The 57,671-nt window shown below is 41.0% G+C and carries 56 protein-coding genes, 4 tRNA genes and 1 riboswitch (2 of these 61 running past the window's edge); of the genes, 39 read left to right on the forward strand and 21 right to left on the reverse strand.

Annotated elements, in window-relative coordinates:
• Nucleotides 1-1,000: the 5' portion of a glutamyl-tRNA reductase gene (gene hemA, locus E0H87_RS07870; protein ID WP_131323084.1), read on the reverse strand. The gene continues 284 nt to the left of window position 1, outside the view; only the first 1,000 of its 1,284 coding nucleotides appear in the window; it begins with the start codon at nt 998-1,000; its stop codon lies beyond the left edge, outside the window.
• A 79-nt stretch (nt 1,001-1,079) separates the two neighbouring features.
• On the opposite strand from hemA, the gene E0H87_RS07875 reads away from it, so the two are divergent.
• From E0H87_RS07875 to ribB, 12 genes are all read left to right on the forward strand, one after another.
• A complete protein-coding gene (locus E0H87_RS07875; protein WP_205677744.1) occupies nt 1,080-2,792 on the forward strand; it encodes a tetratricopeptide repeat protein in 1,713 nt (570 codons plus the stop codon).
• Between the two features lie 9 nt (nt 2,793-2,801).
• Nucleotides 2,802-3,383, forward strand: a complete 582-nt coding sequence (gene lolB, locus E0H87_RS07880) for a lipoprotein insertase outer membrane protein LolB (protein WP_131323086.1) — start codon at nt 2,802-2,804, stop codon at nt 3,381-3,383.
• Nucleotides 3,384-3,395: 12 nt separating this feature from the next.
• Nucleotides 3,396-4,226 (forward strand): 4-(cytidine 5'-diphospho)-2-C-methyl-D-erythritol kinase, encoded by an 831-nt coding sequence (gene ispE, locus E0H87_RS07885; RefSeq protein WP_131323087.1) that lies wholly within the window; start codon nt 3,396-3,398, stop codon nt 4,224-4,226.
• Nucleotides 4,225-4,299, forward strand: a tRNA-Gln gene (locus E0H87_RS07890). The genes ispE and E0H87_RS07890 overlap by 2 nt, the downstream gene beginning before the upstream one ends.
• Nucleotides 4,300-4,323: 24 nt before the next feature.
• Nucleotides 4,324-4,398, forward strand: a tRNA-Gln gene (locus E0H87_RS07895).
• A gap of 18 nt (nt 4,399-4,416) precedes the next feature.
• Nucleotides 4,417-4,491: transfer RNA gene (locus tag E0H87_RS07900), tRNA-Gln, on the forward strand.
• A gap of 92 nt (nt 4,492-4,583) precedes the next feature.
• Nucleotides 4,584-4,658, forward strand: a tRNA-Gln gene (locus tag E0H87_RS07905).
• A gap of 36 nt (nt 4,659-4,694) precedes the next feature.
• Complete coding sequence (locus tag E0H87_RS07910) at nt 4,695-5,648, forward strand: ribose-phosphate pyrophosphokinase (RefSeq protein ID WP_116759853.1); 954 nt, start codon at nt 4,695-4,697, stop codon at nt 5,646-5,648.
• Between the two features lie 103 nt (nt 5,649-5,751).
• Nucleotides 5,752-6,048, forward strand: a complete 297-nt coding sequence (gene rplY, locus E0H87_RS07915; RefSeq protein ID WP_116759855.1) for a 50S ribosomal protein L25 — start codon at nt 5,752-5,754, stop codon at nt 6,046-6,048.
• A 19-nt stretch (nt 6,049-6,067) separates the two neighbouring features.
• On the forward strand, nt 6,068-6,649 hold the full coding sequence (pth, locus tag E0H87_RS07920; RefSeq protein ID WP_131323088.1) for an aminoacyl-tRNA hydrolase: 582 nt from the start codon (nt 6,068-6,070) through the stop codon (nt 6,647-6,649).
• A gap of 144 nt (nt 6,650-6,793) precedes the next feature.
• Entirely contained in the window at nt 6,794-7,174 is a 381-nt protein-coding gene (panD, locus tag E0H87_RS07925) for an aspartate 1-decarboxylase (protein WP_016165796.1), read from the forward strand.
• Between the two features lie 199 nt (nt 7,175-7,373).
• A riboswitch (FMN riboswitch) is annotated at nt 7,374-7,531 on the forward strand.
• 104 nt (nt 7,532-7,635) lie between these two features.
• Complete coding sequence (gene ribB, locus E0H87_RS07930; protein ID WP_131323319.1) at nt 7,636-8,295, forward strand: 3,4-dihydroxy-2-butanone-4-phosphate synthase; 660 nt, start codon at nt 7,636-7,638, stop codon at nt 8,293-8,295.
• A gap of 56 nt (nt 8,296-8,351) precedes the next feature.
• Here the strand turns inward: ribB and E0H87_RS07935 are convergent, their stop codons facing one another.
• Together E0H87_RS07935 and E0H87_RS07940 are read right to left on the reverse strand one after the other, a co-directional pair.
• A complete protein-coding gene (locus E0H87_RS07935; RefSeq protein ID WP_131323089.1) occupies nt 8,352-8,963 on the reverse strand; it encodes a LysE family translocator in 612 nt (203 codons plus the stop codon).
• A gap of 44 nt (nt 8,964-9,007) precedes the next feature.
• Nucleotides 9,008-9,493, reverse strand: coding sequence for a DUF1289 domain-containing protein (locus E0H87_RS07940; protein WP_131323090.1), 486 nt, complete (start codon nt 9,491-9,493; stop codon nt 9,008-9,010).
• 204 nt (nt 9,494-9,697) lie between these two features.
• Here E0H87_RS07940 and E0H87_RS07945 point away from each other — a divergent pair, with 204 nt between their 5' ends.
• The 3 genes from E0H87_RS07945 to E0H87_RS07955 all read left to right on the forward strand — a co-directional run bounded on the left by E0H87_RS07945 (nt 9,698) and on the right by E0H87_RS07955 (nt 11,834).
• The gene (locus E0H87_RS07945) at nt 9,698-10,630 is read left to right on the forward strand and encodes a rhodanese-related sulfurtransferase (protein WP_131323091.1); all 933 of its coding nucleotides are present in this window, start codon (nt 9,698-9,700) and stop codon (nt 10,628-10,630) included.
• A gap of 137 nt (nt 10,631-10,767) precedes the next feature.
• Nucleotides 10,768-11,391 carry a DedA family protein gene (locus E0H87_RS07950; protein ID WP_131323092.1) on the forward strand — a complete coding sequence of 208 codons (624 nt, stop codon included), beginning with the start codon at nt 10,768-10,770 and terminating at the stop codon, nt 11,389-11,391.
• Between the two features lie 23 nt (nt 11,392-11,414).
• Nucleotides 11,415-11,834, forward strand: coding sequence for an ABZJ_00895 family protein (locus tag E0H87_RS07955; RefSeq protein WP_131323093.1), 420 nt, complete (start codon nt 11,415-11,417; stop codon nt 11,832-11,834).
• Between the two features lie 156 nt (nt 11,835-11,990).
• Here the strand turns inward: E0H87_RS07955 and E0H87_RS07960 are convergent, their stop codons facing one another.
• Nucleotides 11,991-12,515 (reverse strand): YecA family protein, encoded by a 525-nt coding sequence (locus tag E0H87_RS07960; protein ID WP_116759871.1) that lies wholly within the window; start codon nt 12,513-12,515, stop codon nt 11,991-11,993.
• 68 nt (nt 12,516-12,583) lie between these two features.
• Nucleotides 12,584-12,793: a PA3496 family putative envelope integrity protein gene (locus E0H87_RS07965; RefSeq protein ID WP_116759873.1), complete on the reverse strand. Its 210-nt coding sequence runs from the start codon at nt 12,791-12,793 to the stop codon at nt 12,584-12,586.
• Between the two features lie 427 nt (nt 12,794-13,220).
• On the opposite strand from E0H87_RS07965, the gene rpoD reads away from it, so the two are divergent.
• The 6 genes from rpoD to E0H87_RS07995 all read left to right on the forward strand — a co-directional run bounded on the left by rpoD (nt 13,221) and on the right by E0H87_RS07995 (nt 19,759).
• The gene (rpoD, locus tag E0H87_RS07970; protein WP_131262515.1) at nt 13,221-15,110 is read left to right on the forward strand and encodes an RNA polymerase sigma factor RpoD; all 1,890 of its coding nucleotides are present in this window, start codon (nt 13,221-13,223) and stop codon (nt 15,108-15,110) included.
• A gap of 122 nt (nt 15,111-15,232) precedes the next feature.
• Entirely contained in the window at nt 15,233-15,520 is a 288-nt protein-coding gene (locus E0H87_RS07975) for a YbeD family protein (protein ID WP_131323320.1), read from the forward strand.
• A gap of 133 nt (nt 15,521-15,653) precedes the next feature.
• The gene (lipB, locus tag E0H87_RS07980) at nt 15,654-16,316 is read left to right on the forward strand and encodes a lipoyl(octanoyl) transferase LipB (RefSeq protein WP_131323094.1); all 663 of its coding nucleotides are present in this window, start codon (nt 15,654-15,656) and stop codon (nt 16,314-16,316) included.
• 81 nt (nt 16,317-16,397) lie between these two features.
• On the forward strand, nt 16,398-16,931 hold the full coding sequence (locus E0H87_RS07985) for a hypothetical protein (protein ID WP_131323095.1): 534 nt from the start codon (nt 16,398-16,400) through the stop codon (nt 16,929-16,931).
• 1 nt (nt 16,932) lies between these two features.
• Complete coding sequence (locus E0H87_RS07990; protein WP_131323096.1) at nt 16,933-18,117, forward strand: iron-containing alcohol dehydrogenase; 1,185 nt, start codon at nt 16,933-16,935, stop codon at nt 18,115-18,117.
• 244 nt (nt 18,118-18,361) lie between these two features.
• A complete protein-coding gene (locus tag E0H87_RS07995) occupies nt 18,362-19,759 on the forward strand; it encodes an APC family permease (RefSeq protein ID WP_131323097.1) in 1,398 nt (465 codons plus the stop codon).
• Nucleotides 19,760-19,804: 45 nt separating this feature from the next.
• On the opposite strand, the gene E0H87_RS08000 is transcribed toward E0H87_RS07995, so the two are convergent.
• Both E0H87_RS08000 and E0H87_RS08005 read right to left on the reverse strand, forming a co-directional pair.
• On the reverse strand, nt 19,805-20,359 hold the full coding sequence (locus tag E0H87_RS08000) for a flavodoxin family protein (protein WP_131323098.1): 555 nt from the start codon (nt 20,357-20,359) through the stop codon (nt 19,805-19,807).
• 103 nt (nt 20,360-20,462) lie between these two features.
• Nucleotides 20,463-21,179, reverse strand: a complete 717-nt coding sequence (locus E0H87_RS08005) for an SDR family NAD(P)-dependent oxidoreductase (protein ID WP_131323099.1) — start codon at nt 21,177-21,179, stop codon at nt 20,463-20,465.
• A gap of 181 nt (nt 21,180-21,360) precedes the next feature.
• On the opposite strand from E0H87_RS08005, the gene E0H87_RS08010 reads away from it, so the two are divergent.
• Nucleotides 21,361-21,747: a winged helix-turn-helix transcriptional regulator gene (locus E0H87_RS08010; protein WP_131323100.1), complete on the forward strand. Its 387-nt coding sequence runs from the start codon at nt 21,361-21,363 to the stop codon at nt 21,745-21,747.
• Nucleotides 21,748-21,771: 24 nt separating this feature from the next.
• Here E0H87_RS08010 and E0H87_RS08015 read toward each other — a convergent pair whose 3' ends face one another.
• The 8 genes from E0H87_RS08015 to rplU all read right to left on the reverse strand — a co-directional run bounded on the left by E0H87_RS08015 (nt 21,772) and on the right by rplU (nt 29,749).
• Nucleotides 21,772-22,257 (reverse strand): tRNA (cytidine(34)-2'-O)-methyltransferase, encoded by a 486-nt coding sequence (locus tag E0H87_RS08015; protein ID WP_131323101.1) that lies wholly within the window; start codon nt 22,255-22,257, stop codon nt 21,772-21,774.
• Nucleotides 22,258-22,362: 105 nt separating this feature from the next.
• A complete protein-coding gene (gene cysG, locus E0H87_RS08020) occupies nt 22,363-23,736 on the reverse strand; it encodes a siroheme synthase CysG (RefSeq protein ID WP_131323102.1) in 1,374 nt (457 codons plus the stop codon).
• Nucleotides 23,737-23,812: 76 nt separating this feature from the next.
• Entirely contained in the window at nt 23,813-25,084 is a 1,272-nt protein-coding gene (gene serS / locus E0H87_RS08025) for a serine--tRNA ligase (protein ID WP_131323103.1), read from the reverse strand.
• 129 nt (nt 25,085-25,213) lie between these two features.
• Nucleotides 25,214-26,011, reverse strand: a complete 798-nt coding sequence (locus E0H87_RS08030) for an RsiV family protein (RefSeq protein WP_131323104.1) — start codon at nt 26,009-26,011, stop codon at nt 25,214-25,216.
• A 212-nt stretch (nt 26,012-26,223) separates the two neighbouring features.
• Nucleotides 26,224-26,922 (reverse strand): outer membrane lipoprotein chaperone LolA, encoded by a 699-nt coding sequence (gene lolA / locus E0H87_RS08035; protein WP_131323105.1) that lies wholly within the window; start codon nt 26,920-26,922, stop codon nt 26,224-26,226.
• A gap of 221 nt (nt 26,923-27,143) precedes the next feature.
• Nucleotides 27,144-28,919 (reverse strand): exosporium protein, encoded by a 1,776-nt coding sequence (locus E0H87_RS16285; protein ID WP_131323106.1) that lies wholly within the window; start codon nt 28,917-28,919, stop codon nt 27,144-27,146.
• Between the two features lie 241 nt (nt 28,920-29,160).
• A complete protein-coding gene (gene rpmA / locus E0H87_RS08045) occupies nt 29,161-29,418 on the reverse strand; it encodes a 50S ribosomal protein L27 (RefSeq protein WP_016165771.1) in 258 nt (85 codons plus the stop codon).
• 19 nt (nt 29,419-29,437) lie between these two features.
• Nucleotides 29,438-29,749, reverse strand: coding sequence for a 50S ribosomal protein L21 (gene rplU, locus E0H87_RS08050; protein ID WP_010113102.1), 312 nt, complete (start codon nt 29,747-29,749; stop codon nt 29,438-29,440).
• Between the two features lie 438 nt (nt 29,750-30,187).
• Between rplU and sdsA the strand changes: the two genes are divergently transcribed.
• The 9 genes from sdsA (at nt 30,188) to E0H87_RS08095 (ending at nt 42,027) form a co-directional block, all read left to right on the forward strand.
• Complete coding sequence (gene sdsA / locus E0H87_RS08055) at nt 30,188-31,165, forward strand: All-trans-nonaprenyl-diphosphate synthase (protein ID WP_131323107.1); 978 nt, start codon at nt 30,188-30,190, stop codon at nt 31,163-31,165.
• 21 nt (nt 31,166-31,186) lie between these two features.
• The gene (locus E0H87_RS08060; RefSeq protein ID WP_131323108.1) at nt 31,187-33,238 is read left to right on the forward strand and encodes a site-specific recombinase; all 2,052 of its coding nucleotides are present in this window, start codon (nt 31,187-31,189) and stop codon (nt 33,236-33,238) included.
• 136 nt (nt 33,239-33,374) lie between these two features.
• On the forward strand, nt 33,375-33,980 hold the full coding sequence (locus tag E0H87_RS08065) for a phosphatase PAP2 family protein (protein ID WP_131323109.1): 606 nt from the start codon (nt 33,375-33,377) through the stop codon (nt 33,978-33,980).
• Between the two features lie 32 nt (nt 33,981-34,012).
• A complete protein-coding gene (locus E0H87_RS08070; protein ID WP_131323110.1) occupies nt 34,013-35,269 on the forward strand; it encodes an efflux RND transporter periplasmic adaptor subunit in 1,257 nt (418 codons plus the stop codon).
• A 12-nt stretch (nt 35,270-35,281) separates the two neighbouring features.
• On the forward strand, nt 35,282-38,458 hold the full coding sequence (gene adeJ / locus E0H87_RS08075) for a multidrug efflux RND transporter permease subunit AdeJ (RefSeq protein ID WP_131323111.1): 3,177 nt from the start codon (nt 35,282-35,284) through the stop codon (nt 38,456-38,458).
• A complete protein-coding gene (adeK, locus tag E0H87_RS08080; RefSeq protein ID WP_131323321.1) occupies nt 38,458-39,915 on the forward strand; it encodes a multidrug efflux RND transporter AdeIJK outer membrane channel subunit AdeK in 1,458 nt (485 codons plus the stop codon). Before adeJ ends, adeK begins: the two co-directional genes overlap by 1 nt.
• Before the next feature lie 111 nt (nt 39,916-40,026).
• Nucleotides 40,027-40,374 (forward strand): YbjQ family protein, encoded by a 348-nt coding sequence (locus tag E0H87_RS08085; protein ID WP_131323112.1) that lies wholly within the window; start codon nt 40,027-40,029, stop codon nt 40,372-40,374.
• 9 nt (nt 40,375-40,383) lie between these two features.
• Entirely contained in the window at nt 40,384-40,821 is a 438-nt protein-coding gene (locus E0H87_RS08090) for a YbjQ family protein (RefSeq protein ID WP_131323113.1), read from the forward strand.
• A 171-nt stretch (nt 40,822-40,992) separates the two neighbouring features.
• Nucleotides 40,993-42,027, forward strand: coding sequence for an agmatine deiminase family protein (locus E0H87_RS08095; protein ID WP_131323114.1), 1,035 nt, complete (start codon nt 40,993-40,995; stop codon nt 42,025-42,027).
• A gap of 69 nt (nt 42,028-42,096) precedes the next feature.
• Here E0H87_RS08095 and E0H87_RS08100 read toward each other — a convergent pair whose 3' ends face one another.
• Together E0H87_RS08100 and E0H87_RS08105 are read right to left on the reverse strand one after the other, a co-directional pair.
• Nucleotides 42,097-42,903: an SDR family NAD(P)-dependent oxidoreductase gene (locus tag E0H87_RS08100; protein ID WP_131323115.1), complete on the reverse strand. Its 807-nt coding sequence runs from the start codon at nt 42,901-42,903 to the stop codon at nt 42,097-42,099.
• A gap of 33 nt (nt 42,904-42,936) precedes the next feature.
• Nucleotides 42,937-43,599 (reverse strand): hypothetical protein, encoded by a 663-nt coding sequence (locus tag E0H87_RS08105; RefSeq protein WP_131323116.1) that lies wholly within the window; start codon nt 43,597-43,599, stop codon nt 42,937-42,939.
• Nucleotides 43,600-43,780: 181 nt separating this feature from the next.
• Between E0H87_RS08105 and E0H87_RS08110 the strand changes: the two genes are divergently transcribed.
• Both E0H87_RS08110 and E0H87_RS08115 read left to right on the forward strand, forming a co-directional pair.
• On the forward strand, nt 43,781-46,675 hold the full coding sequence (locus tag E0H87_RS08110; protein WP_131323117.1) for a valine--tRNA ligase: 2,895 nt from the start codon (nt 43,781-43,783) through the stop codon (nt 46,673-46,675).
• A gap of 59 nt (nt 46,676-46,734) precedes the next feature.
• A complete protein-coding gene (locus tag E0H87_RS08115) occupies nt 46,735-47,847 on the forward strand; it encodes a hypothetical protein (RefSeq protein WP_131323118.1) in 1,113 nt (370 codons plus the stop codon).
• Nucleotides 47,848-47,949: 102 nt separating this feature from the next.
• Here the strand turns inward: E0H87_RS08115 and E0H87_RS08120 are convergent, their stop codons facing one another.
• Together E0H87_RS08120 and E0H87_RS08125 are read right to left on the reverse strand one after the other, a co-directional pair.
• Complete coding sequence (locus tag E0H87_RS08120) at nt 47,950-48,318, reverse strand: endonuclease domain-containing protein (RefSeq protein ID WP_131323119.1); 369 nt, start codon at nt 48,316-48,318, stop codon at nt 47,950-47,952.
• Between the two features lie 145 nt (nt 48,319-48,463).
• Nucleotides 48,464-49,486 carry a molecular chaperone DnaJ gene (locus tag E0H87_RS08125; RefSeq protein ID WP_131323322.1) on the reverse strand — a complete coding sequence of 341 codons (1,023 nt, stop codon included), beginning with the start codon at nt 49,484-49,486 and terminating at the stop codon, nt 48,464-48,466.
• Nucleotides 49,487-50,127: 641 nt separating this feature from the next.
• Between E0H87_RS08125 and E0H87_RS08130 the strand changes: the two genes are divergently transcribed.
• The 5 genes from E0H87_RS08130 to E0H87_RS08150 all read left to right on the forward strand — a co-directional run bounded on the left by E0H87_RS08130 (nt 50,128) and on the right by E0H87_RS08150 (nt 54,906).
• Nucleotides 50,128-51,069 carry a transporter substrate-binding domain-containing protein gene (locus E0H87_RS08130; protein ID WP_131323120.1) on the forward strand — a complete coding sequence of 314 codons (942 nt, stop codon included), beginning with the start codon at nt 50,128-50,130 and terminating at the stop codon, nt 51,067-51,069.
• A 72-nt stretch (nt 51,070-51,141) separates the two neighbouring features.
• Nucleotides 51,142-51,885, forward strand: a complete 744-nt coding sequence (locus E0H87_RS08135) for an amino acid ABC transporter permease (protein WP_131323121.1) — start codon at nt 51,142-51,144, stop codon at nt 51,883-51,885.
• Nucleotides 51,885-52,568, forward strand: coding sequence for an ABC transporter permease subunit (locus tag E0H87_RS08140; protein ID WP_131323122.1), 684 nt, complete (start codon nt 51,885-51,887; stop codon nt 52,566-52,568). The genes E0H87_RS08135 and E0H87_RS08140 overlap by 1 nt, the downstream gene beginning before the upstream one ends.
• 14 nt (nt 52,569-52,582) lie before the next feature.
• Nucleotides 52,583-53,308, forward strand: coding sequence for an amino acid ABC transporter ATP-binding protein (locus E0H87_RS08145; RefSeq protein ID WP_171458361.1), 726 nt, complete (start codon nt 52,583-52,585; stop codon nt 53,306-53,308).
• 410 nt (nt 53,309-53,718) lie between these two features.
• On the forward strand, nt 53,719-54,906 hold the full coding sequence (locus E0H87_RS08150) for an ammonium transporter (RefSeq protein WP_131323124.1): 1,188 nt from the start codon (nt 53,719-53,721) through the stop codon (nt 54,904-54,906).
• 65 nt (nt 54,907-54,971) lie between these two features.
• Here the strand turns inward: E0H87_RS08150 and E0H87_RS08155 are convergent, their stop codons facing one another.
• Complete coding sequence (locus tag E0H87_RS08155; protein ID WP_131323125.1) at nt 54,972-55,667, reverse strand: HAD family hydrolase; 696 nt, start codon at nt 55,665-55,667, stop codon at nt 54,972-54,974.
• A gap of 188 nt (nt 55,668-55,855) precedes the next feature.
• On the opposite strand from E0H87_RS08155, the gene E0H87_RS08160 reads away from it, so the two are divergent.
• Nucleotides 55,856-56,599, forward strand: a complete 744-nt coding sequence (locus E0H87_RS08160) for a phosphatase PAP2 family protein (RefSeq protein ID WP_131323126.1) — start codon at nt 55,856-55,858, stop codon at nt 56,597-56,599.
• A gap of 236 nt (nt 56,600-56,835) precedes the next feature.
• On the opposite strand, the gene E0H87_RS08165 is transcribed toward E0H87_RS08160, so the two are convergent.
• Nucleotides 56,836-57,671: the 3' portion of a sensor histidine kinase gene (locus E0H87_RS08165; RefSeq protein WP_131323323.1), read on the reverse strand. Its footprint extends 496 nt past the window's final position; the window shows 836 of its 1,332 coding nt (coding positions 497-1,332); the start codon falls outside the window, past its right edge; the stop codon is at nt 56,836-56,838.

Here is a 57,671-nt window from a genome sequence, read left to right on the forward strand (position 1 = left end):
TAATCAGCTCAATGGCTAATTGATTCACCATTACTTCCGCTTCAACTGCCGCCTGACGACGCTGTGCAAGATTTTCATCAATAACCGACTGTAAATCATCCACACCGTAGAGATAGACACCATCTAAAGATTCAACTTTTGGCTCTATATCCCGCGGTACAGCAAGATCAACCAAGAGCATTTGCTGATAACGGCGTTTCTTTAAGGCTCGTTTCACATCTTGATAGGAAATAACCTGATGCAAACTTCCTGTACAACTTGAAATCACATCTGCGCGATGCAAATTCTCAGCTAAATCGGCAAACTCAATAATTTCGACTTCAACCTGATGGGCAATTTCTTGAGCTAATAATTCGGCACGTTCACGGGTTCGGTTACAAATCAGCACCTTACCCACACCCATTTCCGCCAAATGCTTTGCAACGAGGCTATTCATTTCACCTGCCGCAACCACCAGAATGGTCAATTTTTCAGGCTGACTAAAAACTTGTAAGGCTAGCTGCGCAACGGCATAACCCATTGAAACGGCATGGCTACCCACCGCAGTTTCTGAACGAACACGCTTGGCCGCATAAAAGGCATATTCAAAAATTCGGTTTAAATTACCTGAAACCGTGTGCGCATCTTTGGCTAAAGACAGGGCAGATTTGACCTGTCCTAAAATTTGCGGTTCACCGAGCATTAAGGAGTCTAGCCCGCTAGCCACGCGCATTAAATGCGTCACCGCTTGCGCATCCTCATAGCGGTAAACATGATTGACCAGTTGCTTTACATCTAGATCATTTGCTTGGGCGAGCCAACTGAGTACCATATCCGCATTTTCAGATATGGCATAAACCTCTGTGCGGTTGCATGTAGACACCACCACCAAATCATTTAATTCAGTGTTGTGACTTTGCTGGGCAAGCAATACACTAAGCTTTTCAGCATTAAATGCAATTTGCTCACGCAACGCTACAGACGCGGTTTGATGGTTGACCCCCAATGCAAAGAAAGACATATCAAATCATCAATTCACTAAATTTATGCTATTGTGCAACATCGGTGTCATAAAAAGCATTACTTGGATCAAGAAAAAATTGCGTCAAACAAACAGCCGTATAAACGGCACGACGATAAAACAGTATTCTACCACATTCTTACTGGTTGGTAGCATGGCTTCTGGTACTCATGCAAGAGCATCAGAGGCAGTTTATCATGCAAATTCAAACAATAATGCCATAAAACAAAGCATGATTGCGGAATTTGCTTTGGCATATCATGATATCCCAACCGCTTTGCACAACTACACTGTTCTGGCTATTCGGAGTAATTCCACGCTTGTGAAACAACGTGCACTCAATATTGCGCTAGAACAAGATGATTTAAAAGCAGCACTCGATATTGCAACACATTGGGTGGTACAAGAACCTGAAGATGTGCCCGCACTATTTTATTTATCGCATATCGCCTTAAAAGCACATGAATACGAGCTGGCAGCAGAAACACTCGATAAAATATTAATGATTGATCCCAATGCGGATTTAGAGCAAATTTTGGCGGGTATTTCACCTGAATCACAAACAGACCGTGAAGTTCTGCTCAAAACCTTATCTGCCAGTAAAGAAAAAGACAATCCATCCATTTTGGTGCTAATCGCTGGCTTAGACGCACAAAATGGTCAATTCGATCAAGCACTAATTACCATTAACCGTGCTTTGCGCAAGCGCCCAAAAGTCACCGGCTTTATTCTCATGAAAGCCAATTTGCTCAATGCCTTGGGTGACCAACAAGAAACTTTGAAATGGTATGATAAATCTAGTCGTAAACATCGTGACAATTTAGAAGTTCGACTCGCAGAAGCCAAATACTTAATTAAATTAAATCAATCTGATACTGCGCTTAAAAAGCTCGAAAGCATCTTAAAAAAGTGGCCTAAACAAGAAGAGGCCCTCTTTTTAGCAGGTCTGACCAGTATTGACTTAAAACAATATGAAGATGCGGAAAAATTTTTGGTCGAACTGAGATATTCAGCTCAATATCAAAATGATGCCTACTACTATTTGGCCGTCAATGCTGAACGCAAGCAGCACTTTGAAACAGCCAAAGCCTACTACCGCTTGGTCGATGGTAGCCTCTACCCTGTCTCTAGACGCAGCATGATTAATATTTTTGCACAGCAAAATAAGCTACAAGATGCCTTGCGCTTTTTAACTCAAGAACGGGTCAACTACCCACAACACGCCAGTTTCCTCTATCAAGCGCAAGCAGATATTTTAAAGCGAATGAACAACACCAAAGCGGCACGCCGTTTATTGGATGAAGCCATAAAAAATCTGCCGGACGATCCTGACTTAATCTATGCCGAAGTCTTATTACTTGATCCATTTCAAGATCGTGCCAAATTAGAGCAACTCCTCAATCGCTTATTGGAAATCGAACCCAATAGCCCCACTTATTTAAATGCCTACGCCTATACGCTCGCCTTACAAAATCGACGTTTAGATGATGCACGGCATTATGTTGAACTCGCATTAGAATATACGCCTGATCAAGCATCCATTTTGGATACGCTCGGTTATATCACCTATTTACAGAATGACTTTGAGACTTCTGCGCAAGTACTTGGCAAGGCATATACCTTAAGCAATAGTGTTTCAATAGGCGTTCGATACGCTAAAGCATTATATATGCAAGGAAAAATTACTGAATTCAGTACTGTGTTACAACAATTAAAACAAAAACACCCAAATGATCCTCAATTGGAACAACTGAATTCGTTACTGTTACCTCAACAAATGAAAAAGAGCTAATTGATTTTGATGCGTGTATTTTCAAAAGTCGGTCTAACCGTATTCACCAGTAGTGTTTTATTCCTAACAGGCTGTCAACAATTTACTAAACCACAAATTCCTGCTGAAGGCCCAAATGCTGCTGAACAGAATCATTTCAATTTACAAGGTAAAATTGGTGTTCGCACCCCACAACAATCGGGTAGTGCTTTTTTTACTTGGCAGCAACAACAGCAAGAATTTGATATCGAACTTAGTGGCATTCTTGGGGTCGGTAAAACTCAAATTACAGGAAGACCAGGCGCTGTGAGCCTCAATAGTGCTAAAACAGGTTTAATCCAAGCCGCTACACCAGAAGAACTCCTAGAGCAAGCAACGGGTTGGCAAGCGCCGATTACTCATATAATTGATTGGGTACAGGCTCGACCAGCAACACTGCAAGCACAAATCAACAAAGATGCAGCGAATCGTCCGCAACGAATTATTGAAGATGGCTGGCAAGTCGATCTCAGTTATAACGACACGGCACAACTACCCAATAAATTAGTTCTGAAACAAGAACTTGAATCTGGTAAAGAAAATCGTATTACAATGCTTATTCAAAACCGTTAATTCTGGCTGGCTATGATTCGTGTACCTTCTCCTGCAAAACTCAATCTGTTTTTACACATCACAGGACGTCGTGAAAATGGATATCACGAGCTACAAAGTATTTTTCAACTGATCGACTTATGCGATTGGTTGGAATTTGAACCTACACAGCAAAAGGACATTCAGATCGAAGGCTTAAATGCCGTCGATTTGGAACAGAATTTAATTTACAAAGCCACACAGATGTTAAAACCACTAGCAAAACATCTCACTGGCTTAAAAATCAACATTGAAAAAAATATTCCAATGGGTGCTGGACTCGGCGGTGGTTCATCCAATGCGGCTACCACCCTGATTGTGGTGAACCAACTCTGGCAATGCGGTTTAACAATTGAACAATTGGCTGAGTTAGGAGTGAAACTTGGTGCGGATGTTCCTATTTTTGTACATGGGAAAAATGCATGGGCAGAAGGCATAGGTGAACACTTAACATTCATCAACTTAGATCAAAAACAGTACATAGTGCTAAAACCTGATTGTTTTATCAGCACTCAACTGCTTTTTTCACAAAAGACGTTGACAAGAAACTCAAAGCCATCTAAATTTTGCGCCTATCAGATAAAGCCATCTGACTTTGGAAATAACTTTGAACCTTTGGTAAGAAGTCTATATCCTGAAGTCAATGAAGCGATGCAATATTTAGATCAGTTCGGTGTTGCAAAACTTACAGGTACAGGTGCTTGTGTTTTTACTGAAGTAACTGCTGAAATGCACGTCAATGAAATTCTTAAACATTCGCCTTGTAAAGCTTACTTGGTCAATAGTTTAAATGAATCTCCATTACGTCATTTTAAAGTTCAATAGGGGCGTCGCCAAGTGGTAAGGCAGCGGGTTTTGATCTCGCCATCCGTTGGTTCGAATCCAGCCGCCCCTGCCAATTTCACCTGTAGATGTATGTATTAGGGGCGTCGCCAAGTGGTAAGGCAGCGGGTTTTGATCTCGCCATCCGTTGGTTCGAATCCAGCCGCCCCTGCCATATACACACATCAAATTTAGGGGCGTCGCCAAGTGGTAAGGCAGCGGGTTTTGATCTCGCCATCCGTTGGTTCGAATCCAGCCGCCCCTGCCAATTTCAAGTTTAAAAGACAGAACAACACTTTGCATCTTCTTGTTAATTTACCTTGACATGAACGCGCAAAAATATTAAAGTTCTGCCGCATTAGGGGCGTCGCCAAGTGGTAAGGCAGCGGGTTTTGATCTCGCCATCCGTTGGTTCGAATCCAGCCGCCCCTGCCATCTAATTTCAAACACACCAACCGCCAAGGGTGCTTCATGCCCAATCTTGTCGTTTTTAGTGGAACTGCTCATCCACAATTCGCTCAAAAAGTCGTAAGCCATTTGCACATTCCTTTAGGTGCTGCTTCAGTTTCAACCTTCTCTGATGGTGAGATTGCTGTAGAAATCACTGAAAATGTTCGTGGTAAAGACGTATTTGTCGTACAACCTACTTGTGCGCCTACTAATGATAACCTTATGGAAATCTTAGTGATGGCAGACGCCTTACGTCGTGCAAGTGCTGGTCGTATAACTGCTGTCATTCCTTACTTCGGTTATGCACGTCAAGACCGTCGTCCTCGTTCATCACGTGTTCCAATCACTGCAAAAGTTGTCGCAGACATGCTGACCACTGTAGGTATTGACCGTGTTGTAATGATCGACCTACATGCAGACCAAATCCAAGGTTTCTTCGATATCCCAGTAGACAACATTTACGGCACTCCAGCATTACTTGCTGACTTACGCCAACAGTCTCATGACAACCTCATGGTTGTTTCTCCAGACGTTGGTGGTGTAGTTCGTGCTCGTGCTGTTGCTAAACAAATGGGTGATATTGACCTTGCGATTATCGATAAACGTCGTCAAAAAGCGAATGAATCACAAGTGATGCATTTGATTGGTGATGTGAAAGGTCGTGATTGTGTCATTGTTGATGACATGGTAGATACAGCAGGTACTTTATGTAAAGCTGCTGATGCACTAAAAACTTTTGGTGCTCGCCGTGTTGTTGCCTATGCAACTCACCCTGTACTTTCAGGCAAAGCAATTGAGAATTTGAAAAACTCTGTCATCGACGAACTCGTAGTGACAGATACAATTCCGCTTTCTGAAGAAGCACAACAGCTTGGTAAGATTCGCCAAGTTTCGGTTGCCAGTATGGTTGCTGAAACAATTCGTCGTATTAACAACGAAGAATCTATTAGCGCAATGTTCGATAGTTATCTATAATATAACGCTAAAATTCCAAAGCCCTGCCCAGTGCAGGGCTTTGTCTCACTAGGTCGGTCGCAGATCTAGTTTATTTAATAAACTTAAATTAAGGATGTCTATCATGGCAAACTTCGTATTAAACGCACAAGCACGTGAAGCAGCTAACCAAGGGAAAGGTGCGAGCCGCCGCCTTCGTCACGCTGCACAAGTTCCAGCAATCATCTACGGTGGTAACGCTGAACCTGTAGCTGTTACTTTAGAACTTCGTGAGCTTGTTAAAGCTTTAGAAAACAACGCTTTCTTCGAAGAAGTTGTTGAAATCAAAGTTGGCGACAAAGTTGAAAACGTTAAAATCCAAGCGTTACAACGTCACCCAGCTAAAAACACACCTATGCACGCTGACTTCAAACGCGCATAAGTGTTAAATGGTGTAATTAGTGGCTAATTTATCGCTAATTGTTGGTTTGGGTAATCCTGGAAAGGAATATGCCCAAACCCGCCATAATGCAGGCTTCTGGTTTGTAGAACGCATTGCAGAAAAATATGGCATTACATTAAAAGCCGATCCAAAATTCCATGGAATAAGTGGTCGTGGTAATATCGAAGGTCAAGACGTTCGTCTGCTTTTACCAACAACCTTTATGAACCTTTCAGGCAAAAGTGTTGTTCCCTTCTGCAAATTTTATCAAGTTGCACCTGAAGCAATGTTAATTGCCCATGATGAACTTGATATGAACCCTGGTGTCATTCGCCTCAAAACTGGCGGTGGTCATGGTGGTCATAATGGACTACGTGACATTGTTCCACACCTCGGTCCAAATTTTCATCGTCTACGTATTGGTATTGGTCATCCTGGTTCTAAAGAACGCGTCTCTGGACATGTGCTTAGCAAAGCGCCAAGCAGTGAACAAAGTTTAATGGATGATGCAATCGATCATGCACTATCACGACTCAAGTTACTCGTGAATGGTGATATTCAGCAAGCAATGAATCAAATCAATGCTTATAAACCCAACTGAATTTATTTGAATTGTTAAACAATCTTTCTTGCCATGTTGTTTATTTCAGAGCAAAATGCGTTTTTTGCTGATTACTGATGTTGTAAGAAGCGATTGATTCAAACAAAAGATAACGGTCTTAGGTCCACTCAGGAGACGCTCGCCATGCTATCTCGTTTACTAAAATGCAAAATTCACCGCGCTGTAGTTACCCATGCTGAACTTCATTATGAAGGTTCATGTGCAATTGATGGTGTGTTAATGGATTTAGCTGGTATTCGTGAATACGAAGAAATCCATGTTTGGAACGTGACGAACGGTAAACGTTTCGCGACTTATGCGATTCGCGGTGAAGACAATTCTGGAATTATTTCAGTAAATGGTGGTGCTGCTCACCAAGCAGATGTGGGTGATCTTGTGATCATTGCGACTTTTGGTGCATTTACCGAAGCAGAAGCCAATGCACATAAACCTCGTTTGGTTTACGCTAACCCAGACAATACAGTCAATCACACTGCAAACTGTATTCCAGTCCAAGTGGCATAAAATAAATAAGAAGCTCGCAAATTGCGGGCTTTTTTATTTCTCACCTATAAAAATCTACGTACAATTCGCGTTCTTTCTATACGCCACTACTCTTCTCAATTGGCTTAGCGAATTTCTTGCAATCATTGTCAGAAATAATGATGATGCTAAAGTTAGATGAAATATCACATTTTCTGTAAAAAAGTTTATACTGGCAGCACATCGCTTCAGGGCGGGGTGTAATTCCCCACCGGTGGTAATTTCAGCTGAATATTTTACAACTGCTGACTCAGCCCACGAGCGTGTAGCCTTAAAGCTACATGCAGATTTGGTTCAAAGCCAAAGCCGACGGTATAGTCCGGATGAAAGAAGACGACGTGACCAATAAAGTCTCAGGCCAAACCTGTGATTATTTATTGCTACGCCAATTTTTCAAAGTCCTGAAATGTTCAACCGTATCTTCAACTTACGCGAGCGTTTCAATGTCTAGTTTAATCCAACCAGAACTCTTTTTTTCAGCACTTCCCCCAGCAGAACAGCGTATTCAACAAGCATTAGCCGATATCCGCCAAGGTAAACCTGTCTTGGTCATGGATGATTTTGATCGTGAAAATGAAGCGGATTTAATCATTGCCGCGGAAACATTAACGATCGAGACCATGGCGCGTATGATTCGTGATGGTTCTGGTATTGTTTGCCTTTGCATCACTAACGAACTTGCAGATCATTTAGAACTACCACCGATGGTCAGTGATAACTCAAGCCAATTTAAAACTGCATTTACGGTCACGATTGAAGCCTCTCAAGGGGTAACAACTGGGGTTTCAGCACAAGACCGTGTAACCACCATTCAAGCAGCAACACGTACTGGCGCAGTAGCCAGTGACTTGAACCGTCCGGGTCATGTATTCCCATTACGTGCGCGTGATGGTGGGGTCTTGAGTCGTCGTGGACATACTGAAGGTACAATTGACCTTGCTCGCTTAGCTGGGCTTAAACCCGCTGGTGTTTTATGCGAGTTAACCAATCCCGATGGCAGCATGGCTTCGGGGATACAAGTTTTGGCTTATGCTCAAACTCATCAGCTTACAGTCATTACCATTGAAGAACTGGTGCAATATCGCTTAACTCATTACGTATAAATGACACAGTCCCAGTCTTCATGCTGGGACTTTTTTAATCTGATCAAGGATCACATTTAAAATAATGTGGCATAAATACCATAAAGTGCGACAACAATTAAAATCATACCGCAACAAGCCAACAGATGTTGATACATCTTCGAGCGTGAAAAACGATTAAACATCAAATAAACAAAGGATAACGTCGCAAAATCGAGCGCAATCCAGCTCAGCGTTAGAATGCTTAAACTCAAATTTAAATTTGGCGTAATCTGTACAAACTGCGGAAAAAATGAAGCAAAGAAAATAATATCTTTGGGATTAGAAATAGCGACTAGAAAACCTTGCTTAAATCCACCATTTGCAACTGTACCCGAGGTACTCTCAGCCCCAACATCTCCCTGCCAAACTTCTCTTAAAATTTGTAGACCAAGATAAACAATATATAGACAGCCTAAAATTTTAACCACATTAAACCATTGCTCACTAATGGTTAAAAAGCCTTTAAGAATTGCAATAGACGCGGCAATTAAAACTAAAGAAGCCAGATTCGTACCAAAAATGGTTTGTAATGCACGACGATAGCCCCCTTTCAAACCCGCACTTGCCACCAATAGCATGACAGGTCCAGGTGTAGCGATCATAATCACAACGGCAAAACAATATAAAAAGTATTCAATATAATTCACAAGTCATTACTTTCTTTTATACAAATTAAAATAAAGTGCGTGTTTTAATCTTCTTCATCATCACGTAATAAGCTATGACTAATTCCATCAGCACGTAAAAATGCCAAATCATAACTTGCAGTCGCCAATGCCAATACACGACGCTCAAACTCTTGCCACAAAGCTTTCACTTGCTGCTCAGCAATACCCAAGCCACTTTCTTGAGTAAAATTTTTGTTCTTTTCACAAATTTTAAGTGCATGATATAACTTACGCCCTTTAGAAGCTTCTGGCCGCAAACGCACGCGCTTCGACAAGACAAAACCTTCAACATGTCTTAAATCTGCAAAGGGTAGCATTGGCACTAGAATCTGATCTAGCTGAGCATCTAAGCGAACCCAAACAGCATTTTGCTGCGTTGCTGAATAAGTATTCCACTGAATGACTTCATGATTAAAACGACGACACCCCCGACAAACTGCATCACCAAAGACCGTAGAACAACGCCCTGCACATGGCGTAAGTGAAGCGATTCGACGATCATTACTCAAAATAAACTCCTAAAATCATATAGATAAACACTATAAAACAAAATTTAATTCCATTAATTTTCAATTAAGATTGCTTAAGCATCATACCGTTTATCGCCTAATTTAAAAACCATAATTCTTGACGGGTTTTCTCGCTTATTACTGTAATTCGCGCTAAAATATGCGCCTTAAATTTTGTCCTATCGTTTATATTTGGAGTACTCCATGAACGCTACTGTAGAACAGCTTGCACCTGTAGAACAGCAAGCGACCGCTGATTGGGTTGTTGCCGCACTTTATCAATTCAAAGAAGTTCAAGATTCTGCTGATTTACAACAGCGTCTTTTAAACTTGGTAAACACTATCAATCTATGTGGTACTCTAATTGTTGCAGATGAAGGAATTAACGGTACCGTTGCGGGTGACCGTGCAGCAATTGATGCTGTACACCAATTTCTTTTAAACGAAGGCTTTAACGCCATGGAATATAAAGAGTCAACCAGCTCTGAAAAACCATTTCGTAAAATGAAAATTAAACTAAAAAAAGAAATTGTCACGCTGGGCGTAGAAGTTAAACCACGTGATTTAGTTGGTCACTACCTAGACCCTAAAGAATGGAACGATCTGATTGCACGTGATGACGTGATTCTGATTGATACTCGCAATGATTACGAATATAAAGCCGGTACTTTTAAAGGCGCAATCGACCCACAAACTGAGACTTTCCGTGAATTTCCAGATTATGTAAAACAAAATCTTGCTCAACATAAAGACAAGAAAATTGCGATGTTCTGTACTGGTGGTATTCGTTGTGAAAAATCGACTTCTTTGCTTTTACAAGAAGGCTTTGACGAGGTGTATCACCTGAAAGGTGGTATCCTAAAGTATTTAGAAGAAACCCCTGCCGAAGAAAGCATGTGGGAAGGTGAATGTTTCGTATTTGACGGTCGTACAGCGGTGACTCACGGTGTAGAAGAAGGTCAAAACATTAAATGTCACGCATGTGGTTGGCCATTAATTCCAGCCGAAGTGGAAGAGCCAAGTTATGAACATGGTGTATCTTGTAAGTATTGTGTAGACAAAACCACGGACAAACAAAAAGATGGCTTCCGTATGCGTCAATCTCAAATTGCTGCGGCAAAACGCAAACGTCTTTAATTTTTTGCAATCTTCCCCAAAGCCTCCTCTTTCGGAGGCTTTTTTGTACTTAGCCCAAAGTAAACAAATACAAAACAGAGCTTTACCACTGTTTCAAATCCAATTAGGATAAATTGTCTTCACTTTCATAAACGTATATGAACCTGACAGAATGGATTATCTTCATTATGGAGAAACTGGGCTATCTCGGTATAGCCCTATTGATGTTTTTAGATAACGTCTTCCCTCCTGTACCTTCCGAAATTATCATGCCTTCCGCAGGTTATTCCGCCTCGCGTGGCGAGCTACTGCTCATCGGTGTGATTATTGCGGGTTGTATCGGCTCTTTAGTTGCCGCGGCAGTTCTATATTGGATTGGTTATAAATTTAATCATGAAACCATCTTTCGTTTCGTTGACCGATATGGCAAATATTTCTTTATTCAATCAACCGATGTCAAAACTGCCTTAGACTGGTTCGAACATTACGGACACCGTATCGTCTTTTTTGGTCGTATGGTCCCTGCTGTCCGTTCTCTAATCAGTATTCCTGCAGGCATGAGTCGTATGCCATTTTGGAAATTCATGTTCTACAGCAGCTTAGGTACCATTATTTGGACCAGTTTCTTAGCCTGCGTAGGCTTCTATTTCGGTGAAAATCAAGCACTCATGCATCAAATTTTTAGCCAAGTGGGCTATGTGATGCTTGGTATTGCCCTGCTCATTATGGTATGGATTTTCTATCGACGACATCAGCAAAAAAGAAGAAATTTCAAAGACTAAGCACATTTAACTTAAGGATTTACATGAAGCATTATTTAAAACATTTTACTGCAATTTACAGTATCGCTTTAGTGATCCTCGTAACTATTCTCATTTTTGGTTTACATTTAGGCGGAATCACCTTAATTCCAGCCTTAATCGCTTCAGCTTTGCTAAATGCCAACCATTTTGTCAAAAAAGAACAACGTTTACCTAGCAGTGATGAAAAAATTCAATTGGTTTGGGGTTGTAGCGCTATTGCCATTGTTATTGAGAGTTTCTTCGTGTTCTTCTTGGTATTGATAAACCCAAATGCAGAACAAATTTTAAAAGCTGCCGATGAAGCTGGTCTCGGTCTTTCAGCACTCATCATGTTGTGCTTAATCGCAGTGCATGGTGTCATTTTTCATTTTGCCTATGGCTGGTATGCAAGTTTTATCGCAATAAAACAGCATCGGATTTAACGCTCCATTCACATTAAACTCAACATCAATAAGATGGCTTTTAGCTTATCATTAACATAAAAAAAGCACCTGACGGTGCTTTTCTTTTAATGCTATAAGATTAATTTGGTGTGTGGTGATACATGAGCCGCGATTGTAGCGGCGCAAGATGTCACATCACGCTGGCGTGTGGTACATTAAATAAATTTCATTTAAATTGTCTGGAATTTCTTCCGCCAATTCATCCATTAATTGACCATTGCGACGGAAAGATTCCATTTGTGGATCTTCGTCATCAATGCCACTGAACACCATGATTGGTAAAGTTAAATCAACCAATTGTTCTTCGTATTCTGGTGCAAACCATGCTTCTTCATTTAAGAACATCGCATCGACAAAGCCAACACTCCAGTCACCTAAACTTGATTCCACATCAGCTTCTTCAATTTCAAAAGGAAATTCAATTCCTTCTTCATTTGCCAAATTCTGACGAATACTGTCTAGCCAAGATTTGACTTGCGCAATAATCTCAGCAGGAACTTTTTTCTGATTACTTTCAAAAAGTTCATCTAACCAGCGATCAAATTGCGGGCCAACAGCAATTGCACATAAAAAACCATGAGTCGCTGCGAAATCTAGACCATGCTCATTTTGGTCACCATCTAGATATTCACTCAATAGGTCTAAATCTAAAGCACTCATTTTATATCCAAGCTTAAAATTGTAAGACGTATCATAACATTTTCAGCACACGATTCTCATCGTGAGTTTTAATCATCCTCATCATCGAAATCGTCGTCATCGTCTATATCGTAATCAAAATCTTTTAACTCGCGCTCTAAACGGCGTTGTGCGAGTAAGTCATCAATTAATCGACGTTTTTCCAGCGACTCTTTTGCGCTAATCTTGCTTGATGCTTCGTCAAAATTGACGTCATCATCACCGTAGTTATCATCTAATTCAAAATCTGTTGAAGACACTCAAACTACCTCAGAATAAAAATATAATGGGTCTAGGCGCTATTTATCGTTCTTCCGAAATCTTGTCAAGCTTTATTTAAATTTATTGCATTTTATTTGAATTTTGGTCTTTATTTTTAACCAATTTCATGGCATGATATAATCCACCCTGCGTCTTTTAGTTTTGCGGTATTTTTAATATCAAATCCAAAATGTTTTTTGATTCCAAATGTTGGATTTTGAACTGACGAACGCAAGGGATGAACTTGAAAATAACAAATTCACCCCCATCTTTATCCTTAAATTTACATTAAATATTTTATCAGGCGGCTTATTTGCTGATCATTCCTGATGAGATACATTGCAATTTACAGATAAGTTTATGAAGCAAACTGAGCTATCCAGCACGGTTTTTCACAGTCACAGATTCAACCAAGAGTAAGCAAAGATGAGCGATATGACTTCCCCTACTTCGCAAGTAGCGGCTCTGATTAGCCGAGGCAAAGAGCAAGGTTACTTAACTTATGCTGAGGTTAACGATCATCTCCCAGACTCGATTACTGAAAGCGAACAGATTGAAGACATTATTCAAATGCTTCAAGACGTGGGTATTCCTGTACACGAACGTGCACCTGAATCTGACGATACAATGTTCGAAGACAATGCAGAAGCTGCCGATGAAGTTGCAGAAGAAGAAGCTGCTGCCGTTCTTGCCTCTGTAGAAAACGAACCTGGTCGCACCACAGACCCTGTACGTATGTACATGCGTGAAATGGGTACTGTTGAGCTTTTAACCCGTGAGGGTGAAATTAGCATTGCGAAACGTATCGAAGAAGGTATTCGCGATGTTCTGCATTCTATTGCCTACTGGCCAAATGCAGTTGAAGTCGTTTTACAAGAATATAATGATTTTCTAGAAGGCGAACGTCGTCTTGCAGATATTTTATCAGGCTATTTAGACCCTGAAACTGATGAAGAGATTCCAGAAGTCTTGGAAGAAGAAGCTGAAGAAATTGAAGAAATTGCAGACTCTTCAAGCAAGTCAACCAAAGATGTCAAACTTGATGATGAAGATGAAGATGAAGAGTCTGAAAGTGATGATGATTCTGAAGGTGATTCTGGCCCAGACCCTGAAGTTGCGAAAGTACGTTTTTCAGAACTTTCAAATGCGTGGGAACAAACCAAAACCGTAATTGCGAAACATGGTCGTAATAGCGACGAGGCTAAAGCTGCGCTTGAAGCCCTTGCAACTGTGTTTATGATGTTCAAATTTACTCCGCGTCTATTTGATATCATTTCAGAAATGATTCGTGGCACTCACGACCAAATTCGTACGTCTGAACGCGAAGTAATGCGCTACGCAGTTCGTCGTGGCCGTATGGATCGTACTCAATTCCGTACATCTTTCCCAGGTCAAGAATCAAACTTTGCTTGGTTAGATGAACAAATTGCCAAAGCGCCAGCTGAGCATAAAGCGCATTTAGAAAAAGTGCGTCCTGATGTGCTTGCTTTCCAACAGAAAATTGCCGACATCGAAAAAGAATTGGACTTGAATGTAAAAGACATTAAAGACATTTCTAAACGTATGGCTGTGGGTGAAGCAAAAGCACGTCGTGCGAAAAAGGAAATGGTTGAAGCCAACCTTCGTTTGGTAATTTCGATTGCGAAAAAATATACCAACCGTGGCTTACAGTTCCTAGACTTAATTCAAGAAGGTAACATCGGCTTGATGAAGGCAGTTGACAAGTTTGAATACCGTCGTGGTTATAAGTTCTCGACTTATGCAACATGGTGGATTCGTCAGGCGATTACCCGCTCAATTGCCGACCAAGCACGTACCATTCGTATTCCAGTACACATGATCGAAACCATTAACAAGATCAACCGTGTATCTCGTCAACTTCTTCAAGAAATGGGCCGTGAACCTACACCTGAAGAACTCGGCGAACGTTTGGAAATGGACGAGGTTAAAGTTCGTAAAGTCCTCAAAATTGCCAAAGAGCCGATTTCTATGGAAACGCCAATTGGTGATGATGAAGATTCGCACTTGGGTGACTTCATTGAAGACAGTAACATCACCTCACCAGTTGATGCTGCAACGTCTGAAGGCTTAAAAGAAGCAACACGTGAAGTGCTTGAAAACTTGACTGAACGTGAAGCCAAAGTCTTGAAAATGCGTTTTGGTATTGATATGCCAACCGATCATACTTTAGAAGAAGTAGGTAAACAGTTTGATGTAACACGTGAACGTATTCGTCAGATTGAAGCCAAAGCACTTCGTAAGTTACGTCATCCTTCTCGTTCTGAACACTTACGTTCATTCCTAGAAAACGACTAATTTGTATAGATACGATGGAGACTTGAAATTTTATCGCTTGTCTCCATTATGTATTTAAGAGCAACACCTAACGCCTGCAGTTTCGCAGGCGTTTGAAATAAGGGGGACTGACGCTCATGACTATGTTAGACCGTACACCATCTCGTGAATTACAAGAACATCTTTGGGTGTTCCCAATGGACTACCCGATTAAACTCATAGGTCTTGCTGGCACTGAGTTACATGTTGCTGTAGTTGAAATTTTAGTAAAACATTTCCCTGAGTTTGATGGTAAATCGATTCAAGTACAACCATCACGCACGGGTAAATATCATTCTTTAACCGCTCAATTGCGTTTTGAAGAATTAGAACAAGTTCATCAGTTATATGCAGATCTTGCGGCTTGTCCGTTAATTAAAACTGCACTATAAGCACTCAAAAAAACACGCGAACTGCGTGTTTTTTTATGTCACTTTGAATTCCATTCCAGATATATCTCCCTATCCTACTCAGCTCGGCTTATAATTTAGCTCACATTCCAATATTGATAAGGATGCTGTCGACGTGACTGATGCTGTACTCAAACCCACTTTAATCATTCGTCAATTTACTCAGCTTACCCCTTATGCCGATCGCTTTCAGGACATGAAACAATTGACCGAGCAGCGTGATGCAGAAACACCTGACGAACTGTGGTTATTACAACATCCCGATGTCTTGACTCAAGGTCAAGCAGGCAAACCAGAACACATTTTAATTCCTTCCAACATTCCTGTGGTACAGACAGATCGGGGCGGACAAGTGACATGGCATGGCCCTGGTCAATTGGTGGCTTACTTCATGTTTGATTTAAATCGCCTAGGTTGGAATGTGCGCACACTGGTGTCTTATGCGGAAAACTTGATGATTGAGTTACTGAATAAGTACGGAATTGAAGCGTATGCCAAACCCGATGCGCCTGGTGTGTATGTAAATGAGCGCAAAATAGGATCTTTAGGGTTTAAAATTCGTCGTGGACGTAGTTATCACGGACTCGCACTCAATATTAATTGTGATTTAACTGGTTTTCATACCATCAATCCATGTGGCTACGCGGGTCTAGAAATGGTCCGCATTCATGACTTAATTGAACAAAACCCACCAAGTTTTGAAAACTTATGCGTCGATATCATTGAAACTTTAGAAAACAGCGGGTACTTTAATAAAGTTCAAATTGTTCAACAATAAGCACTTTACTTTATACAGTGAAATAAATTAGAGTATTTACTCTAAATAAAATAAAAGACTCTTAAACTAAGGGATAAGCAAGTGATTTTAAACAAATCAGTAAAACCTGCTTTACAGCTCGGCTATGTCAAACTCATGATGGATGTGATTGGCAGAGGATTGGTTATGGCAAGTCAGGTGGATGATGAAGTTAAGCAGGAAGTTGCAAAATTTCCTGCAAATTTCGTATTGTCCATGAAGGTATTCCCGCATGGTCCTGCTTTTATTGCCAAAGTCACCGATAATCATGAATTGATATTATTGAATGAAACCGAGCAAAAACCAGACCTCACCATTACATTCAAACATCTCAGTCATGCCTTTTTAGTCTTTTCTTTTCAGGAAAGTACAGCCCAAGCATTTGCCAATGACCGAATGATTGCCGATGGTGATTTATCTTATGCCATTCGTTTAGTTCGTTGCTTGAATAAAATGGAAGCGTTGATTTTACCGAAATTACTGGCTGAACTTGCAGTCAAACAATACCCACACGAACTAAGCCTAAAAGAAAAGCTTACAGGCGCAGCCAATATTTATCTTAAAGTGGCTCAATCATATTTCAAACGGAGTGCATAACATGGCAAAGCCTTATTATGAATTTTTTTGCCCAGTTAAAGTTATTGCAGGTAATGCCGCGTTAGAGCATATTCCTTTTGAACTTGCGACTTTAGGTGCCAAACGCCCTATGATCATTACCGACAAAGGTGTACGTGGTAACCAATTATTAGCACCCATTGAAGCTGCCTTTGAATCAACCGACGCCGTGATTGGCTGTATTTTTGATGATGTTCCACCTGATTCAAGCCTAGATACTGTTCGTCAAGCTGCTGCCTTATATCGTGAAAACCAATGTGATGCGATTATTGCCGTTGGTGGTGGTTCAGTGATTGATACATCTAAAGCTACCAATATTTTAGTCAGTGAAGGCGGTGATGATTTACTGCAATATTCAGGCGCACACAACTTACCTAAGCCTTTAAAACCTTTCTTTGTGATTCCAACCACATCAGGTACAGGCTCTGAAGTGACTATGGTTGCTGTTGTATCAGACAAGACCAAGAATGTAAAAATGGCTTTTGCTTCATACTATCTAATGCCACATGCTGCAATTCTTGATCCGCGTATGACCCTTACTTTGCCGCCACATCTCACCGCGATGACTGCGATGGATGCACTGACACATGCTGTTGAAGCCTACACTTGCATGGCCGCCAACCCAATCAGTGATGCCTATGCAACGGCTGCAATCAAAAAAATCTGCAGCAACTTGTTTAATGTTTTAGATAACCCAAACGATTCACAAGGTCGTTTAGAATTGGCGCAAGCATCGACTATGGCTGGTATTGCCTTCTCTAATTCTATGGTTGGTCTGGTTCATTCTTTAGGACATGCACTCGGTGCTGTGGCTCACCTCCCCCACGGTCTATGCATGAATTTATTCTTGCCTTATGTATTGGAATACAACAAAGAAGTGAATGGTGACAAAATCGCAGATCTATTACTTCCTCTTGCAGGAGCCGATATTTATGCACAAACCCCAGCACATTTACGTGCAGGTAAAGCCATCACGACCATTCAAGCGATGCGTGACCGTTTGTTCAGCCTAACTAAACTACCAAGAACGCTTCAAGAAACAGGTAAAGTTACCGAGGCTCAACTAGATGAAGTGGCTGAAAAAGCCTTAAATGATGGTTCCATCATCTATAATCCGAAAGAAGCATCCTTTGAAGACTTAAGATCAATTCTTCAAAAAGCATGGTAAAAATGCAATAAATAAAAAAGCCTGATGTTCCAACATCAGGCTTTTTTATAAATGACACATTAGTCATTTATTTTTTACCTATTTGGCAGAGAATTTGCTAAAAAATTCTACAAAAATACTGACAAGTGACATCAATTTAGGATAGATTGGCGCACTTTATTTTATTCGTAGGGGGGATCGTTCGTCTCAAACGATCCTTATAAACATGACTGATCCTTGATCAACGATTAAGAGGATAACGCCGTTGACAAATAACTCTGGGACTCAATCGGCAGCTAAACTGCAAAAAACGCTTGGATTTTGGCACATCGTCATTATTGGCCTAGCATATATTCAGCCAATGACCTTGTTTGATACTTTTGGTTTAGTATCTGAAGAAAGCCATTATCATGTTCCAACCTCTTATATTATTGCCTTGGTTGCGATCCTATTTACCTCTATTAGTTACGGACACATGATCCGTCGCTACCCATCCTCAGGTTCCGCCTATACCTATGCCCAAAAATCCATTCACCCGAATGTCGGCTTTATGGTGGGTTGGTCATCTTGGTTAGACTATCTATTATCGCCAATGGTCAACATTGTTCTGGCAGTAATTTATTTAGAGGCCTTATTCCCAGATGTAAACCATTGGGTTTGGGTTTTAGGTCTTACTGCACTGATGACAGGGGTTAACTTACGCGGTGCGCGTTTTGTTGCAAACTTTAACAGTCTGATTGTTTTCGTTCAGTTGGGGGTAATTGCATACTTTACATGGATGGTGTATCAATTACTGGCTGGTGGCGTGAATGCAGATGGCACTCTGGTCAATGCGAAATATCAGCTTTGGAGCCTTGAACCATTTTGGAACGAGATGACCACTGTTGGTGCATTAATTACAGGTGCAACGTTACTCTGCTTCTCTTTCACAGGGTTTGACTCTTTAAGTTCGTTGGCAGAAGAAACCAAAGACACTGAAAAAACCCTACCTAAAGCTATTTTCATGACGGCATTATTTGCAGGTGTGATTTTCATCATCAGCACCTATTTCATGCAAATTTACTTCCCGAATGATCCAAAAACTTACTTTGAAGATGTCGCTGCAACTCAGCCAGATATCTTACAAGCTGTAGGTGGCGTGGCCTTCAAAACAGCGGTACTGTATTTTGCAATTGTAACGGTAATGGCATCAGGTATTTCTGCACATGCGGGTGTATCACGCTTAATGTATGTGATGGGTCGTGATGGCGTAATCAATAAAAAAATCTTTGGTCATATCAGCCCAAAAACCTATACTCCGTCTTACAATATTTTGATTGTCGGTGTGGTGGCTTTAACTGCTGGCTTTATGGACCTCGATATTGTGATCTCAATGATTAGTTTTGGTGCTTTAACCGCTTTCACTTTTGTGAATCTATCGGTGATTTCACGTTATGCACTACGTGATGGTCGTACTAAATCAGCCAAAGAGATTATCAACTTCGTGGTTATTCCAATGCTTGGTTTCCTCAGTATTTTTGCCATGTGGCTTGAAATTGAAGAAACTGCTTTGAAATATGGTCTGTGGTGGGCAATGTTTGGGATTTTATACTTAGGTTATAAAACCAAAGGGTTCAAACAACCAGCTCCGCAACATAATGAATTTGATGATCATCATCATTAATTTTCATAAAAAAAAGACGCTTAATGCGTCTTTTTTTATTCTGGCTTATGCCAAAAACTTATCGGTAATGGTGGCGATACGCTGTGCATAAACTTTTGCTGTTGCGAGGTCACCACTCGGAATTTCATCAACACTTGCATCTGACGGTGTTTGGACCAATAAGCCCACAGAACCACCTAAATTGTTCACATCTTCACGGGTGGCTGATTTACTATTGGCAGGCAATAAACCTAAGCTTACCCAAATCCCTCCATGCTGTGAAGCAAGGGTTTGCAATTGAATCAAAGTAACCTGTTTATCTCCATTTAAACTGGCACTATTGGTAAATCCACCAAAAATTTTGTCTTGCCACGCACGTGTGAACCATTTTTTTGACGATGCATCTGCAAACTTTTTAAATTGCCAAGGTGCAGTTCCCATGTAAGTAGGTGCACCAAATACAATCGCATCAGATTGATCGAGTGTCGCCCAATCCTGTTCTTGAATATCACCATTTGCATCAATTTCAATTAGATTTGCTGAAATTTCCTGAGCAAAAGTTTGTGCAATCACTTTGGTATGACCATAGCCAGAAAAATAAACCACTGAAATATTCGACATCTTGTTTTCCTCAATTTAAATAAAACTATTTTGTATTCGATTGTTGATTAATATTTTGAGGCTTCATGTTAATACCATCATGCAGCCACACCATTACTTTTTACTAAATCTGATCAGGTTTCAGTTTGACATAGCTTGCAACTACATCACTCAAACCTTGTTTCAAACTTTGTGTTTTCTCTCCCACCAAAACTTCATAAGCATTTTGTTGAATCCCAGCAAAGATCTGCTCTGCAACAAACTCAGGACTAAACTTGGGAATTGGTAAACCCCGTGTTAAATCAGTATCAATAAATCCGACATGCACCCCCATTACCTGAATATGAAACTGAGATAACCACTGGCGACTGGAGTTGGTATAAGACCATGCGGCAGCTTTAGAAATTGCATAACCAGTTAATGACGTACTTGGTTCCCAAGATACATCCGATAAAATATTCACGACATAACTTTGTTGGTTTTGCTGCAAAATGGGTGAAAATATTTGTGTCACCCGCATCATGCCAAACAAATTGGTTTCTAAAATTTTATGGGTGGTCTCAATAATATTGGCATCAACGGGATGCGTATTTAAAAGGGCGATACCCGCATTGTTCACCAAAATGGTGGTATCGGCACAGGTTTGCGCTGCACGCTGGATAGACTGCTCATCATTCACATCAAGTTGCACAGGAATTAAACCTTGTTCTTGAAAACCCGCAATCTCGCGCATTCCAACATATACTTTTTTTGCGCCTTGTTTCCGTGCTTCACGCGCAATAGCTAAACCTAAACCGCGATTAGCACCTGTAATAAAAACAACGGCATCCGTAACGTTCATTGCATGACCCATCCCCAAAATGACTGTTGATTACGATACAGCCCCTAATTAAGGCAGTAGCATAATCTTTATTCATTCATGATACACTTATGAAACCTAGTATCAATTAGTTACCACTTGGTAACTGGTATTAAAATTGATATTTAAAGTGGAAAAATGTAAGCAGTGAGGTCGACAATTCATGAATAAACCATTGAAATTTAATATTTTTCATCCAGATTGTCCTGCCCGACTTTTTTTTGAAAAATTTGCAGACAAGTGGATTTTATTGATTGTGTATACGCTGGATCAAGAATCACAACATTTTAATGAATTGAAAAAGAATATCTTAGGGATTTCACCCAAAGTACTCTCACAAAAATTAAAGATATTAGAACGAGACGGTTTTTTAACACGCACTATTCACGAAGACAATGTGATTCGCGTTGAATATGCACTGACGGAGATAGGCAAAGATTTTGTGCAAAATGCCTATCAAATGAAGGATTGGGTCGAAGCCAATATGGGGAAAGTCTTAAAATCTAGACATGGATTTGATCAACGTCTAGAACAAGCAGAGTCCGTTTAAATCGACTCTGCCACGCTACTTATTTTATTCTTCTGCCAGTTGTTTAAAGCCTTGCTGACGCCATGCTTCATAGACGATTACCGCAGTGGCATTGGATAAATTCAAACTGCGAGAATTCGCTGCCATCGGTAAACGAATCCAATGTTGCTGCGGAAACATTAAACGCACATGTTCAGGTAAACCCCGTGTTTCTGGTCCCATTAATAATGCAATTGGTCGATTCAAATCAGAAGTATGTGGAGTCTCTGTACCTTTGGTGGTTAAAGGATAGATGGCATCTTTATCCACACCTTGCGTTGCCAAAAATTCAAGACATTGTTCAATATTGTCCCAAATTTGCATGCGTGCCCACTCATGATAATCCAAACCAGCACGCTTTAATTTTTTATCATCCAACTCAAAGCCTAAAGGCTTGACCAAATGTAACTGCGCTCCTGTATTGGCACATAAACGAATGATATTTCCTGTGTTGGCAGGAATTTCAGGCTCGTATAAAACAACATGAATCACAGGATTTCTCTACTTAAAAACATGGCTAGCACAAAGATTGCTTATTCCTTTCCGAATAATTATTTCCTGATGCTTAGCGGATTGAATGAAACAATGGCAAGCTTTTCACTGCCATTGTAATTGTTCACGTAAACTGACCACTTCACCTATGATGGTTAAAGTTGGCGCTTGAATATGATGCTCGCTCACTTTACTCGCAATATCTGCCAAAGTGCCTACAATCACTTTTTGCTCTGGTGTTGTACCTTTAGAAATCAAGGCAACAGGCATATTGGGACGTTGCCCATGTGCAATCAGTTGTTGGCAGGTATTTTCCAACCCAACCAAGCCCATGTACAACACCAAGGTTTGATTTTCGTAGACCAACTCATCCCAAGGTAACTCAGGTGAACCTTCTTTGAGATGTCCCGTGAGGAAACGGACACTTTGCGCATAATCACGATGCGTCAGTGGAATACCTGCATAAGCTGAACAACCGGATGCCGCAGTAATCCCAGGCACCACTTGGAAGGTAATGCCTGCATCAAACAACTCTTGAATTTCTTCGCCGCCACGGCCAAAAATAAATGGATCACCGCCTTTTAGCCGACAAACACGTTTACCTTGACTGGCATATTTGACCAATAATGCATTAATGCCTTCTTGAGGTACTGAATGATTAGAGCGAGCTTTGCCTACATAAATTTTTTCTGCATCACGACGACATAGGTCCATAATCGGCTGTGATACCAAACGATCATAAATCACCACATCGGCTTGTTGCATTAAGCGTAAGGCTTTTAAGGTCAAGAGTTCAGGATCACCAGGTCCCGCACCGACCAAATAGACTTCCCCTTTCGGAGTTTTCCATGCTTGTAATGCCTGCTCAATCAGTTGATCGGCTTCAGCTTCATTACCATTAAACACCTGCTCTTTGAGTGGACTTGCATACAAGTCTTCCCAAAAAATGCGACGCTCATCTGGATTGGTAATTTTTTGCTTTACTGTCGCGCGCCATTTACCCGAAAACTCCGCCAGCTTACCCATCCCATGTGGAATTAAGGTTTCTAACTGCGTCCGAATTTGGCGAGATAAAACGGGAGATGTGCCATTGCTTGCCACAGAAATAATCAATGGTGAACGATCAATAATGGCAGGAACCATAAAACGACAATGGGGTGGATCATCTACACTATTAACCAGCACCTTTTCAGCTTCACAGACTTCAAATACCTGTTGATTGACAGCGCGATCATTGGTTGCAGCAATCACAAGACGGTAATCGCGTAAATTCACCTGTTGCTGAAAGGCTTCAGCAATATACTGACCTTGAGTTTGCTCAAGCAATCCCAATAACTCAGGCTCAATTGCAGGCGCAATTACATCCAGAATTGCCCCTGCTTTGGCTAATAAAACCGCTTTACGGTAAGCGATACGCCCACCACCGACAATCAGACAAGGTTGCTGTTGCAGCTTTAAAGAGATTGGAAATATTTCCACGGAATACCTCTAACATTTACATCTGATCGTCTTAAAGCAATTTTCGTGCACAAACGCACACTCATCGAAAAATCAATTAATCGATGTATTCTGCACCGCCCATATATGGACGTAATGCTGCTGGAACTTCAATTGATCCATCAGCGCGTTGATAGTTTTCCATCACTGCCAATAAAGTACGTCCTACCGCCAATCCAGAACCATTCAAAGTATGCACGAACTCTGTCTTCTTCTGATCAGCACGGTAACGTGCTTTCATACGACGCGCTTGGAAATCCCACATATTTGAGCATGACGAAATTTCACGATAAGTATTTTGGCTTGGCACCCAAACTTCAAGATCGTAAGTTTTTGCAGCACCAAAGCCCATATCTCCGCCACATAACGTAATTTTACGGTAAGGTAAGCCTAGCGCTTGTAAAATACCTTCTGCATGACCTGTTAATTCTTCTAAGGCTTGCATTGAATCTTCTGGTTTTACAATTTGCACCATCTCAACTTTATCAAATTGGTGCTGGCGAATTAAACCACGTGTATCACGACCATAAGAACCTGCCTCACTACGGAAACATGGCGTGTGTGCTGCATATTTTAATGGTAAACGATCTGCATCAATAATTTCATCGCGCACAAAGTTGGTGACTGGTACTTCAGCCGTCGGAATCAGGTAATATTCTTTTTCACCTTGTAATTTGAATAAATCTTCTTCAAATTTAGGTAATTGTCCCGTACCACGTAAAGAATCTGCATTCACCAAATACGGTACATAGGCTTCGGTATAACCATTTTTTAAGGTATGCGTATCGAGCATAAATTGAGTTAGCGCACGTTGTAAACGCGCTAATGGTCCTTTCAAAACACTAAAACGTGAACCTGTTAATTTGGTTGCCGTTTCAAACTCTAAACCACCCATCCACTCGCCAAGATCGGTGTGATCTTTAATCTCAAAATCGAAGCTACGTGGTGTACCCCATGTATATACTTCAACATTATCACTCTCGTCTTTACCTTCTGGCACAGATTCGTGTGGCATGTTTGGAATAGAAAGTAGTTTTGCTTCAAGTTCCGCTTGCAACTCAGCTAAAGCAACTTCAGCTGCTTTAATTTCATCACCAATAGCACCCATACGCGCCATGATTTCGGATGCATCACCACCCGCTTTTTTAATTTGACCAACTTGTTTCGCGCCCGCATTACGCTCAGCTTGCAACGTTTCAGTTTTGGATTGTAAATCTTTACGGCGAGCTTCTAATGATGCCCACTCTGCCACATCCAATTGAATACCACGTTTTGCCAAGGCTAAATTTACAGCCTCAATATTTGTTCTGATTAATTTCGGGTCGATCATAGCCAGTCTTTACTAAAGAAAAAAACTGGCTATAGTGTAAGCTGTTCATGCCAAAAAATACAGTCGGCAACGTTCCCGCTTCACCACATTCAGGCAATAATCCATCAATTAGGCTTATTCATGCGTATTTTAATGCTCAGGATATTGCGGCAAACTTGGTAAATATTCAGGGCGTACAAATTTTTTCAAACTATAGTACGGTAGTGTCAACTCACTCATACCTTCTGCATAAGAGGCTAACTCATAAAGTGGGTACACAAACACTAAACCATTTGCACCATAATAAAAGTTATCGCTGAGCTGTAATTTAGCCTTTTCGATATTGTGTTCTTGCAACCAATTTAAATTATTGTCATACAGCGCATCTAAAACCTGTGCATCTACACCTTTTATTAAAACATCTTGCAGAGCTAAACGCTTTTTCTTGTTCAAATCAAAATTCACAAATTCCTGATGGTACATGCCATGTGCCGCGCCTGCTGAATAGCTATAACTTTGCATGGCAAAGGTTGCGAAATTATCGTTTTGCCCTACATAACGCACATAGGTCGAACTTTGATTTAAGCCCGGTTGAACATCTTCTTCAATACGTACTTTTTGATTGGGTTGATCCGAAAATGCAATTGGATCGGCTTTTTTAATCCGATCCATAAAATACTGATCAATCCATTTGAAATTGGTTTCAACCGTTTGAATATCGTATTGGGTACAACCTTCCGTTTCACATGCTTCAGGTTTAGCCAATTTAACTGGTACGACTTTTGCCTGAATAGCAGGAATAACTTGCGTAGCCGATGCTTCCGTGGTTGTAGTTTTAGCCTCCGCAGATTTCTGCGAGGTATCTTTAGGCTGACAACCCACAAATAAAACCACTGAACACAACAGTGGCAAAACCAAATTTCGTTGTTCTAATTGGAAAGTGTTCATAAATAAACCTTATATTCGGTATCTTCAAACGATGTATCTCACTATACAAACTCTAACTTTAAGATGAAATTACAAAATGTAGCCCAAGTTAGAAGGATCTGTCCCGCACTATTTTAAACCTGCGCACAAACATATTTCGATAACTTCAAATGAAAAAAGCAGCGATTACGCTGCTTTTGTCTGATTAGAACACAGTTCTAAATCATGCTGAATTATTGATCAACAATATCTGTACCCTTCGGTGGGGTAAAATTAAAAGTCGATGCTGGAATGGCGGCATTCACTTTCACATTATTAAATTTTACGTATGTCGTTTGACCCAATGAATCTTGTAAAATCATCAAATTCGGAGCTTTGTTACCACCAAAACTAATGGTTAAACTCTGGAAGGCACCATCGTCACTTTTCGGATAAAGGGTGTAATAGGTTTTGCCTTTATTGGGTTGGGTAACACGGTAAGACTGCATAATCTGGTTGGTGTTGCCCGATAATAGCAACGCGGGTGTATTTGCGACTTGTTCATCCAAGCTTTGACGAACTGCTTGCTGTAAATCTGGATCATAAATCCATACTGTTTTACCTGAGGTCACAATAGTTTGTTTTGCAGGTGTGGTTGTTTCCCAATAGAACTTTCCTGGGCGTGCAACTTTCATCGTCCCTTTAAAGGTTTGATTCATGTGTTGTGCCGTTAAACCTTTTTTTTGTGCCGTCTTAGCACCACTTGAAGCTTTTGTTGTTTGCTCAAAATTAGCTGATAAACTTTGAATACCACTTAACTGCTTAACCAAGTTTGCAGTTGCTTGTTGCTCCGATGCCGCTACAGGTGCTGCAAAAACAGTAGTACTGATCATCGGCGCTAGTGTCACTGCACCCAATGCTACAGTACACATGGTTTTACGAAGCATGTTCATGTCATCACCTTTTTTATTTGCTATTTCGCAATCTATTGAAAGCCACATATTAAACCAAATTCAGTGGCTAATAATTGAGAAAATAAGAAGATTTGTATAAATATTAATGTTTAATGTAGTGACATATCCATCATGATGAAGAGCAATTTTTTAGTGTATATGCAAAAAAGCCCCTGAAGTTCAGGAGCTTTTCTGCTTGAGCTACTAAGATCAATTTACACTTACTTCCATTGATAACCTATCGAAGCACCGCCACCAAAGTCACCTTGGCTATTGCCAGTCAAAGCAACTTTATAGACATATTTATTATTTTCGGTGACACCACTTACACCGAGGGCATAACCTTGCTCACCTTCCCACATTCCAATACCACCACTCACCATACTCATACCTGCTTCAGTCGGTTGTGGTAAAGAAGCAATTGCGATACTAGAAGCTACAGCAGCGTATGTTCGATCTTCTAATTTACGCATGTCGTTATTCAGTGCGTTTACTCGACTATCGGTATAGGCTTTTGCATCATTCAAGGTTTGCTGACCCACTTGATTTACATAAGTTTTGGCTTGGTTCAATATGGTGGTATCCGCAGCAGCCATTTCCTCTGGAGTAATACCATTTGTACCATCTGCACCATCTTTACCTTTTAAGCTAGCCAACCACTGAGTAATTGTTCCTTTATAACCACCATCTATAGCCAGTTGATAAGCACTCACACCGTTGGTTCCAGTAGTACCATTTGCACCCTTAAGACTTGCCAACCATTCTACAACAGTGCCATCAAAGCCATTTTCTACAGCTTGTTGATAGGCATTTAGACCTTGAGCTCCCATTGCTCCAGTAGCACCTGTCACTCCTGTTACACCCTGAATACCTTGGGCTCCCATTGCTCCAGTCGCACCTGTGGCTCCAGTATCACCTTTAATACCTTGAGCTCCCATTGCTCCAGTAGCGCCTGTGGCTCCAGTATCACCTTTAATACCTTGAGCTCCCATTGCTCCAGTAGCGCCTGTGGCTCCAGTATCACCTTTAACACCTTGGGCTCCCATTGCTCCAGTAGCACCTGTCGCTCCAGTATCACCTTTAACACCTTGGGCTCCCATTGCTCCAGTAGCACCTGTGGCTCCAGTATCACCTTTAACACCTTGGGCTCCCATTGCTCCAGTAGCGCCTGTGGCTCCAGTATCACCTTTAACACCTTGGGCTCCCATTGCTCCAGTAGCGCCTGTGGCTCCAGTATCACCTTTAACACCTTGGGCTCCCATTGCTCCAGTAGCGCCTGTGGCTCCAGTATCACCTTTAACACCTTGGGCTCCCATTGCTCCAGTAGCACCTGTCGCTCCTGTTACACCCTGAAGACCTTGTAGACCTTGAGCGCCTGTAGCTCCCGTTGCACCAGTATCACCTTTTGCACCAGTTACACCCTGAAGACCTTGCAGACCTTGAGCACCTGTAGCTCCCGTTGCACCAGTCGCTCCTGTTACACCCTGAATACCTTGAGCTCCCATTGCTCCAGTAGCACCTGTGGCTCCAGTATCACCTTTAACACCTTGGGCTCCTATTGCTCCAGTAGCACCTGTGGCTCCAGTATCACCTTTAACACCTTGGGCTCCCATTGCTCCAGTAGCACCTGTCGCTCCAGTCACCCCCTGAATGCCTTGAATACCCTGAGCACCTGTAGCTCCCGTTGCACCAGTCGCTCCTGTTGGACCAGTAGGCCCTGGTATTCCTGAATCAGGACAACTACCTGTGTCTTGATTAGAATTACACGAACCAGCAAAAACACTTGCATTAGCAGTCATCAAAATTGCGCTTAATAAAAATACTTTCGCAGCAAACTTTTGTTTACGAAGATAATGATTTGGCTCAAGTGTTTGTAGATTCATCGCAGCTGATACTGCAGTACTAATATGAGTTTGTTCTTTTTCGAGCTTATTTTCTAAGGCTTTTGCCATTTGACTATTCGGAACACCCAAGACATTTTGGTTTAATTTTCTCATGCCCTTCTTCCTTATCCTTCTCCTATTTCGTCCATTACACGTTTAAAATAGTGTGACGTATATCACTATTTTTTGGTATTTTGTGACTAATAATATTTTAATAAGAAGGACGGCGTTGAAGAACAATGCTATGGTTCATCTCTTGGTTTAAATCATTCTTTTTAAAATTTTTCTTAAAAATTTCATTTTTTAAATATAAAAAAACCCGCATAAAATGCGGGTTTCTCTGAACTTTTAAAACTTATGCAGTTTCAACAGTTACATAGCGACGGCCAAATTGACCTTTCACTTCAAACTTAATTACGCCGTCAGCAGTAGCAAATAAAGTATGGTCACGGCCCATACCAACATTTGCACCAGCGTGGAATTCTGTACCACGTTGACGAACGATAATGTTACCAGCAGTCACAGCTTGACCACCGTACATTTTAACACCTAACATCTTAGGATTTGAGTCACGACCGTTCTTAGTCGAGCCACCGGCTTTTTTAGATGCCATGTCTATATACTCCTAGTGATTAGCCTGCGATCGCAGTAATTTTCAACTCGGTAAACCATTGACGGTGACCTTGTTGTTTACGGTAATGTTTACGACGACGCATTTTAACAATACGGATTTTGTCGTGACGACCATGACCAACCACTTCTGCAGTTACTTTTGCGCCAGCAACAACTGGAGCACCGATTTGAATGCTTTCGCCATTCACAACCATTAATACGTCATCAAACGTAATAGTCGCGCCAGTTTCAGCTTTCAATAATTCAACTTTAAGGGTTTCACCCTCAACTACACGGTGCTGTTTACCACCGCTTTGGATTACTGCGTACATAATGTACTCCAACTTGCCCGTGTCGTCGTGCCGATAAAGGAATATATCGATCTTAAGACGAACGCCACTGGGGGTTATTTAAGGGGACAGATTTTAAGTGATTATCGCATAAACAACAAGCCATCTTCACAAAAAAAACCAAACTTCGTCCTAAGTTTGATTTGCAGCGCCAAGCTGCTAAATTAAAATAGAATGAAACACATACGACTGTGTAATAAACAATAGATTTTTAAAATCAATTCGCTACTATAGTCACAGATATATTTTTGATGTCATCCAAAACGTCGTTTACGTGTCTATAATAATCAGCCAGTTCAAATTATCGCACTTCAGTAACTCGGTTTACTGTGTATTTTTTTGAGTCTAATTTTTGATTACACTACAAATAACGACGCTTCCGTTGAAAACATCACTTAACCAATAGAGGTTCCTATTCCTATGGCCATCGATTTTAAGCAAGATATTCTCGCCCCTGTAGCTCAAGACTTTGCTGAGATGGACACATTTATTAATGAAGGAATTACATCTAAAGTGGCATTAGTGATGGCCGTCAGTAAACACGTGGTTGAAGCAGGCGGAAAACGTATGCGCCCGATTATGTGCTTACTTGCAGCCAAAGCCTGCGGTGCTGAAGATTTAGCACAACAACGAAAATTGGCAGCGATTATTGAAATGTTGCACACTGCAACGCTTGTGCATGATGATGTGGTCGATGAATCTGGTTTACGTCGTGGCCGCCCTACTGCAAATGCAACATGGAATAATCAGACTGCTGTTTTAGTCGGTGATTTTCTAATTTCACGTTCTTTCGACTTACTGGTCGATTTGAACAATATGACGTTATTAAAAGACTTTTCTACAGGAACTTGTGAAATTGCTGAAGGTGAAGTGTTACAGCTACAAGCGCAACACCAACCTGATACCAATGAACAAACTTACTTAGATATTATTCATGGCAAGACTTCGCGTTTGTTTGAGTTAGCTACTGAAGGGGCTGCAATCCTGGCTGGTACACCAGAATACCGCGAACCCCTCAGAAAATTTGCAGGTCATTTTGGCAATGCCTTCCAAATTATTGACGATATTTTAGATTACACATCCGATGCTGAAACGCTTGGGAAAAATATTGGCGATGATTTAATGGAAGGTAAACCGACTTTGCCACTCATCTCTGCACTACAACACACCACGGGTGAACAACACCAAATTATCCGTAAGAGCATTGCAACAGGCGGCACAGCACAACTCGAACAAGTCATTGAAATTGTACAGCAGTCTGGCGCTTTGGATTATTGCCGTAAACGCGCAACTGAAGAAACTGAAGCGGCTTTGACAGCACTTATGGCTTTGCCCGATACACAATATCGTCAAGCATTATCAAACTTGGCACAATTGGCTTTACACCGAATTCAATAAAGTAGACTTCCTTATTTGCTTATGCATATACAATTTAATGATGTATTGCGGAACATGCAGCAACAGCTTGAGCTTCCTCAGGCTGTTGATGATCTTCTGTTGATTGAACTGGTCAATCACATTCGACCCAGTGACAGCAAAAACCTAGACGAAATAGAACAAAAATTTCAGCAATTTACTCAAACCCTTTTACTTACGCCACATGCTGCAATTACCTTACAAAGTTTTCTTCTGCGGCTGATCAATCAATACAAACAGACCAGTTTATTTGCCGATACGGGAATTTTATCACTTGATGGTTTTTGGAATCAGTTGGCTCAACGCGTAGGCGCACACTTCTTACCCTTAATCCATGATGGAACCCAACTGCAAGAATTGGTTCGTCGGGTGTTTCATCAGCCAAATGACCAATACTGGCTAGATCAAATTTCTGAAAAAAATTGGCAGCAGTTATTTCAGCTCTTAAACCAAGGTCATAGCAATCAGAAAGAAAAGCTCAAAATTAAACACGAGCTGATTAAAGCGATTACTGTAATTTCATATCGAATTAGTGGCATTGGCTTATACCCTGAATTTATTAATGCTCAACCTGAACTGACTGAATATGAATCTCCGTTTTTAGAACAAAATCGTGAGATTATTGAATTTATTCAACATTATAAAAAGCTGCATCAAAATCGGGATGAATTTGCGGTCATTGCACCACCCGACGCATCACAAGCCTTGGTCATGATTGATCAATGTCGAGAAGTGGTCTTAAAAATTCGTCGTGCGACCAAAAGGATTGGGGTGAGTATTAGCCTCACTTATTTGCTCTCTTTATTAGAGCAATGTCTTGATCGAGTCGAACTCCTTCTGCAATTGATTGTTGAAGAAGACGATGTTCGTTACCACGCCATAGGCAGTTTGCTTACCGATATAAGCCAAGCGATTTACAATGAACGCAGTGTCCGTGCATTATTGGCCAACAACAGCGAACTGATTGCCTTACAAGTCACTGAAAATGCCAGTAAAACGGGCGAGCACTATGTAAGTACCGACAAAAAAAGTTTTTGGTCCATGTACCGTTCCGCTGCTGGTGCTGGGGTGATTATTGCCATCATGGCCACCCTAAAAACTTTAGCCTCTCGTGTCGTGATGGCACCGATCATGCAGGCGTTTGTGTATAGCATGAACTATTCTTTTGGTTTCATGCTTATTCATATTGTGCATTGTACCGTTGCAACCAAACAACCCGCCATGACGGCTGCTGCCCTTGCATCAACCGTACAGCATCGTAAAGGCACTAAGACTGCGCAAATTGCTGAATTAGCCGCTTTAATTATTAATATTATTCGCACCCAATTTATTGCAATTATTGGCAATATTTCCATAGCAATTCCAACCGCAGCATTGATTGCTTGGTTATGGCAAACTGGTTTGCATGAACCATTAATGAATCATGCTAAAGCTGCAAAGACATTACATGATTTAAATCCATTTACCTCTTTAGCAATTCCGCATGCTGCAATTGCAGGGGTTTGTCTGTTCTTATCAGGTTTAATTGCGGGATATTTCGATAATATGGCGGTTTACCGAAAAGTAGGCCCCAGACTTAAAGCACATCAGCAATTGAAACTGTATATTGGGCAAGAACGTTTAAATAAGTTTGCAGAATATGTAGAGCGAAATTTAGGTGCGCTCGCGGGTAATTTTATTTTTGGGATCATGCTCGGCAGCATGGGCACTCTAGGTTTTATTTTAGGTCTTCCCTTAGATATCCGACATATTGCCTTTGCATCCGCCAATTTTATACAAGGTCTCATGAATATTAATGATAGCCCTGATATTGGCCTAATTATTGTATCTTTTTTAGGTGTGCTTTTAATTGGTTTAACCAACTTATTTGTGAGTTTCACCCTTACAATTATTGTGGCTTTGAGAGCACGTCGCGTTCGTTTTGAACAATGGAAACCATTAGCAAAATTAGTATTAACCCACTTTTTAACGCGTCCAAGTGACTTCTTTTGGCCACCAAAATCGCCTTTAGTTGTTGAAGAAACTACAAATACTCACAAAACTTTAAGTAAATGATTTGTTATATTTCCACATTACTATAGAGAAATTTAACCGAGTTCACACAGACTTGAAAAAAAGTGTACTGACTAGTACACTTTGACCCAGATATTAACTGGGGGGAGGTCCGGTTAAACGAACAAGAGGTTAATGCATGCCGTACTTGTTGCTTATTATTGGTTGTTTTTTGTTATTTTTCAGTGTTTTGATTTTAAACACTCCCACTCTGCTTTCATTCGATTTGGCTATTGTCGAATGGGCAAGTCATCATCGTACTGAAAATTTGAATCAAATAACAACGCTACTATCAGCAATTGGGGGCATGCCAGCTGTACTTTTTTTTACCACTTTATGGAGTTTCTACCTAACTTGGTATAAAAAATACACATACATATTACTGATTTGTTTAGGACTAATTGGAAGCGGAGCCTTTGCTTGGCTACTTAAATACTGGATTGCAAGACCACGCCCACCTGAAATCTTTCATTTGGTTCAGAGTTATGGTGCTTCTTTTCCAAGTGCGCATAGTGTTTATGCTGCTGCATTAAGTGGTCTGGTTATTTATTTATACCGTGGACACTCCAAATACTCATATATTTGTTGTTTTGCAGTTATATGGTTCATTTTAATGGGGTGCTCAAGAGTGTATTTGGGTGTACATTTTCCTTCTGATGTTCTTGCAGGTTGGGGCATAAGTTTTATTTGGATTACCCTGCTATATATAGTGTTACAACACACTATGAAGCAAAAAATAATTTAATTTTTAGATAATAATCTAACCGAGGTGGAACAATGATGTCTGCAAAGCTTTGGGCTCCAGCCCTCACCGCTTGCGCATTAGCAACAAGTATTGCACTTGTTGGTTGTAGCAAAGATCAAAAAGATGCGCAGCAGGCTGGTGCATCTCAACAAATGCCACCAACAGAAGTTGGTATTATTGTTGCGCAACCGCAAAGCGTAGAACAATCTGTAGAGTTATCTGGCAGAACCACAGCATTTGAAGTATCAGAAGTTCGCCCGCAAACCAGTGGTATTATTCTGAAACGCTTATTTGCAGAAGGGAGCTATGTCCGTGAAGGTCAAGCACTTTACGAGCTAGACTCTCGTACCAACCGAGCTACACTTGATAATGCAAAAGCTGCCCTCTTACAACAAGAAGCCAACTTAAGCTCGCTGAAAACAAAACTCAATCGCTATCAACAACTAGTTTCAAGCAATGCTGTTTCGAAGCAAGAATATGATGATTTAGTCGGTCAAGTGAGAGTGGCTGATGCTCAAGTTGCCGCTGCACGAGCACAAGTCAAAAATGCTGAAGTGGACTTAGGTTATTCAACCATTCGCTCTCCTATTTCTGGACAAACTAACCGTTCAACAGTAACGGCGGGTGCATTGGTTACAGCAAATCAAGTCGATCCATTGGTGACCATTCAACGTTTAGATCCAATTTATGTGGATATTAACCAATCGAGCACCGAATTATTGCGTCTACGCCAGCAACTCAGCAAAGGCAGTTTGGACAGCAGTAATAACACACGCGTAAAACTTAAATTGGAAGATGGTAGCTACTACCCAATTGAAGGTCGTTTAGCATTCTCAGATGCCAGTGTAAATACAGAAACAGGAACAGTCACGATTCGTGCGGTATTCCCAAATCCAAATCACTTGCTATTACCTGGTATGTTTGCCAATGCGCAAATTGTACAAGGTGTGATTCCTAATGCAATTTTAGTCCCTCAAGCAGCAATTACGCGTACACCAACAGGTCAAGCGATGGCAATGATTGTGGATGCAAAAGGCGCAATTGAGTCACGTCCTGTAACCACTGTGGGTGTTCAAGGTCAGGATTGGATTGTGACTGAAGGCATTAAAACAGGTGAAAAAATTGTGGTGGATGGTGTTGCGAAAGTAAAACCAGGACAATCCGTTTCTGCGAAACCATATCAACCTCAAACTGAGGCACCAAAAGCATCTGCACCAGCATCTGCTGAAAAACCGCAAGCGAAACAAGCAGAATCAAACACTGAACAAAAAGCTACTTCACACGCATAAGGGGTAGACTGAATGGCTCAATTTTTTATTCATCGCCCCATTTTTGCGTGGGTGATTGCACTGGTCATTATGCTGGCGGGTATTCTAACCCTCACCAAAATGCCCGTTGCCCAATATCCGACGATTGCACCGCCAACGGTGACAATTGCTGCGACTTATCCTGGTGCATCTGCACAAACTGTAGAAAACACAGTCACTCAAATCATTGAACAACAAATGAATGGTTTGGATGGTTTACGTTATATTTCATCTAACAGTGCGGGTAATGGTCAGGCATCCATCAACTTGAACTTTGAGCAAGGGATTGACCCTGATATTGCGCAAGTTCAAGTACAGAACAAACTACAATCGGCAACAGCGCTTTTACCTGAAGATGTACAACGTCAAGGGGTTAAAGTCACCAAGTCGGGCGCGAGTTTTATGCAGGTTCTTGCATTTTACTCTCCTGATGGAAGCTTATCTGCTGCCGACATTAAAGACTATGTGAATTCAAACATTTCAGAACCGTTAAGTCGTGTTGCTGGTGTGGGCGAAGTGCAAGTTTTTGGTGGTTCATACGCCATGCGTATTTGGCTTGATCCTGCCAAAATGACCAGCTTACAAGTCACACCAAGTGATGTTTCCGCTGCGATTAATGCCCAAAACTCTCAAGTAGCGGTTGGTCAGTTAGGCGGTGCACCAGCGGTACAAGGTCAAGTGCTGAACGCAACGGTAAATGCTCAAAGTATGTTGCAAACACCTGAGCAGTTTAGAAATATCTTTCTGAAAAATACAACTTCAGGTGCCCAAGTTCGCTTAGGTGATGTTGCACGTGTTGAACTCGGTTCAGATAACTATCAATTTGACTCTAAATTTAATGGTAAAGCTGCTGGCGGTGTTGCGATTAAACTGGCAACAGGTGCCAACGCACTCGATACTGCCGCGGCTGTTGAAAAACGCTTAAGTGAACTTCGTCAAAACTACCCAGAGGGTTTAAAAGATCAACTGGCTTATGACACCACACCATTTATTAAGCTTTCAATTGAAAGTGTAGTACATACTTTAATTGAAGCCGTATTCTTGGTATTCATTGTGATGTTCCTGTTCTTACAGAACTGGCGCGCAACGATTATTCCGACACTTGCCGTACCTGTTGTTGTATTAGGTACATTCGCAGTCATTAACATTTTTGGCTTCTCAATCAACACGCTCACCATGTTTGCAATGGTACTTGCCATTGGTCTTCTGGTAGATGATGCGATTGTTGTCGTCGAGAACGTTGAACGTGTAATGCAAGAGGAACACCTCGATCCAGTGGTTGCTACTGAAAAGTCAATGCAACAGATTTCTGGTGCTTTGGTGGGTATTACCAGTGTGTTAACTGCGGTATTCGTTCCAATGGCATTCTTTGGCGGGACGACTGGGGTTATTTATCGTCAGTTCTCGATTACCCTTGTTACCGCAATGATTTTGTCACTGATTGTGGCATTAACCTTTACACCTGCCCTGTGCGCAACCCTGTTAAAACAACACGATCCGAATGCAGCAGAAAGTAACAATATTTTTGCGCGTTTCTTCCGTTGGTTTAACAACAGCTTCGAAAAAGTTGCCCTGAAGTACCAAGGTGGTGTCAACCGTATGACCCATCATAAAGTCTTCTCAGGTCTTGTTTATGTATTGGTGATTGCAGGTTTAGTGGGTCTGTACAAAGTCTTACCATCTTCGTTCTTACCGAATGAAGACCAAGGCGTCGTTATGACGCTAGTTCAGCTTCCACCAAGTGCAAGCCTTGAACGTACCGACAAAGTCATCACCAGCATGACAGACTACTTCTTGAATAAAGAAAAAGAAAATGTAGCTTCGATCTTTACCGTTTCTGGTTTCTCATTCACAGGGGTAGGTCAAAACGCAGGTCTTGCCTTTATTAAGCTAAAAGACTGGGACGAACGTACTACTCCAGAATCTCAGATTGGTGCAATTATTCAACGCGGTATGTCATTGAATATGATCAAAGATGCCTCTTACATCATGCCATTGCAATTACCAGCAATGCCTGAATTAGGTGTAGCATCAGGTTTTGATCTTCAATTGAAAGATGCAAGTGGTCAGGGACATGACAAGCTAATTGCTGCACGTAATGCAATTTTAGGTATGGCTGCACAAGATAAGCGTCTTGCAGGCGTCCGTCCAAATGGTCAAGAAGATACCCCTCAATACCAAATTACAATTGACCAAGCGCAAGCTGGTGCAATGGGTGTCAGCATCGCAGATATTAATAGCACTATGGGCATGGCTTGGGGCGGTTCATATATTAATGACTTCGTAGACCGTGGTCGTGTGAAAAAAGTCTATGTTCAAGGTGAAGCAAGTACACGTATGATGCCTGAAGACTTGAACAAATGGTATGTGCGTAATAACGCAGGCACGATGGTTCCGTTCTCAGCATTTGCAACAGGAAAATGGACTTATGGTTCACCACGTTTAGAGCGTTATAACGGCGTATCTTCCGTGAACATTCAAGGTACTCCAGCACCAGGCGTAAGTTCAGGTGATGCGATGATTGCAATGGAAGAAATCATTGCCAAGTTACCGTCTATGGGCTTACAAGGTTTCGACTATGAGTGGACAGGCTTATCTTTAGAAGAACGTGATTCAGGTAGCCAAACAGGTCCTTTACTGGTTCTTTCGATGCTCATCGTCTTCTTATGTCTTGCCGCATTATATGAAAGCTGGTCTATCCCTGTTTCAGTATTACTGGTTGTACCTCTAGGTATTATCGGTGCATTTACTTTGACATGGTTAGGTATGATCATTAAAGGCGATCCAAATCTGTCGTTTAACATCTACTTCCAAGTCGCAATTGTTGCCGTAATTGGTCTTTCCGCAAAAAATGCCATCTTGATTGTAGAATTTGCGAAAGAATTGCAGGAAAAAGGCGAAGATCTATTTGACGCAACCTTACATGCTGCAAAAATGCGTTTACGCCCAATTATCATGACTACGCTTGCCTTTGGTTTTGGTGTACTTCCGCTTGCACTTTCTACAGGTGCGGGTGCAGGAAGTCAGCACTCTGTCGGCTTTGGTGTACTTGGTGGTGTAATTAGTTCTACACTTTTGGGTATTTTCTTTATTCCAGTATTCTTCGTTTGGATTCGTAGTATCTTTAAATACAAACCTAAGAAACAAAACAATCAGGAGCAAACATCGTGATGCCAAAAGTATGGTCTATTTCAGGTCGTAGCATTGCGGTATCAGCACTTGCGCTTGCTTTGACAGCATGTCAAAGCATGCGTGGTCCAGAACCCGTCGCTCAAGCGAATATTCCACAAGGTTACACAGCGAGTGCTTCTGGTACTTCAGTTGCTGAACAAGGGTATAAAGACTTTTTTGCTGATCCGCGTCTCGTACAAGTGATTGACATGGCTTTAGCCAATAACCGAGACTTACGTACAGCAACGTTGAACATCCAACGTGCGCAGCAAGCGTATCAAATTAGCGAAAACAACCAACTGCCAACCATTGGCGCAAGTGGTAGTGTGCTTCGTCAAGATACCCTGAGCAGCAACAAACCAATGACAACTTATAATGTTGGTCTCGGTGTGACTGCTTATGAGTTAGATTTTTGGGGTCGTGTTCGTAGCCTAAAAGACAATGCTTTAGATAGCTATTTGGCCACCCAAAGTGCGCGTGATGCAACGCAAATTTCATTGATTGGTCAGGTTGCACAAGCATGGCTGAGCTATTCGTTTGCCAATGCCAACTTAAAACTGGCAGATCAAACCTTAAAAGCACAGCTTGAATCGTACAACTTGAACAAAAAGCGTTTTGATGTCGGCATCGATAGCGAAGTTCCTGTACGTCAAGCACAAATTTCGGTTGAAACTGCACGTAACGATGTTGCTAACTACAAAACTCAAGTTGCACAGGCACAGAATCTGTTGAACCTGTTGGTGGGTCAAGCTGTTCCTGAAAACTTATTGGCTTCACAACCTGTTAAACGCATTACCCAAAGTACGGCGTTGACAGCGGGCTTGCCAAGCGACTTGTTAAATAACCGTCCAGATGTCCGTGCTGCGGAATACCAATTGTCTGCTGCGGGCGCCAACATTGGCGCGGCAAAAGCAAAGTTGTATCCAACCATCAGCTTAACGGGCTCAGCAGGTTATGCATCAACAGATTTAAGCGACTTATTTAAATCTGGCGCTTTTGTCTGGTCACTCGGCCCAAGCTTGGATATTCCAATCTTTGACTGGGGTACACGTCGTGCCAATGTGAAGATTTCAGAAACTGACCAAAAAATTGCATTGTCAGACTATGAAAAGACGATCCAAACTGCATTCCGTGAAGTGAATGATGCTTTGGCTGTACGTGAAAATATTGGTGACCGTTTGGCTGCGCAACGTCGTCTGGTAGATGCAACCAATACCACCTATAAACTTTCAACTGCTCGCTTCCGTGCAGGTATCGATAACTACCTGACTGTACTTGATGCACAGCGTACATCGTACTCAGCGGAACAAGGGTTGTTATTGCTTGAACAAGCAAACTTAAACAACCAAGTTGAAGTGTATAAAACCCTCGGTGGCGGCGTAAAAGCCAATACGTCTGATCAAGTGGTGAAACAACCTTCATCTTCAGATGTGAAATACAACAAAACAGCAAACTAAGGTTTACGCTATGAAAAGCTCACTTCGGTGGGCTTTTTTATTGCTTTTTTCTTGCATTTTTCCTATCTTCAAGATTCCATTTAAATTCAAACGATTGGTTTTATTATCCTTATGCTATTAAGTAATCTTGAAACTGTTCCAGCACATCACATTCGCCAACAACTTGATGTTGTATATGGCAGCACGGTACGCAGCAAACATGTGGGACGTGATTTAATGGCGGGGTTAAAAAATATTGTGGGGGGAGAACTGACCGCTTATACCGAATTATTAGAAGAATCACGCCAAGAAGCCATGAATCGTATGATTGAAAAAGCACATGCCTTAGGTGCGAATGCGGTGGTTGGTATTCGCTTTTCGACCTCCAATATTGCGCAAGGTGCATCAGAACTGTTTGTCTATGGCACCGCAGTGATTGTTGAACCCATCCAACGTATTCCAGACCCATTTTCAGCATAAGGCAATATTATGGAGGGTTTAATTTTTCAACTAATTGTCTTTGCGGTTCTATTTGCTGTGGGCTGGGGCTTTGGACGACATAATGAACGTCAGCATCTCTTACAATTGGTGCAACAAGAACAACGTCTAGCGTATATTACTTTAGACAGCAGTCGCTTTAAGCAAAATACCGCGGCAGGCTACATGGTCAGTAGTAATGTGGTCATCTCACATGACTATTTCAAATATATTATTGCCAATATTCAAAATTTCTTTGGTGGTCGGCTCACCAGTTATGAAAGCGTGGTTGATCGCGCACGTCGTGAAGCCATCGTCCGCTTAAAACAAGAAGCAGAAAAAATGGGCGCAACTCAAATACAGGGGCTGCGACTCAGCACTACGGAAATGGGGTTGCAAGGCGGCATGGTCGAAGTATTCGCCTATGGTACAGCCATTTTAAAACCATAAATCATCTTCTGCATTCACCAAATTCAAACAGCATGAGCTATTCTAAATAGTTCGTGCTCTATCACCGACTATTGTGCATTTGGCATGATAGATTACTCGCTAGCGTATAACGCTCTACACTGAACAAAAATAAAAATGGATATCACTTACCCTACAAATAGGTCACAGATAATGAAATCGTTAGCACTGAAAATAAGTATGGCTGTACTCAGCATGATTCCACTTGTAGCCAAAGCTGAATTAATTGTATTGGCCTCTCCGCAAAATCATGATGCTTACTATGCAAAAGTGATGGATGATATTTTCGACTTTCACGTCGATTATGCAAAAAAAATTATTAAAAACGGAGACAATGTCGTTGTTCTAACAGACAAACACCTCTACCCCGACTATGTCAAAGCCTTGGGCAAAAAGCATGTCGCTATTGCACCGATGCAGGACATTTGGATGCGCGATTTCAGCAGTGCTAATCCTGCTCAACCCATCATGTTTCGCTACACTGCCGCAGGGCAAGGTGGAGGAAAGAAAGGACAAGCCATTTCAGATGAAGTGCAAGACCAGTTTAAATCCTATAGCCAGAAAGTGGGTTTACAGTTTACTCAAAGTAAGCTGCTGAACGATGGCGGCAATTGGGTTGAAGACGGTTATGGCAATGTCGTACTGAGCACCAAATTTTTAACCGACAATAAGCTCACCGAGAATGAAGCCCGTAAGCAATTAATGGCATTAACAGGTGCAAAGCAGATTGCCTTTATTGAAGCCGATGAACAAGGTGGCTTGGAACATGCAGATGGTGTGGTCAGTTTTGTCGATCAAAATACTTTGGTGATTAATACCTACCCTGAAGATCCTGACTATGCCAAACAACTTAAAGCGGATTTAAAGCGCGGCATTCCGAATCTTAAAATTCATGAAATCATTACCCCTTATGATGGCAGTGAAATCTACGATGAAAAATTTGGTTCTGCATGTGGCTTATACACCAACATGCTGGTCACACCTGAACGGATTTACTTCCCACAGTTTGGCATTAAACAAGATACTGTCGCTTTACAACAAATTCGGAGCATGACGAAACGTACTGTTGTTCCAGTACAATCTTCCAATGTGTGCCATATGGGCGGCGGCGTACGTTGTATGTCTTGGCAAGTTCGTGGCAAAAATGCGGAATTATTGTTAAATTATTTAAACAAAATCAATCAATAGAACATTCATTGGTTTTTATCTTTATGATCAAAAAAGGAGAAAGCTTTGCTTTCTCCTATGCTTCCCAATTTACTTTACTTTCGCTTTACGAATCATACGATACAGTGCGCTTGGCGATAAACGTGAAACCAGCACGCCTAATTTTTCTTTACGCCCACCAATCACAATATATTCATCGCCTTGCATCAATGCTTTGACCGAGTATTGTGCAAATTCATCTGCTTCTAGACCATTGGCGGTTGCTTCATTATCAAAACCTTGTGCCTGACCCGCTCCATTTAAAGCATTAATCGATACATTAGTTTTTACAAAACCAGGAAAAACTACCGAAACATCTACCCCATCCTCTGCCACTTCTGCTCTTAAACTATTGGCCCACATGTGAATTGCCGCTTTTGCCGCAGAATACGACGCACGATATTGCGTACCTAATAATCCTGCAATACTCGAAACAAATACCACTCGACCAGACTTTTGCTTTAAGAAAGTCGGCAATACCGTCTTGGTCAAAAATACCTGCGAGAAATAATCCACTTCCATAATGGTGCGTTCAGTTTGCATGGTGGTTTCAGTAATCAGGGCACGCTGACTTAAACCCGCATTATTGATCAACCAGTCAATACGTCCTTTGACCGCCAAGACTTGTTCATATGCATGTAAGACTTGAGCTTCATTGGTAATATCTGCACAAATTGAAAGATGTAAATCTGGATTTAACAATCCAACACGTACCTTTTCCAATTCATCAATGCGACGGGCAGTCAGCACCACATGTGCGCCTTGTAATGCACATTCCTGCGCCAAGGCTTTACCTAAACCTGAAGATGCTCCAGTAATCCATACCACTTTATTTTCTAAACTGTCTAGCTTGGCCATTGTTGTCTACCCTGATTCGATTACGGCAATTGCCTAATTGTTGGTTGAATTTCCTAAAAAAACAAGAAAATGATTGAAATAATGACTCATGGTTTTCGCATCATATTGCGTGCCCAATTTATCAAAACGCTTATAGCCCATTTGTGTCGTGACATGAATAACCCCGTTTAAGGTTTTATCCACCACCAGATTAAATTTCAGCATTTTTTTCGGAATCCGAATTAAATGCGTCACCCCCTGATCCACAATTTGAGTAAATGCCTGTAAAGCAGGAATCACTGCGGCATTATTACCTTGTTGCATTTCTTCGGCAGAATGAAGCAGTTCCTTCACATTTTCAGAATCAACTGGATAGGACAAATAAAATTCACCCTCTTTTTGATACATCAGTTCATGCAGATAATTCACCATTGGCAGCAAACGTTCATTGCCAAAAAGTGACACCGACCACGGCATATATTTACGTGTGGTTTCCATAATATGCTGAATCACTTTGGCAGATTCGTTGTCTCCCGAATGCGAAATGCGGGTGATCTCACCAAAAACTTGATCAATCACTTCATAGGAAATATCTGCCAGCACCTCACCTAATGCTTTAGCCAAACTCTCGGTTTGGCCTTGATTGAGTTGTTGATGAATATCCTGAAAACGTTGATGGGTTTCTGATTTCAACTTAAGTGAAATAACATAACTCATTCTATTTTTTCCTTTTTATCAAGTCCTAGGATCTTATGCGCAGTCGATATACAGACTTCATCATAAAACCTCTCACTTGCTATGACAATTGCAGAAACAAAGCATTTGACGAACATCCCAAAGCCGTTATTTTTTGCTACACTAGGTGCAATTTTTTATTCACTTTTTATCTATTCTGACTATGACTGATTCTGCGCAAAACATTGCTACGACTTACGATCCGACTGAGATCGAGAAAAAATGGTACCAAACTTGGGAAGAACGTGGCTATTTCAAGCCCTCTGAAAAAGGTGAGTCATTTTGTATCATGATTCCGCCACCAAACGTCACTGGCAGTTTGCATATGGGTCATGGTTTTAACAATGCCATTATGGATGCCTTAACACGCTACAACCGTATGTCAGGCAAAAACACCTTATGGCAACCGGGTACAGACCATGCAGGGATTGCCACACAAATGGTGGTTGAGCGTCAGTTGGGTGCTCAAGGTGTGAGCCGTCATGACCTCGGCCGTGAAAAATTCATTGAAAAAATTTGGGAATGGAAAGAGCAATCAGGCAACACCATTACCCGTCAAATCCGTCGTTTAGGTTCATCGGTAGATTGGTCGCGTGAACGCTTTACCATGGATGAAGGTTTATCCAATGCCGTGAAAGAAGTGTTCGTTAAACTGCACGAAGACGGCTTGATCTACCGTGGCAAACGTCTGGTGAACTGGGATCCAAAACTACAAACTGCGCTTTCTGACCTCGAAGTTGAGTCGGATAAAGAAGAAGCAGGTTCATTGTGGCACTTCAAATACTTCTTTGAAGATAAAAACCTACGTACCCATGACGGCAAAGACCACATTGTTGTAGCAACCACACGTCCTGAAACATTACTGGGCGATACTGCTGTTGCTGTTGCACTAGATGATGAGCGCTATACGCACCTCGTTGGTCAGAACATCATTCTGCCAATTACAGGCCGTGCTGTTCCAATCGTTAAAGATGAATATGTCGATAAAGAATTCGGTACAGGCTGTGTGAAAATCACTCCTGCGCACGACTTTAACGACTATGAAGTCGGTAAGCGTTGTGAACTCCCAATCATCAACATCTTCAATAAAAATGCAGAAGTGTTGGCTGAGTTTGAATACATCGCGAAAGCGGGCGAACAAATTTCTAAAACCATTGCTGCACCTGCGGACTATATTGGTTTAGAGCGTTTTGAAGCACGTAAAAAGCTGGTTGAACAAGCAGAGGCTGAAGGTTGGTTAGATCAAATTCAACCGTACACACTTAAACCACCTCGCGGTGACCGTTCAGGTGTGATCGTTGAGCCATTATTGACGGATCAATGGTATGTGAAAATTGAACCATTGGCGCAACCTGCCATTGAAGCGGTTCAAGATGGACGCATCAAGTTTGTTCCTGAACAGTACAGCAACATGTACATGGCGTGGATGAACAACATCCAAGACTGGTGTATCTCTCGACAACTTTGGTGGGGTCACCGTATTCCCGCTTGGTACGATGCCGAAGGTAACATCTATGTGGGTCGTGACGAAGCTGAAGTGCGTGCCAAAAACAACATCCCTGCTGATGTTGCGCTTAGCCAAGACGAAGACGTACTGGATACTTGGTTCTCTTCTGCACTTTGGACTTTCTCAACCCTTGGTTGGACTGGCGATGCCAAGAAAGATGCGGAAAACTATTTCCTCAATACTTTCCACCCAACTGATGTGTTAGTGACTGGTTTTGACATCATCTTCTTCTGGGTTGCTCGTATGATTATGTTTACGATGCACTTCATGAAAAATGAAGATGGTACGCCACAAGTTCCGTTTAAAACGGTCTATGTACACGGTTTAGTTCGTGATGGCGAAGGTCAAAAAATGTCGAAGTCTAAGGGCAACGTGCTTGATCCTTTAGACCTCATTGACGGTGTAGACCTTGAGACTTTGGTACAGAAACGTACTACAGGTCTAATGAACCCGAAACAAGCGGCGAAGATTGAGAAATCAACCCGTAAAGAGTTCCCAGAAGGCATTCAAGCCTATGGTACGGACGCAGTTCGTTTCACCTTCTGTGCACTTGCCAACACCGGTCGTGACATTAAGTTCGATATGAAACGTGTTGAAGGTTACCGTAACTTTGCCAACAAAATCTGGAACGCAACCCGTTTCGTGATGATGAACTGTGAAAATCAAGAAATTGGTAGCGAAGTTCGTCAAGACCTTTGGGAATTGCCTGAACAGTGGATCGTAAGCCGTCTACAAAAAGCAGAAGCTGCGGTACAACAAGCCTTTGCAACTTATCGTTTAGACTTGGCTGCACAAGCGATTTACGAGTTCATTTGGAATGAATACTGTGACTGGTATGTCGAACTGACAAAACCTGTTCTGAATGATGAAAACGTATCGGTTGAGCGTAAAGCTGAAGTTCGTCGTGTACTCCTTGCTGTAATGGAAGCATCTTTACGTCTTGCACATCCGCTTATGCCGTATTTGACTGAAGAAATTTGGCAGACACTTGCACCGAAACTCGGTATTTCTGGCGAAACTATTATGTTGGCGCAATACCCTGTTGCCAACCCTGAGCGTGTAAACGAACAGGCTGAAGCGGATATGCAATGGCTTCAAGGTTTGATTGGTGCAGTACGTAACATCCGTGGTGAAATGGGCTTGGGTAATGCACGTTTATTACCAGTTCTTCTACAAAACACGACGGAAGCTGAGAAAGCTCAAATCACGCGTATTGAAACGTTGTTTAAAGCTTTGGCGAAAGTAGAAAGCATTACGTTCTTGGCTGACGGTGAGCAACCGCCATTGTCTTCTTCTTCTGTTGTAGGCCATGCGTCCGTCTTTGTTCCAATGAAGGGCTTAATTGACCCAAAAGCGGAATTAGGTCGTCTACAGAAAGACTTAGACAAGGTTCAAAAGCAACATAATCAAATTGCGACTAAACTAGGCAATGAAGGTTTTGTAGCGAAAGCACCTGCGGCTGTGGTTGAAGGTGAAAAAGTGAAACTTGCTGAATTTGCTGACCAGTTAGTGAAGATTAAAGCGAATATGGAGCAAATTGCAGCGCTTTGATACTGTAATCTGACTACTATTCAATCTAAAATCCTCTTCAACTTTGAAGGGGATTTTTTATGTATCCAATAATTGGACATCATATTTTTTTATTTTTATTAGGAATACTTTTATTCTTTACAGTGAACTTTATAGGTAAATATTCAAAAGGATTTGGGTATGCAGAAATTAAATTTGATATTCATAGTGATGAACTAGTAGGGTTTAATTTCATTCTTAGAATACTCACACCCGTAGTTTTTACTATTCTTGTTTCCTCAGTACTTTTTTACTTCAAATGGGACTATTTAGTGACCAATATCTACTTGCTAGTAGCCTACAGTTTTGTATTTCGAGCACTTTGGAACTTAGCACATAATCGCACTAAGTTAATAAATTGGTATGCACAAATTGGATATGCCTCTATTGCAATAGCAGCTACATATTTAGCTTATAAATATTTAATTTTACCGAAAACACCTCTTTTTCCCGATTTAGAGACTATTGCTAATGAGCTATGGATTATAATTTTTTTGTTTTTATATAAGATCTTTAATGAAATTAAGTTTGAACCCAGATTCAAGAAAAAAAGAGTTGATAGTTATATTGAAAACCGTTTATCTGTATTTAAAAATAAATATGAAAACATCATTGATGTGACAATAGACAAAGAGCTTAAAAATTTTAAGAATAAAGCTAATAGCTATCTAATTGATCAAAAAAACTTAGAGAATTTTAAGTTTTTAAGACATACTTCACTAATGCCTTTTGATTGCATTTTTAAATTTTTTATAAAAGATATAATTTTTTCTATTATGATTAATGAAGATTTTAATAGACCATTTATTTTTAGAAAATTAGAAAAAATATTGTGTAAAGTATCAGGTAAACGTTATACACAAGGTATTATGCAAGTTTCATCGACCATCCCTTTATCTGATGAGGAAAGCATCAAATTAGCAATCCATAAAATTTTTGAAGATGCATATAACTGCTTTCTTGAAGAAACTGTTTATCTATCAGAGTCCCTATTGGTGACTTATATTGGGCGAAACTATAATCCATGTGATGACTATATCAGTTCAGTTGACGATATATATAACATTATTAAAAATGAAAAATCTGGTGAGCTACAGATTTTTATTAATGACCACACATTAATAGGTTTAGATTCATCATTTAATCTTGAATAATTTTTCCTCATCCCCCTATCACATAGGGAGAGGGAGCATCATCTGACCTAAAGATTACGCATGAATTTAACAATGGATGTTCCCTCTCCTTTTAGGAGAGGGTTAGGGAGAGGTCTGTTTTAGTTCAGAACATCTCATCCACAAATCCTCCAACACCACATCCGTCCGATTCAACACGTCATGATTCCAATACCTCACCACTCTCAAATCCAAAGCCTCTAAAAACCTTGTCCTTTCAGCATCATATTCAATCGCATCGTCTGTGCCATGCTGACTACCATCTAGCTCAATCACCAAACCCAACTCATGACAGTAAAAATCTACAATATAGGGTGCAATCACATACTGTCTGCGAAATTTAAGATTCATAAATCGTTTAGCACGAAGTAGTTGCCACATGAGGTGTTCTGCATCTGTAGCATTGCTTCGCATAGTTTTAGCGAATTCTAATAATTGTGGGTCTAGTTTCATTTTTTATTTTCCATTTTAATTACCCTCACCCCAGCCCTCTCCCATAGGGAGAGGGAGCAATCATTTGATTTCATGCCTATGTGAACTTCTCAATGGAGTTCCCTCTCCTTTCAGGAGAGGGTTAGGGAGAGGTTCTTTTAAAAACTTACAATACCCCATGCCCCAATAACATCTCTACCCCACTCACCTTTTTCATATGCTTTAAACGTTCTTTTTCCCACTTCACCTGCTGTTTTAACTCAGCAGTATCCTTATCTATCACCTTATACACATCACTCATTTTGAGCTTTTTAGTGTTGATATGACTGCTCAAGTGAAAAGACGCAAAGATCTCCTCTAACTGACTTTGCAAATTCTGACTTTGCGCTTCCAAAGACAACTGGTAAAACTTGACTTGCTCAGAGCTTAAAGCTTTTGAGCTTAAGCCTTTATTGGTTTCTAGCTGTAACTGAAGTTTCAGTAAGTAAAATAAATCCTGCGCTGCATAAGCTTCATTGACCTTCTGCAAAAGTTCAGTTTTTTCTAATTTCTTCACTTCATCAGGTTCACGGTCAGGGTGAATCATCGCGGTAATTTTTAAATACACGGTTTTCAGCGACTGCGCTGCCATTTTGGCTGCTTGCTCACGTTTTTCTTGTTGTTTTAACTGCTTGGCACGTTCTCGCTCTGCTTCATACTGGGCAGAATCATATTCATAATTTTCCCAGTCTACATCTACGTTTTGTTCTACCGTTTCAGCGTGGTCATGATTTTGTATTGAGTTTGCTTTGGCTTTCTTCGCGTGTAGATGCTCTGCATGCTGCATATAGAAAGTATCAATTTTATCTACCTGCTCTTGTTGCGCGGAAGTTAGCCTCTGAGATTTTTTCAACATCTTGGCTAAAGCGGCTATTTGGGTGTCAATCTGCACCAAATCTGCTTTGCTAAAAGCATCACTGGCTAAGTGATTCCACAAGCTATCGAGCTGTGCAAATAAAACCGTGTGTAACTCGCTATACACAGGTAAAAGCTTACTGCGCGTATAATTTTGAATATCGGCTTGCGCATTTTTCCATGTTGCCAGTTCTTGTTTTTGTTGTTCAATCTGGTCAATTAAACGATTTAATTTTTTCTGCTGTGGAGACTGTTCAGCCCTGTGCTGTAAGCTGATTTTGAGATCAAAGGACATACTCATTCACACGCTGCAAAATAAAAGCACTATAACAAGATTACCCCGATGATTGAATGTTCATGCCCGATATAGCCCAATCTAAATCTTTGATTCATATCAACAGAAATAAATGCACAATCACAGTGCCCTGCATGGTGCGACATACAAATAATGGGCTTTAAACAGCATAGTTAAATCGATGCTTTCGCACTTTTCTTATCTTTTTAAAGTGGATGGTGAGGTATATATTGGTATGTATATAAGCAACCCTAAAATTTAAAAAATAATTTTAAAATCATTTGGTTATATTCAAATTAAAAACTTACTATCGATTTATCAATTTGGAATATTCTGACAACGAATTGTTTATTTTTATTAAACACAGTATTTTATTAAATTATGTAATTCTATTCAGGCATAGATTCTGCTTTGTTCACTCTAAATTTTATTTATTGGCTTTAAATCTGTTTAAAACTTAAAGATTTATCGTTAACAAAGCATCAACAATCTGACCTGCGCAACTGACTAAAACTCGCGCTAAGATGAAGTTAAACCTGTTTGTTAAACAAGCAGCCAATAATGCAAAAACAAATAAACTGATGGATATTCAGTCAATAAATAAAGTGAATGATGAGAACAAAACACAAGGAGTTTTACTTATGTTATTAAAACGGCCCCTGACTTCCCTGCTCTGTGCCAGTACGTTGGTATTCGGTTTAAGCGCCTGTAGTGGCGATAAGACACCAAGTAGTAATGATTCTGCGGGCAAAGAAAGTTCCGCATCGGGAACGCTACAAAAAATTAAACAGTCAGGTACTATTGTATTGGGCTATCGTGACTCTTCCATTCCATTTTCCTATATTGCCGACAATCCGAATCAACCTGTAGGCTATGCACATGATTTACAACTTAAAGTTGTAGATGCAGTCAAACAAAAACTAAATATGCCTGATTTAAAAATTCGCTATAACTTGGTCACCAGTCAAAACCGTATTCCATTGGTCTCTAATGGTACAGTCGACTTAGAATGTGGCTCGACCACCAACAACAAAGAACGCCAACAACAAGTCGATTTTTCTGTGGGATATTTTGAAGTGGGTTCGCGTTTACTCACCGCCAAAGACTCTGGGGTTAAAGACTTTGCCGACTTAAAAGGCAAAAAATTGGTCACCACCGCAGGAACCACTTCAGAACGTTATATTCGCCAACATGAAAAAGAACTGGGGATTGGTGAAGTTATTTCTGCCAAAGACCATGCCGAATCTTTCTTAATGCTACAAAATGGTCGTGCTGCGGCATTTATGATGGATGATATTTTACTTGCGGGGGAAAAATCGAAAGCCAAAGACCCAAATCAATGGGTGATTGTAGGCACTGCACCTATTCATGAAATTTATGGCTGTATGCTCAGAAAAGGCGACCCTGAATTTAAACAAGTGGTAGATGATGCAATTAAAGCAGTCTATAGCTCAGGTGAAATTAATAACATGTATAAAAAATGGTTCGAACAACCTATTCCACCTAAAAATATCAACCTGAACTTTGCAATGTCAGAACAATTAAAAGCCCTGATTGCATCACCACATGACCGTGATCAGTAATTTACGCTGATTATTCTCTCAATGATTCTCAGGTAGTGCTTTCGCCTACCTGATTAAGAATATGGAGCTCCTATGAACTATAGCTGGAACTGGGGCGTACTATTTCAATCTACCGGTGTCGGTGACAGTAGCTATTTCAACTGGATTTTAACAGGCTTAGGTTGGTTATTGTTTATTGCCATCGTGGCATGGTCTATCGCATTTGTCTTGGGTAGTTTACTTGGCATAATGCGTACGCTTCCCAATAAAACTGCACGTGCAATTGGCACAGCTTATGTGACTATTTTTCGTAATGTCCCTTTATTAATACAACTGTTTATTTGGTTTTATGTGGTGCCCAATTTTTTACCTGCGGGACTGAAAGATTGGTGGATCAATGATTTAAGTGCCAATACTAGTGCCCTCATTTCTGCCAGTATTGGCTTAGGGCTGTTTACTGCTGCACGGGTCGGTGAACAAGTCCGTACAGGGATTGAAGCCTTGCCCATTGGGCAAATTAATGCAGGCTATGCCATGGGGTTCAGTACTGCACAATTATACCGTTACATTATTTTGCCCCAGTCTTTCCGTACCATTTTACCTCCACTCAGCTCAGAACTGACCAACTGTGTAAAAAACACCTCGGTCGCGTCACTGGTCGGTGTGGCTGAAATTATTTCACAGATGAAAACGATCAGTGAGTACACGCAAAATACCATCGAGATTTATACCTACGTCACCATTATTTTTATTGTGATTAACATCTGCTTAATTCAATTTATGACTTTGCTGGAAAAACGCTTGCGTATTCCTGGCACGATTGCAGGAGATAAATAATGGACTGGCTCACTGCATTTTTTCAAGATTTACATCTCTCTGCACCTGCCCTATGGCATGGCCTCAGCATTACCCTAAAAGTCGTCTGTATATCGACCGTGGGGGGTATTTTTATTGGGACTTTACTGGCTTTGATGCGACTGTCTTCAATTCGGATATTGAATTTGATTGCGCAAACCTATGTCAATTTATTCCGTTCTATTCCCCTGCTGTTGGTACTGATGTGGTTTTACTTTGCCGTTCCATTTTTCTATACCGCAATTACAGGCAATTATTTGACCATCGATACCGCTTTGGTTTCGAGTATTGTCGCCTTTATGCTGTTTGAGGCGGCTTATTTTTCTGAAATTGTCCGCGCAGGTATTCAGTCTATTCCCAAAGGACAAAACGCCGCAGCTTATGCCCTAGGAATGAGCTATGGTCAATCCATGCGTCTCATTATTCTGCCACAAGCCTTTCGAAAAATGACGCCCTTGCTACTCCAGCAAACCATTATCTTGTTCCAAGATTCGACCATGGTGTATGCAATTGGCCTGCTCGATTTTTTCCGTACCAACTATGTTCGTGGCGACCTGATGTCATTATTGACCCAGTACATTCTATTTGCAGGTCTGGTCTACTTTAGCATCAGTGTGTTGGCAACATTTATTGTGAAAAAAATTCAAAGGAGATTAAAAGTATGAGTGACCCAAAAATAATGATTGATCTCCAAAATGTCAGTAAATGGTATCAACAGTTTCAAGTTCTGACCGATTGCACCACGCAAATTTGCCAAGGTGAAGTCGTGGTGGTTTGTGGACCTTCGGGTTCAGGCAAATCGACCCTCATTAAAACCGTCAATGGTTTAGAACCCTTTCAAAAAGGGCAAATTTTTGTGGATGGTATCCCAATTGCAGACCCAAAAACCGATCTAAATAAATTGCGTAGCCGTGTAGGTATGGTATTCCAACACTTTGAATTATTTCCGCATTTAAGTGTGACTGAAAATCTAACCATCGGCCAAATCAAAGTTTTAGGGCGTAGTGCTGATGAAGCGAAGAAAAAAGGACTGGCTTACCTAGACCGTGTTGGATTAAGTTCGCAAGCCGATAAATTCCCTGCACAGCTGTCTGGTGGACAACAGCAACGTGTCGCCATTGCGCGTGCTTTGAGTATGGACCCCATTGCCATGTTGTTTGATGAGCCGACTTCCGCACTCGACCCTGAAATGATTAATGAAGTACTCGAAGTAATGGTCGGTCTGGCAAAAGAAGGCATGACCATGATGTGTGTTACACATGAAATGGGCTTTGCACGCCAAGTGGCGAATCGGATTATCTTTATGGATCAAGGCAAAATTGTCGAGGACTGCTCCAAAGATGAATTCTTTACCACACCTCGTAGCGAACGGGCTCAACAATTCTTAGAGAATATTTTGCATTAATTTCGTGCACATTCATCAAGAGGAACTCAGCCTCTTGATGAAATTTGTTAGGAATCCTAGAACAATAAAAATTCACTTCAATCTGCTGATTTAGCAAATTTAAATGACAAAAAAAATTCTGAACGAATATTCAATTTATATCTATGATTTTTAATTTAATTAAATAGAAACCATAATTTCACATGATTTTAAATTGCAACATAGAGCACTTTTTTAAGTCGTTACGCACTATTTTCCACCGAATAATTCATGGTTTTATCTGAATTGGTGCATTTTTTGCTTAATTATATGCATGAACGGAGTGTTTGGTTGCTGAACTCCAATTTTTAGATTTACTAAACTATTTTGGTGCAAATTCTCTTCCCAAATTTGCACCTAAAGTCGTATTTAGCACTTTTTTCGAGCAAGCTATGCAAGATATCGATTTACTTTTTTTACTGCTAGGAGCAGTGCTGGTACTGGCCATGCATGCCGGTTTCGCATTTTTAGAACTAGGAACAGTTCGACATAAAAATCAGGTGAATGCCTTAAGTAAAATCCTAACAGATTTTGCGCTGTCCGCGATGGCTTACTTTTTTGTGGGTTACTACATTGCCTATGGACATCATTTCTTCCACATGGGAGCAACTTTAGCAGCAGATCATGGTTATAACCTGATGCGCTGCTTCTTTTTACTGACTTTTGCTGCGGCTATTCCTGCTATTATTTCTGGTGGCATTGCGGAACGTGCCAAAATGCGTTCCCAAGCCCTTGCTACGCTGCTTTTAGTCGCCTTGGTCTATCCATTTTTCGAAGGCATTGTGTGGAATGGTAATTTTGGCATTCAGGCATGGTTAGAGCACTCTTTTGGTGCACCATTCCATGACTTTGCAGGGTCGGTAGTTGTACATGCCATGGGTGGATGGATTGCTTTAGCGGCGGTGATTTTACTGGGTGCACGTCATGGTCGTTATAAAAAAGATGGTCGCGTCAGTGCGCACCCACCTTCATCCATTCCTTTCCTTGCCTTAGGTTCTTGGATTCTAATCGTGGGCTGGTTTGGCTTTAACGTCATGAGTGCACAACGTTTAGATGCGATTTCAGGCATGGTTGCCATTAATTCACTCATGGCTATGGTGGGCGGAACTATTACAGCCAACATGATCGGCAAAAATGACCCCGGCTTCTTACATAATGGGCCACTTGCTGGCTTAGTTGCCATCTGTGCAGGCTCTGACATTGTGCATCCTTTTGGTGCGCTTGTGATTGGTGCCATTGCTGGGATTATTTTTGTGAAGTTCTTTACTTACACCCAAAACAAACTCAAAGTGGATGATGTATTGGGGGTGTGGCCTCTACACGGAATTTGTGGTGCTTTTGGTGGTCTTGCAGTGGGTATTTTCGGTCAGCAATCGTTAGGTGGTATTGGTGGCGTGTCCATGATGTCACAAATCATTGGCACTCTATTTGCGATTGTGGTTGCCCTTGCGGGTGGATTTGCAGTGTACGGTGGTTTAAAAGCCTGCATCGGTATTCGTTTATCACAAGAAGATGAATTTCGTGGTGCCGATTTGTCCATCCACAAAATTTCAGCCAATTCTGACGACAGTATGTTTTAAAGCTTTTTCAATTTCCGCATGTTGCGAAGCGATTCTCAGGAATCGCTTTTTTTATGACTTAAATTTTATGGTTGCTCTAAATAAGCATATAACTCATGTAACTGCTGGATACGTGAAACCTTTAAACTTTCATCTTCAGGGTGAAAACCTTGCAACCAGATGGCTTGCATCCCTGCTTGCTGAGCTCCTCGAATATCATTCACAGGATGATCTCCAATAAACAAACATTCTGAAGGATGTACCTTTAAGCTTTCCGCACCATGTAAAAAGATTTCTTTATGAGGTTTGCTCATTCCCACCAGTTCGGAACTAATAATTTCATCAAAATAATCCGTAAAGCCTAAACCTTGCAAAATGTTTAAGCGTGTTGCATGTCCGCCATTCGACACCACCGCTAAAGCGTAATCTTGTTGTTTCAAGCGTTCTAACAGCTCCAATGCGCCTGGCATAGCCACAGCACACTGCCCAAAATGCTGAAACCAAAAATCGGTTAAGTCTTGAAAATCTATCTCAGTTTTCCAAGCCAACTCTTGCAATAAAGCAAATGCAACCGATGCCCCAATGCTCGGATGAGTCAGTTGTTCTTTTTTGGGATATCCGCCATTATCAATTCGACGGATAATCTGCTGTATTTTTTCCAAATCAGGTGCGAATAAGTCCGACTGAAACTGTTGCAGTAAAAACTTACTATACTGCTGAATACTTTGGTCACGATGGGTTAAGGTATTGTCCAAATCAAATAATACGGCACGGATAGGCATAACAATCTCAGTGACTTTTTTCTCTAATCTAACACTTTCATACCGCTTTACATTACACATTGTCTGCTAAGTTTCGCATTAAAACTGTTTAATCTATCGGTTTAGCACGCTGTATTTAAGCTTCAATTAAGTCCGATTTAAGTTTATATTGGTTAAATCAAAATAATTAAAATATCGTTTGTGTAACCATGCCTGAATTACAACGCTTTAGCTTAAAACAAGGATTGATTCTGCTGTGCTGTTTTATTCTTTTACAGTTCTGGTTCCCTGTTGGTGGAAAACTCGACCTTATGCTCATACAGCCATGGACGGGTATACATGGTCAATTTCCATGGCGCTATGACTGGTTCTTGGAAAAACTGAATCATAAATATGTCAAAAACCTTTTAATCCTCTGTGATGTGAGCTTTCTTGCTCTTTGGCTTGCCAGCTTTAAAATCAAACGTTTACATGCGCAGCGTTGGCAATATGCCTATCTATTTGGATTACTCATCCTCAGTACCAGTGTTGTTGGCATACTGAAATCACAATCGGGACATGCATGCCCATGGAATATGACAGAAGCCACAGCAACAGGCTTTCTCTGGAATTTCAACCTCAGTCATGGTCACTGTTTCCCAGGTGGTCATGCCGCCACAGGTTTTGCCTTAATGACAGGATTTTTTGCCTTTAGACAAACAGCACCCAAACGTGCTTATTTTTATCTGATTGCAGGCTTGATTTTAGGTTTTGGTATGGGCTGGGCTCAAATGATGCGTGGTGCTCATTTCCTCAGTCACAATTTGTGGACAGCATGGGTCATTTGGTGCTGTAACGTTGCACTTTATCCATTATTTTATAAACGATTGACATCATCTCAAACTGTAGAGTCAGCGCAACCTTCTGCTTCTATTCAACAGCCTGCAACGGCAAACACTGAAGAAGCAGCTTAAAACTTTCTCTAACGGCAGTTGTAATGATGATAACAACTGCCAAATTGATGGTGCGTCTCAACGATTAAATGAGCTGAGCTAAAGTCAGCCTCAGCCTGTATTTCTGTGTTCTTAGATTACATATTTGATGAGAGCCTCACCTTTGAATCGTCTCATTTATCGCAGGATATTTTTAAAATAAAAATCTATTCAATCTGATTTGAGCGAACTTTTATGCTCGCCCCGCTAGTTTCAACTTAGAGGGATGGTTGATCTGACTTCACCTGTTTAGGAAACTGTACTTGTACAAATAAGCCTCCTAAAGTTTGACTCTTGCCAAACTGGATTTTTCCACCTAAATGTTCGGCAGCCTTTTGTACAATCGAAAGACCTAAACCACTTCCCATCTCTAAATGATGATGAATGCGATAAAAACGTTTCATAATCTGTTCATGTAAAGCAGGATCAATGCCGGGACCACTGTCTTCAACCTGAATAATGGCCTCATTTCCTTGAGAAAAAATCGAGACATTAATCACGCCATTTTTAGGTGTGTATTTAATTGCATTATCAATCAGATTATAAATTATTGAGCGTGCAGCAGATTCTAAACCATTGACCAATACTTCCTCTTGGTGCTCCATCCCCAAATCAATATCTTTATGCAAAGCCACATGAATCAATTGTTCCACACAGTTTACTGCCACTTGGTTTAAGTAAAATGGCTGTTGTTGCATGGTGTGTAGGCTACTTGCATCTTGCTTGGCTAAATCGAGTAACTGGCTAATTAAATGCTGAATACGAATTAAACCTTGGCTTAAATTTTCTAATGCTAGGTTTCCTGGAAACTCACGCAATAGAATTTGCATCTGTAAATTCAGCGCGGTAATGGGTGTTCTGAGCTCATGTGCGGCATCTGCAATAAACTGACGCTGTTCTTGTTGTGCCAACTCAATGCGTTCAAATAAATGATTCATCTCTTGAATCGTGGGTATTAACTCCACTGGATAGCGATTCAGCTTAATAGGCGTAAGTTCATCCAGACCACGGCGGGCAATTTCTTGTCTAAACTCATCCATTGGCCTTAAGCTTC

Source organism: Acinetobacter sp. ANC 4178 (assembly GCF_004331175.1).
Classification (GTDB): Bacteria; Pseudomonadota; Gammaproteobacteria; order Pseudomonadales; family Moraxellaceae; genus Acinetobacter.

What these genes read in the sequence shown, in the direction of transcription:
- E0H87_RS07990 (WP_131323096.1), top strand. Translation starts at nt 16,933, where the DNA reads ATGGCAAAGCCTTATTATGAATTTTTTTGCCCAGTTAAAGTTATTGCA.
- E0H87_RS07975 (WP_131323320.1), top strand. Translation starts at nt 15,233, where the DNA reads ATGTTAGACCGTACACCATCTCGTGAATTACAAGAACATCTTTGGGTG.
- adeJ (WP_131323111.1), top strand. Translation starts at nt 35,282, where the DNA reads ATGGCTCAATTTTTTATTCATCGCCCCATTTTTGCGTGGGTGATTGCA.
- E0H87_RS08160 (WP_131323126.1), top strand. Translation starts at nt 55,856, where the DNA reads ATGCCTGAATTACAACGCTTTAGCTTAAAACAAGGATTGATTCTGCTG.
- E0H87_RS08155 (WP_131323125.1), bottom strand. Translation starts at nt 55,667, where the DNA reads ATGCCTATCCGTGCCGTATTATTTGATTTGGACAATACCTTAACCCAT.
- E0H87_RS08090 (WP_131323113.1), top strand. Translation starts at nt 40,384, where the DNA reads ATGGAGGGTTTAATTTTTCAACTAATTGTCTTTGCGGTTCTATTTGCT.
- E0H87_RS08095 (WP_131323114.1), top strand. Translation starts at nt 40,993, where the DNA reads ATGAAATCGTTAGCACTGAAAATAAGTATGGCTGTACTCAGCATGATT.
- adeK (WP_131323321.1), top strand. Translation starts at nt 38,458, where the DNA reads ATGCCAAAAGTATGGTCTATTTCAGGTCGTAGCATTGCGGTATCAGCA.
- E0H87_RS16285 (WP_131323106.1), bottom strand. Translation starts at nt 28,919, where the DNA reads ATGAGAAAATTAAACCAAAATGTCTTGGGTGTTCCGAATAGTCAAATG.
- ispE (WP_131323087.1), top strand. Translation starts at nt 3,396, where the DNA reads ATGATTCGTGTACCTTCTCCTGCAAAACTCAATCTGTTTTTACACATC.
- E0H87_RS08145 (WP_171458361.1), top strand. Translation starts at nt 52,583, where the DNA reads ATGATTGATCTCCAAAATGTCAGTAAATGGTATCAACAGTTTCAAGTT.
- E0H87_RS08010 (WP_131323100.1), top strand. Translation starts at nt 21,361, where the DNA reads ATGAATAAACCATTGAAATTTAATATTTTTCATCCAGATTGTCCTGCC.
- E0H87_RS08100 (WP_131323115.1), bottom strand. Translation starts at nt 42,903, where the DNA reads ATGGCCAAGCTAGACAGTTTAGAAAATAAAGTGGTATGGATTACTGGA.
- E0H87_RS08030 (WP_131323104.1), bottom strand. Translation starts at nt 26,011, where the DNA reads ATGAACACTTTCCAATTAGAACAACGAAATTTGGTTTTGCCACTGTTG.
- E0H87_RS07955 (WP_131323093.1), top strand. Translation starts at nt 11,415, where the DNA reads ATGAAGCATTATTTAAAACATTTTACTGCAATTTACAGTATCGCTTTA.
- lolB (WP_131323086.1), top strand. Translation starts at nt 2,802, where the DNA reads ATGCGTGTATTTTCAAAAGTCGGTCTAACCGTATTCACCAGTAGTGTT.
- E0H87_RS08110 (WP_131323117.1), top strand. Translation starts at nt 43,781, where the DNA reads ATGACTGATTCTGCGCAAAACATTGCTACGACTTACGATCCGACTGAG.
- E0H87_RS08000 (WP_131323098.1), bottom strand. Translation starts at nt 20,359, where the DNA reads ATGTCGAATATTTCAGTGGTTTATTTTTCTGGCTATGGTCATACCAAA.
- E0H87_RS08120 (WP_131323119.1), bottom strand. Translation starts at nt 48,318, where the DNA reads ATGAAACTAGACCCACAATTATTAGAATTCGCTAAAACTATGCGAAGC.
- rpoD (WP_131262515.1), top strand. Translation starts at nt 13,221, where the DNA reads ATGAGCGATATGACTTCCCCTACTTCGCAAGTAGCGGCTCTGATTAGC.
- lolA (WP_131323105.1), bottom strand. Translation starts at nt 26,922, where the DNA reads ATGAACATGCTTCGTAAAACCATGTGTACTGTAGCATTGGGTGCAGTG.
- E0H87_RS08140 (WP_131323122.1), top strand. Translation starts at nt 51,885, where the DNA reads ATGGACTGGCTCACTGCATTTTTTCAAGATTTACATCTCTCTGCACCT.
- E0H87_RS08070 (WP_131323110.1), top strand. Translation starts at nt 34,013, where the DNA reads ATGATGTCTGCAAAGCTTTGGGCTCCAGCCCTCACCGCTTGCGCATTA.
- E0H87_RS08105 (WP_131323116.1), bottom strand. Translation starts at nt 43,599, where the DNA reads ATGAGTTATGTTATTTCACTTAAGTTGAAATCAGAAACCCATCAACGT.
- E0H87_RS08085 (WP_131323112.1), top strand. Translation starts at nt 40,027, where the DNA reads ATGCTATTAAGTAATCTTGAAACTGTTCCAGCACATCACATTCGCCAA.
- rplU (WP_010113102.1), bottom strand. Translation starts at nt 29,749, where the DNA reads ATGTACGCAGTAATCCAAAGCGGTGGTAAACAGCACCGTGTAGTTGAG.
- E0H87_RS08060 (WP_131323108.1), top strand. Translation starts at nt 31,187, where the DNA reads ATGCATATACAATTTAATGATGTATTGCGGAACATGCAGCAACAGCTT.
- E0H87_RS08065 (WP_131323109.1), top strand. Translation starts at nt 33,375, where the DNA reads ATGCCGTACTTGTTGCTTATTATTGGTTGTTTTTTGTTATTTTTCAGT.
- E0H87_RS08135 (WP_131323121.1), top strand. Translation starts at nt 51,142, where the DNA reads ATGAACTATAGCTGGAACTGGGGCGTACTATTTCAATCTACCGGTGTC.
- E0H87_RS07945 (WP_131323091.1), top strand. Translation starts at nt 9,698, where the DNA reads ATGAACGCTACTGTAGAACAGCTTGCACCTGTAGAACAGCAAGCGACC.
- ribB (WP_131323319.1), top strand. Translation starts at nt 7,636, where the DNA reads ATGTCTAGTTTAATCCAACCAGAACTCTTTTTTTCAGCACTTCCCCCA.
- rplY (WP_116759855.1), top strand. Translation starts at nt 5,752, where the DNA reads ATGGCAAACTTCGTATTAAACGCACAAGCACGTGAAGCAGCTAACCAA.
- E0H87_RS08125 (WP_131323322.1), bottom strand. Translation starts at nt 49,486, where the DNA reads ATGTCCTTTGATCTCAAAATCAGCTTACAGCACAGGGCTGAACAGTCT.
- E0H87_RS08005 (WP_131323099.1), bottom strand. Translation starts at nt 21,179, where the DNA reads ATGAACGTTACGGATGCCGTTGTTTTTATTACAGGTGCTAATCGCGGT.
- E0H87_RS07960 (WP_116759871.1), bottom strand. Translation starts at nt 12,515, where the DNA reads ATGAGTGCTTTAGATTTAGACCTATTGAGTGAATATCTAGATGGTGAC.
- E0H87_RS07950 (WP_131323092.1), top strand. Translation starts at nt 10,768, where the DNA reads ATGAACCTGACAGAATGGATTATCTTCATTATGGAGAAACTGGGCTAT.
- E0H87_RS08115 (WP_131323118.1), top strand. Translation starts at nt 46,735, where the DNA reads ATGTATCCAATAATTGGACATCATATTTTTTTATTTTTATTAGGAATA.
- E0H87_RS07910 (WP_116759853.1), top strand. Translation starts at nt 4,695, where the DNA reads ATGCCCAATCTTGTCGTTTTTAGTGGAACTGCTCATCCACAATTCGCT.
- panD (WP_016165796.1), top strand. Translation starts at nt 6,794, where the DNA reads ATGCTATCTCGTTTACTAAAATGCAAAATTCACCGCGCTGTAGTTACC.
- sdsA (WP_131323107.1), top strand. Translation starts at nt 30,188, where the DNA reads ATGGCCATCGATTTTAAGCAAGATATTCTCGCCCCTGTAGCTCAAGAC.
- E0H87_RS08150 (WP_131323124.1), top strand. Translation starts at nt 53,719, where the DNA reads ATGCAAGATATCGATTTACTTTTTTTACTGCTAGGAGCAGTGCTGGTA.
- E0H87_RS08130 (WP_131323120.1), top strand. Translation starts at nt 50,128, where the DNA reads ATGTTATTAAAACGGCCCCTGACTTCCCTGCTCTGTGCCAGTACGTTG.
- serS (WP_131323103.1), bottom strand. Translation starts at nt 25,084, where the DNA reads ATGATCGACCCGAAATTAATCAGAACAAATATTGAGGCTGTAAATTTA.
- rpmA (WP_016165771.1), bottom strand. Translation starts at nt 29,418, where the DNA reads ATGGCATCTAAAAAAGCCGGTGGCTCGACTAAGAACGGTCGTGACTCA.